Origin of the sequence: Vibrio sp. 10N.261.55.A10 (assembly GCF_041470825.1) — a bacterium.
Lineage (GTDB): Bacteria > Pseudomonadota > Gammaproteobacteria > Enterobacterales > Vibrionaceae > Vibrio > Vibrio crassostreae_C.
In genome coordinates this window covers 1-57,671 of the sequence record NZ_JBFRNC010000092.1, presented here as the reverse complement: position 1 = coordinate 57,671, position 57,671 = coordinate 1, and the positions used below count along the sequence as shown (strand labels likewise).

Annotated in this window: 56 protein-coding genes, 2 pseudogenes and 1 riboswitch (1 of these 59 running past the window's edge); of the genes and pseudogenes, 21 read left to right on the top strand and 37 right to left on the bottom strand. The window is 44.0% G+C overall.

Translation table 11 applies throughout. The annotated features are described in order from the left end of the window. The 3 genes in view from AB4274_RS21380 to AB4274_RS21370 are tightly spaced (at most 22 nt apart) and all read right to left on the bottom strand, a layout consistent with a single transcriptional unit that may run on beyond the window. A protein-coding gene (locus AB4274_RS21380; RefSeq protein ID WP_017068458.1) for an AI-2E family transporter crosses the window boundary here: on the bottom strand, positions 1–520 show its beginning. It extends 581 nt beyond the left edge of the window; the window shows 520 of its 1,101 coding nt (coding positions 1–520); the start codon lies at positions 518–520; its stop codon lies beyond the left edge, outside the window. Positions 521–542: 22 nt separating this feature from the next. After that, a complete protein-coding gene (locus AB4274_RS21375; RefSeq protein WP_048606138.1) occupies positions 543–1,562 on the bottom strand; it encodes a DUF2955 domain-containing protein in 1,020 nt (339 codons plus the stop codon). Next, the gene (locus tag AB4274_RS21370; RefSeq protein ID WP_372113171.1) at positions 1,552–2,673 is read right to left on the bottom strand and encodes an HlyD family secretion protein; all 1,122 of its coding nucleotides are present in this window, start codon (positions 2,671–2,673) and stop codon (positions 1,552–1,554) included. The genes AB4274_RS21375 and AB4274_RS21370 overlap by 11 nt, the downstream gene beginning before the upstream one ends. Positions 2,674–2,832: 159 nt before the next feature. Between AB4274_RS21370 and AB4274_RS21365 the strand changes: the two genes are divergently transcribed. Then, positions 2,833–3,828: a helix-turn-helix domain-containing protein gene (locus tag AB4274_RS21365; protein ID WP_372113169.1), complete on the top strand. Its 996-nt coding sequence runs from the start codon at positions 2,833–2,835 to the stop codon at positions 3,826–3,828. Positions 3,829–3,864: 36 nt separating this feature from the next. Here the strand turns inward: AB4274_RS21365 and AB4274_RS21360 are convergent, their stop codons facing one another. From AB4274_RS21360 to AB4274_RS21330, 7 genes are all read right to left on the bottom strand, one after another. Continuing rightward, a complete protein-coding gene (locus tag AB4274_RS21360) occupies positions 3,865–4,926 on the bottom strand; it encodes a diguanylate cyclase (RefSeq protein WP_372113167.1) in 1,062 nt (353 codons plus the stop codon). Between the two features lie 118 nt (positions 4,927–5,044). Then, on the bottom strand, positions 5,045–6,049 hold the full coding sequence (locus AB4274_RS21355) for a Solitary outer membrane autotransporter beta-barrel domain (protein WP_372113165.1): 1,005 nt from the start codon (positions 6,047–6,049) through the stop codon (positions 5,045–5,047). A 387-nt stretch (positions 6,050–6,436) separates the two neighbouring features. Beyond that, positions 6,437–7,636 carry a carbohydrate porin gene (locus tag AB4274_RS21350; protein WP_372113179.1) on the bottom strand — a complete coding sequence of 400 codons (1,200 nt, stop codon included), beginning with the start codon at positions 7,634–7,636 and terminating at the stop codon, positions 6,437–6,439. Positions 7,637–7,751: 115 nt separating this feature from the next. Continuing rightward, positions 7,752–8,411: a DUF3299 domain-containing protein gene (locus tag AB4274_RS21345; RefSeq protein WP_102393604.1), complete on the bottom strand. Its 660-nt coding sequence runs from the start codon at positions 8,409–8,411 to the stop codon at positions 7,752–7,754. Positions 8,412–8,492: 81 nt separating this feature from the next. After that, positions 8,493–9,872 carry an amidohydrolase family protein gene (locus AB4274_RS21340; RefSeq protein ID WP_050619673.1) on the bottom strand — a complete coding sequence of 460 codons (1,380 nt, stop codon included), beginning with the start codon at positions 9,870–9,872 and terminating at the stop codon, positions 8,493–8,495. Between the two features lie 238 nt (positions 9,873–10,110). Continuing rightward, positions 10,111–11,091 (bottom strand): AraC family transcriptional regulator, encoded by a 981-nt coding sequence (locus tag AB4274_RS21335; RefSeq protein ID WP_102456572.1) that lies wholly within the window; start codon positions 11,089–11,091, stop codon positions 10,111–10,113. A 182-nt stretch (positions 11,092–11,273) separates the two neighbouring features. After that, a complete protein-coding gene (locus AB4274_RS21330) occupies positions 11,274–11,702 on the bottom strand; it encodes a PACE efflux transporter (RefSeq protein ID WP_372113163.1) in 429 nt (142 codons plus the stop codon). Between the two features lie 137 nt (positions 11,703–11,839). Here AB4274_RS21330 and AB4274_RS21325 point away from each other — a divergent pair, with 137 nt between their 5' ends. Then, positions 11,840–12,742: a LysR family transcriptional regulator gene (locus AB4274_RS21325; protein ID WP_372113161.1), complete on the top strand. Its 903-nt coding sequence runs from the start codon at positions 11,840–11,842 to the stop codon at positions 12,740–12,742. Between the two features lie 422 nt (positions 12,743–13,164). Then, the gene (locus AB4274_RS21320; RefSeq protein WP_372113177.1) at positions 13,165–13,509 is read left to right on the top strand and encodes a thiamine-phosphate diphosphorylase; all 345 of its coding nucleotides are present in this window, start codon (positions 13,165–13,167) and stop codon (positions 13,507–13,509) included. 128 nt (positions 13,510–13,637) lie between these two features. Here the strand turns inward: AB4274_RS21320 and thiE are convergent, their stop codons facing one another. Beyond that, positions 13,638–14,255 carry a thiamine phosphate synthase gene (gene thiE, locus AB4274_RS21315; RefSeq protein ID WP_372113159.1) on the bottom strand — a complete coding sequence of 206 codons (618 nt, stop codon included), beginning with the start codon at positions 14,253–14,255 and terminating at the stop codon, positions 13,638–13,640. A gap of 262 nt (positions 14,256–14,517) precedes the next feature. Between thiE and AB4274_RS21310 the strand changes: the two genes are divergently transcribed. Further along, complete coding sequence (locus AB4274_RS21310; RefSeq protein ID WP_372113157.1) at positions 14,518–16,461, top strand: methyl-accepting chemotaxis protein; 1,944 nt, start codon at positions 14,518–14,520, stop codon at positions 16,459–16,461. 123 nt (positions 16,462–16,584) lie between these two features. On the opposite strand, the gene thiM is transcribed toward AB4274_RS21310, so the two are convergent. From thiM to AB4274_RS21255, 11 genes and pseudogenes are all read right to left on the bottom strand, one after another. Then, entirely contained in the window at positions 16,585–17,370 is a 786-nt protein-coding gene (gene thiM / locus AB4274_RS21305) for a hydroxyethylthiazole kinase (protein WP_017064406.1), read from the bottom strand. A gap of 29 nt (positions 17,371–17,399) precedes the next feature. Then, entirely contained in the window at positions 17,400–18,080 is a 681-nt protein-coding gene (gene tenA / locus AB4274_RS21300) for a thiaminase II (RefSeq protein ID WP_017061912.1), read from the bottom strand. A gap of 8 nt (positions 18,081–18,088) precedes the next feature. Then, a complete protein-coding gene (locus AB4274_RS21295) occupies positions 18,089–19,045 on the bottom strand; it encodes an ABC transporter substrate-binding protein (protein ID WP_108203193.1) in 957 nt (318 codons plus the stop codon). A 46-nt stretch (positions 19,046–19,091) separates the two neighbouring features. Continuing rightward, positions 19,092–19,826: pseudogene (locus AB4274_RS21290) on the bottom strand (ABC transporter permease); the annotation flags it as partial. A gap of 73 nt (positions 19,827–19,899) precedes the next feature. Next, positions 19,900–20,658 carry an ABC transporter ATP-binding protein gene (locus AB4274_RS21285; protein WP_372113156.1) on the bottom strand — a complete coding sequence of 253 codons (759 nt, stop codon included), beginning with the start codon at positions 20,656–20,658 and terminating at the stop codon, positions 19,900–19,902. Then, a complete protein-coding gene (thiD, locus tag AB4274_RS21280; protein ID WP_017071991.1) occupies positions 20,648–21,541 on the bottom strand; it encodes a bifunctional hydroxymethylpyrimidine kinase/phosphomethylpyrimidine kinase in 894 nt (297 codons plus the stop codon). Before thiD ends, AB4274_RS21285 begins: the two co-directional genes overlap by 11 nt. Before the next feature lie 97 nt (positions 21,542–21,638). Then, positions 21,639–21,750, bottom strand: a riboswitch (TPP riboswitch). Between the two features lie 98 nt (positions 21,751–21,848). Further along, positions 21,849–22,766, bottom strand: a complete 918-nt coding sequence (locus AB4274_RS21275) for a DMT family transporter (protein ID WP_102320342.1) — start codon at positions 22,764–22,766, stop codon at positions 21,849–21,851. 85 nt (positions 22,767–22,851) lie between these two features. Continuing rightward, complete coding sequence (locus AB4274_RS21270; RefSeq protein WP_102456564.1) at positions 22,852–23,580, bottom strand: AraC family transcriptional regulator; 729 nt, start codon at positions 23,578–23,580, stop codon at positions 22,852–22,854. Between the two features lie 174 nt (positions 23,581–23,754). After that, positions 23,755–24,783 carry a DUF4382 domain-containing protein gene (locus AB4274_RS21265; RefSeq protein ID WP_372113153.1) on the bottom strand — a complete coding sequence of 343 codons (1,029 nt, stop codon included), beginning with the start codon at positions 24,781–24,783 and terminating at the stop codon, positions 23,755–23,757. A gap of 422 nt (positions 24,784–25,205) precedes the next feature. Then, the gene (locus AB4274_RS21260) at positions 25,206–25,457 is read right to left on the bottom strand and encodes a DUF2999 family protein (protein ID WP_009844829.1); all 252 of its coding nucleotides are present in this window, start codon (positions 25,455–25,457) and stop codon (positions 25,206–25,208) included. Positions 25,458–25,564: 107 nt separating this feature from the next. Further along, a complete protein-coding gene (locus AB4274_RS21255) occupies positions 25,565–26,662 on the bottom strand; it encodes an ElyC/SanA/YdcF family protein (RefSeq protein WP_372113151.1) in 1,098 nt (365 codons plus the stop codon). Positions 26,663–27,160: 498 nt separating this feature from the next. Between AB4274_RS21255 and AB4274_RS21250 the strand changes: the two genes are divergently transcribed. From AB4274_RS21250 to AB4274_RS21230, 5 genes and pseudogenes are all read left to right on the top strand, one after another. Then, a complete protein-coding gene (locus AB4274_RS21250; protein ID WP_102333929.1) occupies positions 27,161–27,835 on the top strand; it encodes a glutathione S-transferase family protein in 675 nt (224 codons plus the stop codon). 311 nt (positions 27,836–28,146) lie between these two features. Beyond that, positions 28,147–28,350 (top strand): annotated as a pseudogene (locus AB4274_RS21245) (transcriptional regulator); the annotation flags it as partial. Between the two features lie 84 nt (positions 28,351–28,434). Continuing rightward, the gene (locus tag AB4274_RS21240) at positions 28,435–29,829 is read left to right on the top strand and encodes an AAA family ATPase (RefSeq protein WP_372113149.1); all 1,395 of its coding nucleotides are present in this window, start codon (positions 28,435–28,437) and stop codon (positions 29,827–29,829) included. Beyond that, complete coding sequence (locus AB4274_RS21235; protein ID WP_372113147.1) at positions 29,830–30,423, top strand: hypothetical protein; 594 nt, start codon at positions 29,830–29,832, stop codon at positions 30,421–30,423. 45 nt (positions 30,424–30,468) lie between these two features. Then, entirely contained in the window at positions 30,469–31,242 is a 774-nt protein-coding gene (locus AB4274_RS21230; RefSeq protein WP_372113146.1) for a hypothetical protein, read from the top strand. Here AB4274_RS21230 and AB4274_RS21225 read toward each other — a convergent pair. From AB4274_RS21225 to AB4274_RS21200, 6 genes are all read right to left on the bottom strand, one after another. Then, entirely contained in the window at positions 31,210–31,509 is a 300-nt protein-coding gene (locus AB4274_RS21225; protein ID WP_372113175.1) for an HNH endonuclease, read from the bottom strand. The two genes, AB4274_RS21230 and AB4274_RS21225, sit on opposite strands and share 33 nt — an antisense overlap. Before the next feature lie 480 nt (positions 31,510–31,989). Further along, entirely contained in the window at positions 31,990–33,033 is a 1,044-nt protein-coding gene (locus AB4274_RS21220) for a GMP reductase (protein ID WP_372113144.1), read from the bottom strand. Positions 33,034–33,808: 775 nt separating this feature from the next. Further along, positions 33,809–34,249 (bottom strand): PAS domain-containing protein, encoded by a 441-nt coding sequence (locus tag AB4274_RS21215; protein ID WP_017062430.1) that lies wholly within the window; start codon positions 34,247–34,249, stop codon positions 33,809–33,811. A gap of 1 nt (position 34,250) precedes the next feature. Beyond that, positions 34,251–35,255, bottom strand: a complete 1,005-nt coding sequence (locus AB4274_RS21210) for a response regulator (protein WP_029236531.1) — start codon at positions 35,253–35,255, stop codon at positions 34,251–34,253. A gap of 319 nt (positions 35,256–35,574) precedes the next feature. Beyond that, positions 35,575–35,820, bottom strand: a complete 246-nt coding sequence (locus tag AB4274_RS21205; protein WP_010430578.1) for a hypothetical protein — start codon at positions 35,818–35,820, stop codon at positions 35,575–35,577. A gap of 200 nt (positions 35,821–36,020) precedes the next feature. Further along, positions 36,021–37,373, bottom strand: coding sequence for an MATE family efflux transporter (locus tag AB4274_RS21200; RefSeq protein ID WP_017062432.1), 1,353 nt, complete (start codon positions 37,371–37,373; stop codon positions 36,021–36,023). Between the two features lie 100 nt (positions 37,374–37,473). On the opposite strand from AB4274_RS21200, the gene AB4274_RS21195 reads away from it, so the two are divergent. Together AB4274_RS21195 and AB4274_RS21190 are read left to right on the top strand one after the other, a co-directional pair. Further along, positions 37,474–38,448 carry a LysR family transcriptional regulator gene (locus AB4274_RS21195; protein WP_372113142.1) on the top strand — a complete coding sequence of 325 codons (975 nt, stop codon included), beginning with the start codon at positions 37,474–37,476 and terminating at the stop codon, positions 38,446–38,448. A 42-nt stretch (positions 38,449–38,490) separates the two neighbouring features. After that, positions 38,491–39,390: a DMT family transporter gene (locus AB4274_RS21190; RefSeq protein ID WP_017068434.1), complete on the top strand. Its 900-nt coding sequence runs from the start codon at positions 38,491–38,493 to the stop codon at positions 39,388–39,390. A 158-nt stretch (positions 39,391–39,548) separates the two neighbouring features. Here the strand turns inward: AB4274_RS21190 and AB4274_RS21185 are convergent, their stop codons facing one another. After that, complete coding sequence (locus tag AB4274_RS21185) at positions 39,549–39,968, bottom strand: VOC family protein (protein ID WP_017065925.1); 420 nt, start codon at positions 39,966–39,968, stop codon at positions 39,549–39,551. Between the two features lie 205 nt (positions 39,969–40,173). After that, complete coding sequence (locus AB4274_RS21180; RefSeq protein WP_372113140.1) at positions 40,174–41,067, bottom strand: DMT family transporter; 894 nt, start codon at positions 41,065–41,067, stop codon at positions 40,174–40,176. 299 nt (positions 41,068–41,366) lie between these two features. Here AB4274_RS21180 and AB4274_RS21175 point away from each other — a divergent pair, with 299 nt between their 5' ends. After that, complete coding sequence (locus AB4274_RS21175) at positions 41,367–41,987, top strand: heme-binding beta-barrel domain-containing protein (protein ID WP_017062436.1); 621 nt, start codon at positions 41,367–41,369, stop codon at positions 41,985–41,987. A gap of 71 nt (positions 41,988–42,058) precedes the next feature. On the opposite strand, the gene AB4274_RS21170 is transcribed toward AB4274_RS21175, so the two are convergent. Next, positions 42,059–43,039, bottom strand: coding sequence for a bile acid:sodium symporter family protein (locus tag AB4274_RS21170; protein ID WP_372113138.1), 981 nt, complete (start codon positions 43,037–43,039; stop codon positions 42,059–42,061). A gap of 345 nt (positions 43,040–43,384) precedes the next feature. Here AB4274_RS21170 and AB4274_RS21165 point away from each other — a divergent pair, with 345 nt between their 5' ends. Together AB4274_RS21165 and AB4274_RS21160 are read left to right on the top strand one after the other, a co-directional pair. Next, positions 43,385–43,651, top strand: a complete 267-nt coding sequence (locus AB4274_RS21165; protein ID WP_017068432.1) for a DUF3081 domain-containing protein — start codon at positions 43,385–43,387, stop codon at positions 43,649–43,651. 34 nt (positions 43,652–43,685) lie between these two features. Continuing rightward, complete coding sequence (locus AB4274_RS21160; protein WP_017068431.1) at positions 43,686–44,297, top strand: CIA30 family protein; 612 nt, start codon at positions 43,686–43,688, stop codon at positions 44,295–44,297. 131 nt (positions 44,298–44,428) lie between these two features. On the opposite strand, the gene AB4274_RS21155 is transcribed toward AB4274_RS21160, so the two are convergent. Next, complete coding sequence (locus AB4274_RS21155) at positions 44,429–45,454, bottom strand: zinc-binding alcohol dehydrogenase family protein (protein ID WP_372113136.1); 1,026 nt, start codon at positions 45,452–45,454, stop codon at positions 44,429–44,431. 156 nt (positions 45,455–45,610) lie between these two features. Next, positions 45,611–46,378 carry a glycine betaine ABC transporter substrate-binding protein gene (locus AB4274_RS21150; RefSeq protein WP_372113173.1) on the bottom strand — a complete coding sequence of 256 codons (768 nt, stop codon included), beginning with the start codon at positions 46,376–46,378 and terminating at the stop codon, positions 45,611–45,613. A 268-nt stretch (positions 46,379–46,646) separates the two neighbouring features. Between AB4274_RS21150 and AB4274_RS21145 the strand changes: the two genes are divergently transcribed. Continuing rightward, a complete protein-coding gene (locus AB4274_RS21145; protein ID WP_102428016.1) occupies positions 46,647–47,579 on the top strand; it encodes a LysR family transcriptional regulator in 933 nt (310 codons plus the stop codon). A 147-nt stretch (positions 47,580–47,726) separates the two neighbouring features. Here AB4274_RS21145 and AB4274_RS21140 read toward each other — a convergent pair whose 3' ends face one another. After that, complete coding sequence (locus tag AB4274_RS21140; protein ID WP_017068428.1) at positions 47,727–48,113, bottom strand: hypothetical protein; 387 nt, start codon at positions 48,111–48,113, stop codon at positions 47,727–47,729. Between the two features lie 472 nt (positions 48,114–48,585). On the opposite strand from AB4274_RS21140, the gene AB4274_RS21135 reads away from it, so the two are divergent. Further along, a complete protein-coding gene (locus AB4274_RS21135) occupies positions 48,586–49,569 on the top strand; it encodes a hypothetical protein (protein ID WP_372113134.1) in 984 nt (327 codons plus the stop codon). Between the two features lie 113 nt (positions 49,570–49,682). On the opposite strand, the gene AB4274_RS21130 is transcribed toward AB4274_RS21135, so the two are convergent. After that, positions 49,683–50,876 (bottom strand): benzoate/H(+) symporter BenE family transporter, encoded by a 1,194-nt coding sequence (locus AB4274_RS21130; RefSeq protein ID WP_372113132.1) that lies wholly within the window; start codon positions 50,874–50,876, stop codon positions 49,683–49,685. Positions 50,877–50,973: 97 nt separating this feature from the next. Between AB4274_RS21130 and AB4274_RS21125 the strand changes: the two genes are divergently transcribed. After that, the gene (locus tag AB4274_RS21125; protein ID WP_372074251.1) at positions 50,974–51,540 is read left to right on the top strand and encodes a helix-turn-helix domain-containing protein; all 567 of its coding nucleotides are present in this window, start codon (positions 50,974–50,976) and stop codon (positions 51,538–51,540) included. 113 nt (positions 51,541–51,653) lie between these two features. Here AB4274_RS21125 and AB4274_RS21120 read toward each other — a convergent pair whose 3' ends face one another. After that, a complete protein-coding gene (locus AB4274_RS21120; protein ID WP_372113130.1) occupies positions 51,654–52,703 on the bottom strand; it encodes a cysteine synthase A in 1,050 nt (349 codons plus the stop codon). Positions 52,704–52,873: 170 nt separating this feature from the next. On the opposite strand from AB4274_RS21120, the gene AB4274_RS21115 reads away from it, so the two are divergent. The 3 genes from AB4274_RS21115 (at position 52,874) to AB4274_RS21105 (ending at position 55,385) form a co-directional block, all read left to right on the top strand. Next, entirely contained in the window at positions 52,874–53,089 is a 216-nt protein-coding gene (locus AB4274_RS21115; protein ID WP_136980010.1) for an acetyltransferase, read from the top strand. A 556-nt stretch (positions 53,090–53,645) separates the two neighbouring features. Further along, positions 53,646–54,527: a hypothetical protein gene (locus AB4274_RS21110; protein WP_017068424.1), complete on the top strand. Its 882-nt coding sequence runs from the start codon at positions 53,646–53,648 to the stop codon at positions 54,525–54,527. Between the two features lie 66 nt (positions 54,528–54,593). Then, on the top strand, positions 54,594–55,385 hold the full coding sequence (locus tag AB4274_RS21105) for a hypothetical protein (protein WP_017058652.1): 792 nt from the start codon (positions 54,594–54,596) through the stop codon (positions 55,383–55,385). A 202-nt stretch (positions 55,386–55,587) separates the two neighbouring features. Here AB4274_RS21105 and AB4274_RS21100 read toward each other — a convergent pair whose 3' ends face one another. Continuing rightward, on the bottom strand, positions 55,588–56,379 hold the full coding sequence (locus AB4274_RS21100; RefSeq protein ID WP_017068423.1) for an MBL fold metallo-hydrolase: 792 nt from the start codon (positions 56,377–56,379) through the stop codon (positions 55,588–55,590). A 114-nt stretch (positions 56,380–56,493) separates the two neighbouring features. Between AB4274_RS21100 and AB4274_RS21095 the strand changes: the two genes are divergently transcribed. After that, complete coding sequence (locus tag AB4274_RS21095) at positions 56,494–57,459, top strand: GlxA family transcriptional regulator (protein WP_372113128.1); 966 nt, start codon at positions 56,494–56,496, stop codon at positions 57,457–57,459. Positions 57,460–57,671 lie beyond the last annotated feature (212 nt).

Sequence of the window (57,671 nt, the reverse complement as noted above, 5' to 3'; positions counted from 1 at the left end):
TGATGGTAGAGATGATGAACTGAATAAAGCCGCCACCTAACGAGCCAAGAACAGAAGCCGCTTTCGTCGCAAACTGTTTAAGTTCATCCGCATACTTTATGAAAGTGCCTTCAATATTGTTGGAGGCGGCAACCAAGGTTGAATAAACCTTCTCACCTATGAATGGAATATCTTGTAAGGACTCTTTCGGTTTAGGCAATGACAATGTGCCATCTTGAAGCCCTGTCATCAGGTCAGTCGCGCTGGTGTAGATACCAGAAGAAAGCGCCGCCAAAGGAATAAATAGAAGAATCACACCAATAAAGCTCAGCAATGCACTGGCTTTACCTTTCGACATCCCTGTTTTATTTGAAATTGCGACCGCCACTGGATACAACGCAGTCGCAATGATCGCACCCCATATCACCAGAAGAATGAATGGGCGCAAAATCGAAAAACACCAATACACGAGCATGGCAATCGCTGCGATCTTGATGGCAGCGTCTATCGCCTGTTTTGAAAAATCATCGGTTAACTTCATGAGACGTCCTTGTTAGACAAAATTAAGGCTGATTTTGTAGAAACTTCCAATTCCGTGTTTCTAGGAATAGAGAAGCCAAAATCATATATATGCCAATTAACACTAATTGGAATATGCGTATAAGAGTGTTGCTATCGATGTCACCGGAGCTCATCAACGTGCTACCAACCAGTACGAGCAACGTACTAAATGCAGTGGCGAAAATAGGTGCTTTTTCGGGAACCGTGTAGATCTTGGTAGCCATAAGAATGGCAATAAGTCCTATAAACAAAGAATAGAAGACAATGTTGGGTACTATAGAAAGAATTGAAAAAGCAGCAATCGCCAGCAATCCCCCGATACCGTTACTTATCACCAAAAAAGCGCTCAACTTTATCGACTTCTCTGACGTAATCATCAACGATAACAACGCAATGAACATCATTGTCAGTAAAGCTTCAGATATTTGAAAAATAAAGAAAAAGCACACCACTGGATAGGAGATAATCATCGCCCTAAAGGCCGCATACCAACGCTGTTTCTTTTCGAGTGGCGCAGCAGCGAAGCCTGAGAACGCCGATTTTGGCTCAGGGAAAAACACATGCACTAACGCAAAAAGCATGACTGAAACCACACCAGAGGTCGCTAAGCCAGAGGCCAGCATGACTGAAACGCCAGGGTTATCAATCGCCATGAATGGCAACATCAAGACCGCAATCAACAGTATGGTGGCGAACAGGTTCCATTTGGGGTCGACAAACAAGTAGTAACCCCACAGCATCATTAACCCCACTAAAATCAGCAATGGGATTGGATAATGGGTAATTCCTCGCGACAGTAATAAACCTAACCCCATTGTCACCACAACGGCCAAGAGCAATTCGTAGACCGTTTCTTTATGGAGATTTGGTTTATCAATTAAGAACTTAGCTGTGAACACTGGCGCCACAAACGCAAGTGGCCAGTTTATCCACGCCGCCAAGAAAACAGCCAACGTGACCCCGACCGTAAATCGCAGGATCCGTTGCTGTGTTTGCTGGTCAGGAATTGGCTTATCGGACATAAGACAATACGCTAATCAAACGAATCCATACCTTGCCTATCGCGTTGAACACAAAGTTATCACCGCTATAAACAATCACATCCGCTTGGCCACCCACTCGGAGCATGCCTGTCACTTCTTCATTATCAAATTCAATGGTGATAGGAAGCATCTGTGTTTGGCGCAACCAACCCGTTTGTTGGCTAGCTTGAGCAAGCTTACCTGCTTGGTCATTTTGCCCCCAATCAACACCCCAATCGATACTACTTACGCGCCCTTTTACCACTTTGCCCGGTGCGAAATCTAACGCCACTTCAACTTCATCACCGACCGTTACATTACCTAGGCTGTTCTCTCGATAATAAGCTTCAATCCAAATATCTTCGGTTGAAACAAAGGTCATGATTGCTTGCCCTGCTGATGCATAGAAACCTTCAGACAGGCTAAAGTTAGAGACACCACCTTGTGTCGGTGCAGTAATCACGGTGCGCTCTAGATTCAATTGAGCTTGTTCAAGTGCCAGCAACGCCGCTTTCACTTGGCTATTTTCTTCGCCTTCTTTACCCATTTGTTTCTTAGCACGGTCAAGGTCAGCTTCTGCATTCACAACCGCCGCACGAGAGGTCGCTAATGCTGCTCGCGCTTTATCTGCATCTGATTTAGAAACGACACCTTTATCGGACATCTCTAAAACACGCTTGGCTTGCAGTTTGGTGTTTTGTCTTTCAACAATAGCTGAAGTGAGTTTTGCTTGAGCTGAAGCAATGCTCGCGGTTTGCGCGCCGACATTTTGGCCAGCAATCTCTAAATTTTGCTCGGCTTGTTGTACGGCGATGAGGTAATCAGACTCGTCGAGAATCGCAAGCTTATCGCCTTGATTAACGAGTTGGTTAGGTTGAACAAGAATATCGAGTACTTTACCCGACACCTCAGGCTTGATTGGGACGATATAGCCTTTAACACGAGCATTATCGGTAATAGGGATGATGCGGTCTGAAATGACACTGAAGATCAGCATGAACGCCACAAACAACAATAAGTAGTTTGTGACCTTTCTTACTTTGTCTTTTCCGTTTTCTTGCTGGCCAACGTCTTCCTTGGCTTCTTGCGTATTCCCGTCGACTTCTGACATGGGACTCCCTTATAGATAACTAACATCAACAAAATTAATACTTTAAAAATAAACCCAGCAATGGAAAACTCAAGTAAATGAGGTTAGATTTAGTAAACAAAACGTTGCAAATGATATGCTCGTCTAATAACGCGACAATATATACAGGATTGTATTCTCATGACCTCTAGTCACTACCAAGTCCCGGTAATTCAAACGAACTACGCTAAAATTCTGGTTCAAGTTTTTTCTGACTATGGTCTTGATTTACATCTGTTGCTCAAAGATTCCGGTTTACCGCCCGATCTCATCGAATCTGAAAGTGACTTTGTGCCGTCAGAATCCATTAAGCGTTTGATCTATCTCACGTCGGCACAACTTGGCGTATCACGGTTCACCGATATTCTTGGACTGGCATTTCGACGTCGAATCATCCCAAATGTCTTGCATCGATTTACCGAATTCGAAACCATTGGCGATGCACTAAAACAGATCAATTCAATCTTTGCCTATGATTCACCAGGCAGCAAAGTCGAGTTTATCCAAGAACACGGTCAGAACTGGTTTTGCCGGACAGCCCCGGAAGACAACTCCCCTATGTTTCAATGGGGCGAAGCTTTCGCTGTTATTTATATCATCGAGTTAATAACCATTTTATCGCAATCACCATGGTTACCGACTAAAGTTCGCTTGCAAGGGCATGACATCGATGTCGTCAAAACACTGGTATCAAGTAACTGCCAACTGTTTGTTGATCATTCGTCGACTGCTGTGCAGATTCCTGATGAGATCTTACAACTCCCAATCCGTCTTACGTCTAAAGACCTCAGTACAAAACCGACACTTATTGAGTGGCATACCAGCTTTACCGATAGTATTTATGAGCTTCTAAAACCGTACATGAAAGAACAAGACCTCTCTCTTGAAGAGGCGGCAGAGCTGCTCAACTTTTCAGTGCGAACGTTCCAACGCAAACTCAAGAATGAAAACACCACTTATCGAAAGATCAAAGAGAACCTGATGTTTTCTGTAGCTTGCGAGCTGATGGAAGAAGGCCACACGCTGACCTACATTTCTAGCCAACTCGGTTACACCAACATCTCTCATTTTTCTCGTGCATTTAAGCGTGTGTCTGGCCTTACGCCGAAGATTTACCAACGCTCAATCTCGGCTTAGGCTTCGCTCGATTGATTAACCAAGCACGGCCTACATCTAACCAAGGGCAATTGGAGTAGCACAGCCTGGGCTAGAGCTACACACTCTATTTCGCCCGTTACCTTTAGCGCGGTAAAGTGCCTTATCTGCACTGCGATAGGTCGCTTCGGCTTGCGCCTGTATTTCAGACACACCACTGCTCACGGTCAGGTTCAATGTTGTCCCTTTGGTAATCACTTCTTTCAGTCGATACATCGCCTCAAACGCTTCTGCCAAATTGGTTTCAGGCATCAAGATAGCGAACTCTTCTCCGCCTACTCGCGCGACGATGTCGGTGTCTCGACTGTTATTTCTCAACAGTTCTGCGACCTCTTTCAACGCTGAATCACCTTGGTCATGACCATGATTATCATTGATGGCCTTGAAATGATCTAAATCGATTAACGCCAAACAAGAGTGCGTGTAACCATAACGCTCCGCTAAGTTTGAATAATGATTAAGATCTTTATCAAAACGGCGGCGGTTCCAGCACCCTGTGAGAGAGTCTGTGTCCACCAACATTCTTAATCGACGTTCTAATACTTTGCGTCGACTAATATCCGTAAAGGTCACCACATATTTATTATTGTGCGACAGTATTTCAACTAACTTTTCGACAACCACATTCACAGTAAAATGTTCACCAAGTCGACTGACTCCACTCAACTCACCTTTCCATCTCTGGTTTTCCTTCAGTGAGCGAGTAATGGTCGCGATTAGGCTGCTGTTATTCATAAAACAGAGATCAGAAATCGGGCGAGACTCGACTTGATTAAAGGCATAACCTGAAACTCTAGAGAACTGTTGATTGACTTGTATGACCCTCAATTGACTATCGAGGATGATAAAACCAGCGACGCCATCAATGATCGCTTCAGACAAGCTATTCTTGCTTTGAGCCATTTCATGTCGATATAGGCGTGCAGCAATGAGGGTGCTGAGCAAAAACAACGCGCACACAGAAAAAGCCATGACCGCCGAAGAAGCCATACTCAATAACCACAAGCTAACTGCCATATTAAGGGCAAGTGTAGACACCACGTATAACGGCATTTTTCGGTCAAAACTTAACTTATTCATAGTCTGCTCTAGTGATGGGCGAATGACTATGATGGCTAAGTTTCCACTAAGATATTTACCATTTTACGACACATACAAATTCAAATTATATGAGTACCATTAAGATCAACAACTTATGCTAATTATTGAGTAAGAATAGCAAGCTACCGCCACTGAGTGAGCTGCCATAATTGAAGTTAATTCCAATCCCGAAGTTGTCAAAAAAGTAAGAATCGTAAGGCACATCAAATACTAATCCGGCCCCGAATTCATAGTAATAGTGCGTATCTAAAGGAGCCGTCAAATCACCCGCAACATCGATTCTTGTTAAGTTATAGTGGATTTGAGGGTTATTAAGCGACCAAGCATCGAGCGCTACATTTTGCCTAAACCCTAGTTCATTAATGAATCGCATCCCTTCTGGGTTACCGATATCGCCATCGTTCGCTTCGCCCCAGCCTGTTCCATAAAAGTAACGAACTCTGGAAGACACATTCCAACTGCCCCACTCCTTTGGTTGCAAGTATTGAAGTTTGACTGAAGGTTCTGCAACAAGCGCCCATGCTGATGTATTCAACGCGTAGCCGTCTAGCTGAGATTGAAATGCTTGAGAGTAGCTGTTGTTGTATTCGTATTTATTGCGGTAATAGAGCAAGTGAGTGCCTAAGCCATAGGCGATAGACCAATGCTGGTTTAAATGGTTTTGTCCTCCGAAAAAGCCATACAGGCCCAATACCGAGTCTTCATTTGGGTTAACACGACGGTCAGGAGTCACATCTGATGAAATCTCAATATCCTGTTCAGAAAGCGCATAAGACCCTCGCACAGACCAAATAAGGTCAAAGTCAGGGTCATCCGTTTTAATCACGGAAGAGTAAGGGATGGAGCCCACACTCACTTGGCTTCGAGTATCGATGGTTTTATCGGATCCAAAACCACTGTCGTTTAAGTTGATAAACGAATTAGGATCAAAATCCACAAAGCCAATTGAAATGGCATCGCTGTCAGTCAGCGCAATTGACACAGAAAATATCTTCTCTAACCGGTTCTGAATCAATTCATTGGATGCATAGGCCGAGGAAGAACTGAGGCCCATTAAGAGCAGAATAATAGAACGGGGATAGTGCGATAGGGGTGAAAGCATTAAGTTGACTCCATTCAAACTTATGCTTCAAGTGTAATTGGTAACTTAACTAATTCAATCAGAGAGTTAACGGTGTGGTTGATACTGCTCTCAGTTCCAACTGCAAGAGCGTTGCTAAATCGATGGCCCCCCAAAGTTCTTCTACGTCTTGGATTCTAAAATGAATAATCATATGCGCCTCTGTCTAAATTGGAGTCTTATCTTGGATCATTCTGAAACCGGGAACTTACCATAATACGCCATACCCAGTGAATGACTGTTTACAACTCTGATAGGCGAAGTGATTGTTCATAAGAACTAATTAACGCTGGATGACACGCAGGAAAGCAAAAAGTGAGCCACCATGGGCTCACTTTTTAGGTCTAAACAAGATAATAAGTAGCGGAATTAGATAAAGACTCTCGCTCTAATACTAAACACCCAAGCGCTACTTTCATTTGAAAACGCAGGATCTTTTATATACTGGATGTCAGGCGTGACTTGGAAATGATCACCAAACTGCATGTTGTAGTAGATCTCCGCTGTCCATTGCTCTGTGCTACCGCTTATTGCCTTCGCATCAGCTGCAAAAGAATCACCATTCACTTCCGCCCAGTTTAGCGCTACACCTAGGTTATTCGTCGGTTTTCCTAACCCGAAATATCCCATACCAACAGAAATCGACTTATCGTAAAGGGCAACATCCCCTTCAGAGAAACCACCTCGCACAAACGGCATCACTTGATCAGTCATGAACTGGCTCCATGAGAAGTTAACGCCCGAGCCACCTTCCGCAGCAAGGCTATTACTATGACGAGTATCGTCACCAAAGTCCCAGAAAGTCACATGGAAGTTATCGGTGTAGATCTGCTCTTGCGAAGCCGTCCAGCCTAACTCCAGTGTGGTGAAGTAAGAGGCATCGCTGCCAAAAGCGGTATCAAAGCCATCAAAAATGTCATCTGATTTACCCTTTGCGTCCGCGATACCACCGACCACATAAAAATTCTCACCCAACATATGACCAGCAGAAAGCGCAAGTACACCATCATCAGGTAAGCCCATCGCACCAGAGCCTGTCGAGAATGCCAAATTAGTAAAGCCAGACCATGGGCTTGCTAGAGCGTAAACATCCGCATAGTTAGTTACATCCTGCCAACCGACAACAATAGTGCCTTTGCCATCGTTAATTTTTTGCTTCCAATTTAAGTCCGTAACACGAAACCCTTGGTCACTGTATGCAGGGCCAATTGAACCGACATAGCCAAGTGGGCCGAATGAATAGTCTTTTGGCGCAGTATCACCATAGGCATGTCTATGTTCCACCTTCCAAACTAAGCTACCTGAGTTCTGTGTGTCCTTTCCGTATAGATGCCATGAACCGTATAATCGAGCCACACCCGACGATGCATCAACGCTATCGCCGCCAACCCCATCTCCTGAGGTCAGCCCCAAAGCAAAGTAATCTGCACCAAATGTAAAACCATCCTCAGCTAATGACTCCCTCCAAGATTTCTTTTGTGCTTTCTGCTCTGCAATTGTATTTTCAACAGAATCTGGGCCTTCAAAGTTAGCGCCGTAAACAACGCCGCTCATTGGGCTAGCCGCCATCACAATTGCGATACTTACTTTAGAAAATCTTGAGTTCATCATGTCACCAGTGCTTTTTAAGTTAGTTTTATTTTAGTTATTACTCACATTGAAAATTGTCATTTGATGACAACCATTAATTTTCTTTTTCATAATAGTCTTCGATCATCGAAGCTTTCATTTCATAACCCATGGTGAGGTTACTTTTACCATCGACTAGGAAGACCTCTTCAGTCACTTTGTTGGAGCTAAAGTCACCTTCTACCCACACTGGATACTGAACGTTCTGTACCTGAAAGCCTTCAGGAAAAGACACGCGCACAATCTGGTTTGCAGGAGGCGGTGGCATGTGGATGCACGCACCCGCCACAGGCACTAACAGAAACTCTGTTGCTGTCATTCCCTCTGAGAATTCCAGTGGAACGATGAAACCGGGAACTCGTACTTTCTTGCCATCAAACTCTGTCGTAATAGCTTCGGCGTTTGCTTTCATGGTTTGCATGTATTCATCACGCAGTGCGATCATTTCGTCTGCGTCCACGCCTTGCTCTTTTAACGTTTGTTTAAATAATAAAGCCTGTTGTTGAGCTTGCTCTTCCTCTGATGCACTCATTGCTATCACACCTTGTAATAGACGCATTTGTTGATCGGTTAGATCCGGCATTTCTACTTTCATTTCGTGAGACTCTGAGTTCAGATCTTGCCACTCAAGATTCATCGCTGTTTCAGCAAAAGTAGGTAAAGCAACGGCCGTAAGTGATGCCACCGACAGGATAAGAGAAAGCATTTTTTGCATATAGAACACCTTGAAGAGGGGTGACCTACCCAAATAGGTCACCCATTAAAGCTTAATTTTTAACTGAGTTGTCGAACTGAGTTACAGCGTGTTTTTGTAGACTTTGCCGTCTTTCATGATGACTTTGATGGTATCGATTTCAGGGCTGCGCGGCTCTGCATCAAACCATTTTTCGTTTGCCCCAATCACTGACAAGTCTTCAAGTGGGTTGCCTTCAACAATAATGATATCGGCGTATGCGCCCGCTTCAATCACGCCTAACTTACCCTCTGGGTATGGGTCCATCACGCCAGATAACTTAACGATCTCACCGTTTACCGATGTCATCCCTTTCAAAGTGAAGAAGTTGCCTAACTCTTTACCTGCAAGGAAGATCGTGTGGTCGGTTTGTTTGATACAAGAAACCACGTCACCGACACAGTCTGTGTGGAAACCCCATTTCGGTTGGTACTTGTTTACATTCGAGATGTAGTCTTTGAATGCTTTGGTTGCCGACTCCGCTTTACGCTTAGAGGCTGGGTTCGAGTTAATCGCTTCGATCTGTGTCAGGTAAGGTGAAAACGCGGTCATGTTAGTTGTGATGTAGGCGTCTTTATCTTCCATCTTGTCGGCGATATCGCCATCGAACATGAAACCGTGCTCGATCGTTTTAACACCCGCATCCAAGTTACGCATGATCGCTTTTTTGCTGTAAGCGTGAGACATCACGTAAGAGCCATACGCATCAGCAATTTCAACGGCGGCTTCAATTTCTTCCGCAGACATCGCATTCAGCTGCCAAGGGTCAAATGATGATGCCACACCACCTGATGACATGATCTTAATTTGCGTATTGCCTTGCTTGAAGTTTTGGCGAGCAGCCGCTTTGATTTCGGTAATACCGTCGGCATTAAAGCTGACGCTATTTCGCGCCATACTGGTCGATGAACCAAAGAAGTGTTGGTTAGCCGTGGTTAGGTTACTGAAATCGGCATGCGAACCCGTCGGGCCAATAAATGCGCCTGATGTGTAAAGTCGTGGGCCCGGCAACATGCCTGAATCGATAGTCTTACGTAAGCCAGTATTCAAGCCACCAGCATCACGCCACGTGGTGAAACCCGATTGAAACGCGGCGTTCGCGTTGACTGTCGCTCGCGCGGCTAACTCTTCGATCGTTCGGTTGTTTTCGTGGTCGCTTAGGTTACCGCCGTTAAGCAATAAGTGTCCGTGGCCTTCGATTAAACCTGGCATTAACGTTTTGCCTTCGCCGTCAATCACTACAGCGTCACCAGCCTCTATCGGGCTCGCAGAGATTTGTTTGATAAGATTGTCTTCGACTAATACATGATGGTCTTCGTACAATTTGTTTTCAGTACCATTGAACACATCGACGTTAGTAAATAGCGTTGATGCTGCATTTGCAGAAAGAGCAAATGAACACGAAAGAGCAACAACAGAGAGCTTTAAGCCTGCATTTTTCATTTTTACACCTTGATTCCGTTTGTTAGTGGCGTCCACTTCCCATAACGATTCCGTAACTACTAATGAGTGTCATGAGGTTTCAAAGATGTTTTTATTGGTCGCGAAACTCGCTAAAAAAAAACAACTCATCCACATTCAATAACTTAGTAGTGATATTGCCAGTATTCAAGGTTGATAAATGGCCATTTGGTGACAATAAATAATTCTGCGTGCAGGCTCCTGTTTTTACTTACTGGTTTTAGCTGTGCTCTTTTCGGTACTGTCTTGGCGTCATGTTCATCTGTCGTTTGAACGCTCGGGTAAAGTGGGAAGAATCGGAATAGCCCATTTTCGCACCTACTTGCGTGATCGATAGATCTGACTGCTTAAGCAATTCTAAAACCTGCTCAAGAACCATCTCTTCAATCAAGGTTTTGTAGACCACCCCTTCACTTTCCAATCGACGCTGGATCGTTCTGACATGAATATTCAGAATCTCAGAAGCTAAGCTAATTGGCAGTTTACCCATCGTGAGATAAGGTTTAATAACAAGCTTAAAAGCGCTCAAGAATGAGCTAGGTAAAGGCTTAGTGAGATCTGGTACTTGAGCAATTTTGGGTAAAACAATCGGTGCAAGCATGATATCTTCAGGGATCTCAAAGGCAGTGACCGGCCTATGCGTATAAAACTGAGCACTGCCCATTTGTGGTAGAGATTGAAAGCATTCGAGATCGCCATTCTGAATGCCAACCTCAGACGGCTTCCAACGCCCTTGCGTTAATACTAAAAGTAGCTCGTTGATGAAAATGACAGAGAACAGCTCAGCGAACTTAAACCAAGGCGCGTTAGTAAACGGCTTCTCGCGAACCAACCACCACTTGCCTCCTGATTGCTTGGTATAGACATTCGCACCATTGGATACGAGCTTCAGCTGCTCACCAAATTGGTCTAGCGCGCTTTTCAATGAATCCTGCTGACTTAGCTTAGCCACAAACCTTGGTACATAGGTTTGCTTGCAAAAACTCCACATAAACAGCGAAAACTCTTCTCTCGACGCAGATTCCCCCATAATCTTGACCACGTTCTTAACCGTTGTCTCAGGGAGATAATCGTAATGGTCATTACTGGTGAGAATATCATTAGGGATTTGGGCACTGCGTAGTAAGGTGTAGATTTCACCATCAATATGTTTGAACAGTTCCGCGAACAGCTCGACTTCCTTCTTATCTACCACTGTCATTATCTGAGAGGTATCTGGCATCCTTTCCTCTTAATCTGTTCTTTCAAGCACTCAAATTATCACCTTATTTAAGATAGCAGAACAAACGCCGCGTTACCTAGACCTACTAACCGGATACCTCCGTCAAAATAACGGATAAACAAACGGTTAGTAGCCAAACTCGTGTTTACTGACTTGGTAGATTACTGAACGGCTAAGTCCGCTCTGCGTACCCAGAATGCTCGTATATGATCATAAATCAGATTAAACACAAACGCGTAAATGGTAATAAAAATGGTCACGCCGATATCCATTAAAAATGCTTGCCATAACCCCACGTTAAGTAAGTATGCCATCACAGGGATCGTCGCGATCAACAAGCCAGCCTCAAATAGCACGACATGAAAAACACGTAATTTGAGCGTCCGCTTTGATTTTTCACCCGTGAAATAACGATCAAAAATACGGTTAAAACAGTAGTTCCAAATCATCGCGATAGTCGCAACAACTATCATGGTTCCTGATAAGGCATTCACATCGTGATCAGTAAATATCGCTAAACCTATAATTGACAGTGTGACGGCCAATACTTCAAACAACACCGAGTGGAAAACTCTCTCTAACGTACTCATACATTCCTATAGCAATTTATAACATGGTGGACTTACCGAAATTATGTCACCGAAAACAATAAGAGAAAGTTAACAGCCATCACGTTTAGTGATAGCTTAAGTATAAGTACCCCATTTTGTATTGAGCGAGAGATAACATGTACAGTTTTGAGCAACTAAAAGTCTTCGTCACGGTGTGTGAAAGTGGCTCTTTCTCTGCCGCCGCTCGCAAACTGAAACGAGCTCAGTCTGGGGTAAGCCAATCGATAGCCAACCTCGAAATTGCCATTGACCAAGAGCTGTTTAACCGAGAGAAAAACATCCCCGTTTTAACCAGCAAAGGTAAAGCGTTATTGCCTGTGGCTAAGTCCATTCTTGACCAGCAAAAGTACTTCGATCAAAAAGTAGAATCGCTGACCCAAGAAGATGAGCACGAACTGATCATTGCGGTTGATGAAAGCATCATAGATAAGAGCTTCATTAAGATAATCAGCTCACTCGCCGATCAATTTCCAATCACACACTTCGATATCATTACCACCTCAACCTTTGATGTGGAAGACCTAGTAAGACGAGGAAAAGCACAGATTGGCATCATCTACGCGGATGGCGAACTGAAGGTCGATATGGATTTCTTTTTGCTGGGCCAAGCGCGTTTCCTAACTGTTAGCTCTGCCACTCACGAACTGAGTCGCATGTCCGTTGTACAAGACTCAGACCTAAAGCGCTATCGCCAATGTGTGCATCGCAGCTCAAAACAACGCGAACTGTGGTTCACCTACGGTATTAGCTCGATGCTTTGGTACGCCAACAACCACAAGACCATTGTTGATCTCGTTGAACAGAACGTGGGTTGGGCTAATGTGCCCGAGATGATGGTGATGGAAGGCATTCAAAAAGGCGACCTTGTGGCGTTGCCTGTTTCGCACGAGCATGGTGGTTGGATTACTCCAGTGGGATGTTTGGTGTCTCGCAGCCACATCAACGGCCCAGTTCTCACCAGCCTTATTGAGCAGCTTAAGGGGCACTCACTGCAGTACAATCAATGGCAAGCCAACTAGCCTCCCCTGTTTACAAAACATCTCTATTTTCAAAACATCGTCAATTCAGAGATTCAATATCGGCATGGAACACACCACCACTACCTCATTTCAGCTTTTCGTGCCGATAAATATCTTTGTCGTGTGGATAAAACACCTTAGTTGATGTCCAAAAGTGACCTAACTACACTGCGATCCCAACGGGTTTGTCTTTTCAAACGAATATAGACAGGCCCAAATCGCTCTTTAACACCACTGACCCAACTTCAAATCTCCCAGATAAGCGCTCAGCCTTGCTGTTGCTTATGCCGGTTTCAAATAGATCACTTTTGAATATTGATTCGCACCCAGTTTATGAGCGCTCTTCGAGTGCTTTTTTATATCTAAATGAACCTTTTGGAAAATTTGTCGTGAACGTTTTAAGAAATATTTGCCCTGAGAAAATGGGTAAAGAGCGTAACAAACGAGAGTATGATTTACGCGTACTTAATTGTGTCAGTGAAAGCGAATATGAATCGCGTATGGCGGTTTGGAATAGCCTAACTTTGGCTGCGACTCCGTCTGTTTCAGAAACAAAAGGCTTCATCGATGAGGCTTTCAACAAACTTCAGCAAGACTTGAAAGAAGCCAGCCGTGAGTTATCGATTAACTACACAGACTTCATCGCAATGGCGCATGAAGAGCTCAACTATATTAAGGTGTTTGTTGCTGATAAGACCGCACAATACGGCTGGTATGCCGTGATCGTTATTATGATCATCGGTACTGTTGCTTTATGCGCTCAGTAAACCAAACTGTGTATTAAATAAATTGTCTTAAAAGCTCAAGCGATAGGCCAATTTAGCCTTTCTATTAGCCTGTTCTTTAACTAGAAAACAAATGGTTAACCTCATTTGTTTTCTAGTCTATAACCCCTTCACTCTCCCATCAGAGACAACAGATCCCGCGTCGCTTGTTTTGGATCTTCAGCGTGACATATCGCAGATACCAGTGCTAACCCATGAATACCGCTCTCAACTAACTGCGGGATGTTCGATTCGTTAATTCCACCAATACCGACAATCGGTAGCTTCGTTGTTTCCAAAGCCATTTGAATGCCTTCATAACCCCAGTGTTTCTTTAGATTCGTCTTGGTCGGTGTGTCAAAAAGCGCACTGAGCCCAATGTAATCAATCGGTAAACTATCGGCTTCTTGTAGCTGTTGTTCAGTTTCAATCGATAACCCGAGAATCTTATCCGGACCAATCAACTGACGTGCTAACTCTGCAGGCATATCCGATTGACCCAGATGCAAACCATCGGCGTCGACAGCCAATGCAACGTCCACTCGGTCATTGATGATCAGCGGAACACCGGAGCCAGCCAGAATCGACTTAACCGCTTGTGCTCGTTCAATGAAGGCTCTTACGTCCCCATGTTTTTCTCTTACTTGAACCATAGTAACGCCACCCGCGACCGCTTGTTCAACCACGAACTTAAGCGTTTCTAAATCTTGTTGGTCATCCGTTACTAAGTAGAGCTTATAAGGGTTCATTTCGTACCTTTGGAGTCGATGTCTAAAATTGGCGTTGCACCATTTTACCGACAAATCACATCATGTGCATGGAAGTTAATACTAAATTAGCTCAATGACACACGCACCATCAGATACGCAACTCGTTGAAAGCGTGCCGAAAAATCTGAATTTTTTAACTAAAGCGTTACTTATTACACAAAGAATTCACTTCAAGCATGCCCAGAACACTGTTTTATGAAATACTCCACCGTGAAGGAATCAGGTAAATATAGGGATAGTTATGCGCCACCTTTCTATAGCGCTCAAGATCAAGCTGGGTTATGCCATCTGCTTGCTCTTTTTCGTCATTTCAGGCTTTGTGAGTTACAAAGGTATCCAAACCTTGTCGAACGGCTTTAGCCAATACAGTGAGCTCAGCCAAAAAGCGACATTATCAAGCAACATTCAAGTGCACTTTCTTCAGATGCGTTTAGCTTCTGAACGTTACTTAGAGTCATTGGATGAACAGTACGAAACGAATTATCAATCAAGCAAACTTGCGATTGATGATCTGCTCAACAACTTAATCCAATCCAGCACCAAAACCGATAGCCTAGCTAGCCTGCAATTAGTGCAAGACAGCGTGGCGGCCTTTGATGTGGCTTATGGGTCAATGAAACAGAGCCAACTGCTCATTGACCAACTGGTCAACGTTGAGATGGTCAAACGAGAAACCAACGCACTGAAAGCGGCTCAGAGCTTGTTGTATGAGTCATACAATAACAATGATCCAAACGCGAGCTTATACGCGGGCATGTTGATGGAGAACTTCCTCGCAGCCAAGATCACCGTACTCAGTTACTCAAACAACAACGACCTCAAAACCTACGAAGCCGGTAAAGACATCTTTGAATATGCTCTGCCAGGTATCGAGGGCGATATTGAGTCTCTTAAATCATCTCCTTATCAAAGTGAACTGATTGAAGATTTCTCTAACCAACGTGAAGCGTACGCGAAAGGCTTTGAGCAAGTTCATCAACAGATGATTGAGAACACGCAAAGAACCGCTACCCTCGCCTCTATTGGTGACAGCTTAGCGATTTCGGTAGCTGATGCTCAGAGCATTCTAGAACAACAGAAACAAGCATTAACACCAGAACTGCAAGCCAGCGAAAAGCGCTCGATTCAAATCATCATATTGCTGACGGGTGTGGCTTTAGTTATTGGCATGACGAGCGCCGTGTTGGTGACTCGCTCTATTACTAAAGGCATCGCACAAGTTAAACAGATCACCAACGAGCTTTCTCAGGGCAACCTGAATGTGGAAGTGAACATTGAGAGCAAAAATGAGATTGGCGAACTGCTGACTAATATGGAGATCACCATTGAATCTCTGCGCGATATTGTTGGCCAAGTGAACCGTTCTAGCGTGCGTATTGGTGAGATGTCGGAGTCACTCAATCAAGTGACAAATAACAGCTCGACCAACGCAACACAATTGAACAGTGAAATGATCAATATCTCTTCTGCCGTTGATCAATTAGCTTCCAGCACATCAGAAATTGCGGCAAGTGCTAACCACGCGTCTCAAGTTGCCAACCAAGCCACCGAGAATGTGGCGATGGGACTGAAAGAAGTAGATAAGACACTGCATGAAATTGGTAGCGCCGATGAAAGCATGCAGGTAAGCAGCCAAAAAGTGACCGACCTACATAAAGAGTCGATGAACATTGGTGCCATTCTTGAAGTAATCAAAGGCGTTTCTGAGCAGACCAACCTGTTGGCATTGAATGCGGCTATTGAAGCTGCGCGCGCAGGTGAACAAGGTCGCGGATTTGCAGTAGTAGCCGATGAAGTAAGAACGCTCGCTAAACGTACCCAAGACTCTGCTAGCCAGATTGATGAGCTCATCACCTCACTACAACGTGGCGCTAAAGATGCGTTAGAGTCTATCAAAGAGAGCCACAGCACGGTTTCAGACGCTTCAACGCAGGCGCAGCAAGCTTCTCAGAACTTACATGTGATTAATCAACACATCCAAGATCTGAACCAAGCCAACAGCCAAATCGCGGTGTCGGTTGATGAGCAGGATCGTCTTACCAAATCACTGGGTGAAAACGCGCAAGGTGCAAACACTATTGCTCAAAGCAACCAAGAGTCGGTAAGCAGCATTTCAGGTGCAGCGAGCGACTTAACCGAGGTTGCTCATCACCTAGAGAGCCAAGTTAACCGATTTAGAACCTAGCCAGCCAGTCTATACACAGCTGACACAGTTCCAAACCAGTAATAAAAAGCCCCCTACACATAAGTGTCGGGGGCTTTTTTAAGTTAATCTAACTCTAACTTGTGGCTTAGAGTTAGATTAGCCCTACTGAATCTTCAAGCGTTGAATCAGAGTCTCTTCGTCTAACTGATACAACTCATCAAGCAAGTTAATTTGTAAGCTACCTGGGCCGCGAGAGTTTTCAGCCGCGATTTCACCAACCACGCCTAATACCGCTGCTGCAGCTAAACCACTATCATCACCAACAGCCGCGAAAGCACCCGTCAATGCAGTTAAAGTACACCCCATACCCGTCACATACGGCATCATTTGGTGTCCATTGTTTAACGTCACCACGCTGTCTTTGGTGACAACGTAATCTGTCTCACCAGATATCACCACATTTGCACCGTATTCAGCCACTAAGCACTGTGCAGCACCTAACGCAGCATCACTGCTATCAAGCGCATCAACGCCTTTGCTCTGCGCTTGTTCGCCCGCTAACGCGATAATCTCAGACGCATTACCACGAATGATTAGCTTATCGGCTAAACGTGCAATTTCACGAGAAGTCTCAGTACGCAGCGTACTTGCACCGCAACCCACAGGGTCAAGAACCACAACCTTATTGTTCGCGTTCGCTTGCTCAACAGCAAAACACATTCTTGGCGTCCAAACACTGTCTAATGTGCCAATGTTAATCACAAGCGCGCCAGAGAATGACATCATCTCAGCCAGTTCTTGTTGTGAGTGCGCCATGATAGGCGAAGCGCCAATCGCCAATAACGCGTTGGCCGTGTTGTTCATCACTACATAGTTAGTGATGTTCACAACCAGTGGTTTTTGCTCTCGTACTGCGCGTAGCGATTGAATAATTTGTTCAGTAAGCATGGGTAAATCCTTATTCGTGAAAGTCGCTTTTAAGCCGCTGTTGAATCATCAAGAGCGTTCAGCCCTTGCTGCCAAAAAGCCACTTCCATACGCGTTGCGGTTTTGAAGATATGAACGATGTTCTGACCGCGTTCGCTGTTGATATCAATTTCAGCAAGCAACTGATTGAAGTATTCCGCGCCCGTTGCTACGCCAGACTGGAACTCTTCACTGCCATACAGTTGCAGCCAGCTTGCGTATGGGTTGCCTTCCAAAACAGTATCACTGCTTTCTAACAGCGCTTTACCAATCACGGCATAACCGATTGAACACGGAGCCAGTGCCGCATATAAGTCGACAAGATCACCCGTCATACCCGCATCTAGAACGTAGCGCGTGTAGGCAACAGTGCCGAAATCTTCAGGTTCGTTTTCTAAATCCGATTCGGTTAAACCCCACTGACCACAGTAAGTCACATGGTGAGAGATTTCAGAATCTAGCAACGCATGAACACTTGGCAGTGCACGACGCATATCAGCCAAGGTTTTAGCCTTGTAAATTGCCAATGCATAAGCGCGGGCATACTGCTTTAAAAACAGAAAATCTTGCTTCAAGTAATGCAGAAAACACGGCTGAGCGAGTGTGCCGTTTGCCAGCGTTTTAACAAAATCATGCTCGGTGTAGTCTTGCCAATCTTGTTGACAGGCTTGGATTAAGTCTTGGTATTTCATGAGATTCCTTAGTCAAAAGTCGGTACGTAGTCAGCGGCTTTCGGTAGTGATTTGATAATGCCTTTGTCAAACATGAACTGTGCGTAATCGTCGTAACGCTTCATATCTACAGCAGAAGGACGAAGTGCAAAACGAGTCAGCGTGTCGTTCCATGCGCGTTGGTTAAGCTCGTTATTCAACGTATCTGGTGAATACGCCACAAACTCACTCCATGACTCTTGGGGGTGGTTCACAATGTAAGTCGTTGCTTGTTCCAATGCTTTGTTGAACGCTTTGATCGCTTCATCATCGTGTTTCTTTGCGTTCGCAACAAAGATAAGCTCGTCGTAAGCGGGTACGCCGTGCTCTTCTGGGAAGAATGCTTTCGCTTTAAAACCTTCAAGTGCTAACTGGTTGGTTTCGAAGTTCCGTAAGCCACCCCAGATTGCGTCTACCTTGCCCGATGCCAATGAAGATGAAAGTGCCCAACCGACATTGATGGTTTGCACATCTGTAAATGCAACGTTTTCTTGCGCTAACATAGTACCGATAGTCGCTTCTTCGTTGCCAGCAATCGCAATACCGATTTTTTTACCTTTAAGATCCGCTAGCGAATCGTTCTTGCCGTTATCCAGTACCATTAGTGTGTTCAGTGGCGTCGCGATAAGGGTTGATGCACGAACTAAAGGAAGACCCGCTGCCACATCCATGGTTAAGCTTGGTTGGTAAGTTACCGCTAAATCAACCTTACCTGCAGCAACCAGTTTTGCAGGTGTGCTTGGGTCTGCTGGTTCTTGAATTTCAATGTCTAAGCCTTGGTCAGCAAAGTAGCCACGCTCTTGAGCGATCACAATCGGACCATGGTTCGGGTTCACAAACCAATCCAGCATCAGCGTCAGTTTCTTCTGTTCAGAGTCCGCTAGAGCATGACCTGAAACCAATGAAGCAAGCAGTGCCACTGCACCTATCAATTTTGTATTTTTCACGGTTAACCTTTCCTTTTGAATATTATTCTTATGTTGAGCGAAGCCATCATTGGTTTTCCCAAGGGATAGCTTTTTTGAGTAATTTATCTGTAACGAAGTAGAGCGAGATAGACAGCACCGCCAAGATGAACAAGGCAGCAAACATCTCATCAATGATCATGCGCGCGTTGGCCTGCAGCATTAGGTAACCTAACCCTTCACTCGAACCAACCCATTCCCCGACTACGGCACCAATTGGCGCAATCACCACCGCTACACGAATGCCAGACGCTAAGGTTGGCAGTGCAGCAGGAAGTTGGATATGGCGGAGCAGTTGCCATTTCGATGCACCCATCGTTTTGGCAAGATCGAGATAGCCTGTCGGTGTATTGCGCAGACCGTCGTAACAACAAGTGGTTACTGGGAAGAAGATAATGATCGCCGCCATCACCACTTTTGAGGCGATGCCATAACCAAGCCACAGCATCAATACTGGCGCGATCGCAAATACAGGGATAGCTTGGCTGGCAATTAAGATAGGCAATAACCAACGTTTTAACGGATCAAACATCAACATCTGCAGAGCGAAAAATAGCCCCATAGACAATCCGAGTAACAAGCCAAGTAGGACCTCTTGCGCAGTCACCCATGTGTGTTTGAGTAACACATCATAACGTTCAATCAGCTTTAAAAAGACTTCTGCAGGCGCTGGCAAAATGAAGCTCGGCATCTCGAAGACAACCACAACTAACTGCCATAAACCGAGAATCACAGCACTGCTGATAAGCAAACGAACAACAGGATTCATCTGACGAGGGCGTGCAGTGGTAGTCTGTGCGTTAGTTGAATGAGCCACAGTTTCGCTTCGCGTTAGATCATTCATAATCACGCTCCAACTGATCTAAGATCGCTTGTTGCAACTCAGCACATTCACCATCTAACACTCGTGGTGTTGATGTGAGAGGCACAGATAAAGACTGAGCATTCGCAGGTGTGCCTTGCAACACATACAAATTATCCGCCAAGCGCACCGCTTCTTGTGGATCATGGGTGATCAACACAACGGTTTTATCTCTTAACAGCTCACACGCTAAGCTCTGTAGTTTGTGTCTTGTTACCGCATCCAGCGCAGAGAAGGGTTCATCCATCAGCACCACTGGCTTGTCTTGCATTAAGGTGCGAGCCAAAGCAACACGCTGGCGCATACCACCAGACAATTGATCCGGCATAGTAGACGCCTGATCAGCCAAACCAACCGCAGCTAACAACTCTAGTGCTTGATTAGTTTGCAGTGCTTTATCAGAGACTGGATTTTGAAAACGATGACTCAGGCAAACATTGTCGATGACCGATAGCCATGGCAGTAACAAATCTTGCTGCGCCATGTAAGCGATGCGATCGGTTAAAGGCAATTCATCAGACGTTGCCAATGTGCCCTGCCACTCCACCTTGTCGTCCAGCAAGCCTGCCAGATAACGCAATACCGTAGTTTTTCCGCAGCCACTTCGACCCAACAATACCGTCCACTTACCTGCGTTTAGGCTAAGCGACAATCCCGATAAGGTTGCGTGCTCGCTGTCTCGGTAACGTAACGTCGCGTTGCTGAGTTGAACGCCAACCGTATTAACGGACATTACCGTGTCCAGCGAAGAAGTGATTTACCGGGCCATGACCTTGACCAACTTGCAACTCATCAGCATGAGCAATCGCCTGAGAAATGTATTGTTTGCCTAGGTCAACAGCTTCTGCCAGCGTGTTGCCCTGAGCCAAGAAAGAAGCAATGGCAGATGAAAGCGTACAGCCCGTGCCGTGGGTGTTTTTAGTCGGGAAACGCTTCGCGCTAATCAAGGCAGACGTCGTCGGGAGAATCAGTAGATCGTTACTGTTTTCATCTTTCTCTAAATGACCGCCTTTGAGAAGAACGGCTTTAGCACCTAGTGCGCGTAAATCTTCAATCATGCCCTGCATTTCAGCTTCGCTTTCAGGTACCGGTTTGCCTGTTAATGCTGCGCCTTCAGGTAAATTAGGCGTAATGATGTCTGCCAGCGGAATCAGTTCTTGCTTTAGCGTCGTGATAGCCGAGTTTTCTAAGAGAAGATCACCACTTGTCGCGACCATTACAGGGTCAATCACTAAGTGTTTAGGTTGGTATTGTTTGATTTTGTCCGCGACGACTTTGATGATTTGAGAATCAGCCAACATGCCGACTTTTACTGCCACGATATTCAGATCAGTGAAAACCGCATCTAACTGGCTAGCAACATGGTCGAGTGGAATAGGGAAAATGGCTGACACGCCTTGAGTGTTCTGGGAAGTGATAGCGGTAATTACCGAACAAGCGAAACTACCTGTCGCAGACATAGCTTTAATATCCGCTTGGATACCCGCACCGCCGCCACTGTCAGAACCCGCGATAGTTAAAACAATCGGAGTGTTCGTGCGAATCGAACCATCAGCAGAGTGCTGTGAAACTGAAGCTTTTGGCGTTAAATCTTTTGAAATAGAACTGTGTGTCATTGTCGCTCCTACTATCTTACAAGACGTAGGAGAACGAACACCGATCGAAGGAGAAGTCGCAATAGATTCATGAATTGTCTTCATGAGTGCAGACGTAGATCGAGTGCTTATAGTTCCCTACGCCAGTGTTAACTGAATCAGGTTCAACGGGTCTCGATTAACGATCTCAGCAAACACCAAATAAGGTATATGCCCCCCGACTATTGATAGCGATAGTAACAGCACTCTCACAACTGAGATACTGATTTTATTCAATTATAAGAATTACGCATGAATAAATCTCAATTAGGCGTGACAAAACAAATACTTATAACGTTCCTTTAGATGGCTTCGACTGTATCAACAAGCACAGCACAATCAGAAACATACCTAGCCAACCTATAAAAGGAATCAGCTCACCGACAACGCAGACGGCAAGCACCGCTGCAACTACTGGTTCAAACAAAGTCAGTAGATTGGCACTACTCGCGGTCACATGGCGTAAACCAAAACTGAAGGCGATATAGCCCAAGCATTGTGGGATTAACGTCAGATAACTGATGACTAATACGTTAATCTGCGAGGAAAACAGGTTCTCCCCCGTAAACCAGAGTGTTGGCAGCAACAGCATCGCGCCGAGGCCAAAAATACTGCCCATCGCCGCTTGAGACTCAATGTCCTTGTCTATCAGTGCTTTTGTCGCCCAAGAATAAATGGCGTAACACAACCCAGCGAGCAAACCTAAAGCAATACCCAACAGCTTGAGATCATCACCTGACTCATTCGTAGATGAAGATTCTGAAAACACCAACAACCCAATACCCACCACACCAATCGCAAAGCTAGTGAGCCAACGTTTGTTGATATTATTCTTTTTGCTAATCAGACACTCTAACAATGCCGAAAAGAAAGGCGCGGTTGCAATCGAAACCACGGTACCAATCGCCACGCCTGATAATTTCATTGAAGAATAGAAAGCTAAAGGATAGACCGCCAAAGCCAAAGCGCTCACTGCCAACAGCCTCTTGTTCTGCAAAAGTTTGTCGAAAGCGAATAGGATTTTTCGATACGCCAAGCCCGCTTGCATTAGGCCACCGACGCCCATAGAAAAAGCACCAATTGCTAATGGGCTTAGGTCAGGCGCAAAACTTGCGGCGGTGCCTGTCGTGCCCCATAAAATAGAAGCAAACAAGATGGCTAAAGTGCCCGTTTGGAATTCGTTAACGCGATTGATGGCAAGATTCATTTCTATTACCCAATTTTCAGTTCTGAAATAGATAATAGTGAAGATTGATAAAAGTTAGTTTGCCGAAAGGACGCTATTGTTGTTTCTAAAGACTGTCTTTCATTGAGCCTAGAAACGCCCTTGGAGACATGCCAAAGTGCTGAGAGAAGCGACGACTGAAAGCAGAAACATCACTATAGCCCACATTTTCAGCAATCAATTGAACCGGTAAATCGGTATGAGTTAACAAGGCTTGGGCTTTCTCCATACGATAGCGAGTGATGTATTTAAGCGCACTGATGCCCAAGCACTCTTTGAAGCGTTTTTTGAATTGAGTGGGACTCAAACAGGCCGTTTCTGCAAGTTGTGGAATGGATAATGGCTGGGTGTAGTTATCCGCAATCAACCTCTGTACCGCACGGATTCTTGGGTCTATGCTCTTGCTCACTTGTTGTTGCTCTAACAGCAGTGAAAACACATCCACGATTGATGACTCAATACCGCTATCGACCTGATATTCCAGCTGCTTCTCAACAAACAGCAAGAAGCTCATCAAAGGTGGCGTTATCGTGAAAACCGAGAGCTCATGCTCTAACAAGTGCTGCGGCAACTCCGCCATATCCGCGACAATAAACCGCGCTGCTTCATCCGCCTTAAACGCATGCGCGGTGGTTACTGGAATCACCACACATTCGCCCACGGCCACTTTGCCGACATACCCCACCATCTCGATATTGATACTGCCTTGGATCGGCAATACCAGTTGATGATGATCATCATGAGCATGGGTATTAAATTGCTTGGTGTAAGATCGAATGCTTAAGCTAGATTTCATAATCAACGTCAGAGTACATTTCGCTAAGTTAGAGTAAGAGATACAAAGTTACATTATCACTTCCCTAGAGTCACACTCAATGCGCATCAAATTCATGCTAGCTAGGTGACATGATCAAAAACGGCCTCCAAATAAGAGGCCGTTTTTATTCGAATGCTAAATCACGTCAAAGATTTAAAACGATACTTGGTTATCCTGACCAACCACTACCTGAACACTATTTTGAACATCATAGATTTCAAAGCCATCAGCAACCGGATCTGCATTATCTTCATCACTGTCATGCTGCGCAGTACAGGTATAACCCAATGAGTAAGTACCTGGGTCAATGAAGCCCAGAGAGAACTCATAGTTAGTCTGTGCTTCATTCATTGCCACTGACGCTGAAGTGATCGGTTTCACTTCATCATTGCCGCCAATCGGAGCCATGTCAGCTTGTTCAACATTACCTTCATACAAGTACACCGACTGAACGAATGTATTGTCATTTGTAGGGTTACAAGCTTCAAAAGTTGTACTCGCAACAGTCCCTTCAATGTTTCCTGTCTCAACCGTATTGATAAGGCTCACAGACGTTCTTTGAATGGTGTAATCAGGGAGACTTGAACTGTTCTTTAGGCCACGTCGAAGATCGAACTCAACAACAAAATCGTTACTTTGTTGGTTCACATTAAATGAGTTATTAAAGTAAAGTACGCCAGCGTTATCTTCTTTACCCACGCCTTGCGGGCACGCGCCTTCACCTTTCACTGTTAACTCACGAGTCATATCATCATTTTCTATCACGTAAGATGGATCTGTTGGATGATCGCCGTCATTTGCGAACACACACAACTTATAACTGCCTACCGGAATGACCTCATTTTCAATCAAAGGAAGCGCCTCGCTACCTTGGTAATCCAACAAATTCACACTTAATGGAATCGGATCCTCACCATCTGGCAATGGATCGCCATTTTCATCAACGTAATCGCCGTTTTCGTCCGTTTTATACACATCATAAATCAGTGGTGAACCTCCCCCTTGAGGAAGTAAAGCGACCTTACTGAATGTCACGGTGACGTCTTTAACATCATCAATGGGCGCATCACTCACGCTCAAGGTAATGGGTGTCGTGCTGCTTGATGAACCTGAATCACCGCCACAACCAACAAGCCCAGCCAGCACAAGGCTCGCTAAAGCGGTTTCCTTTAAATACTTCATAACTCATTTCCTATAAATCACTGCTCAATAAAGGGCTTAGTTTGTTGCCCTCTTATTCTTTTCCTTAATGTGACACATAGATAAACCGCGCTTATGGCCAAAATCGGTTAGCCCTATTATTTAGGGATTTCTTCATCCAAAAACTCTGTTCATCAAGGTGCACATATCAGGTCGCACATAGGTTAATTAAGTCTAGTAAGTAAATTGTCAGTAGTCGCACGTATTTGGCAAGGTTGCTGTCAATTGTGTTGGAATGGTCGGTATGTATAGGGTCGGAGAGGCTGATTGAAAGCACTCAAATCAAAGTCAAAAATCGCCACCAAGATCAAAAAAGGCCGTTAAGACAGCCTGTTGCTGAACTTAAACGACCTTTTTATTGAATGTGGATTAAGCTAATTCGATATTAGCTCATTCAAATTCACTTATTTTTGAAGTTGCTCTTTAGCCGCTTCAACCTTAGAAAAATCTAGGCCAAGCTCTTCAACTGCTTCTTTGATTAGCGCAGGGTTTTGCATTACCTGACCCATCAGCATTTGAAGTTTGTCTTGAGGTAAACCAAGTTGGCTGATTGTCGCCATTGCTGCAAGAGGGTTCTCTGTCAACGTCTTGAAAATCTCGCTGATCTGCTCGTCGCTAATATTGTTCTCTTTCAACATTGCTAAAATCGGGTTCATTTTTTTGCCTTTGAAACACTAAATTAAATAGGAGCACAGCATATCATCTAGCTGTGCTCGATTGTACTAGCAACTTATACTTTGCCTGCTGTGAAGTAACCCTAAGCCTAGCGAGACTCTAACGGGTAAGAACGGTAACTCCACATCCCATACGTTCTAAGCGCATCGCGGTAGATACCTAGTAGCTCACCATCACTCGCCTTCTTAAGATCTGCGAGTGGCTTGTCTGGGTAAGAAACCGTATCAAAAGTAATGCCCTGAGGGCCCGTTTGCCAGCTAGCGATTTCAAACAGAGTTTGACCACGACGAACATGGCTTGCCGAGCTGATAATAGTCGCGTGCTTAATATCATGACGAGCAAGTGCATAGCTACTGAACAACGCATTTCCAACCGTGCTGGTCGCGTAGTTCTCTTCGATGATGCGATCTTTGCTTACCCCTTTCTTGATAAGCCAATCGGCCATTAACTTGCCTTCTGTCTTATGATTCTTAGGCACGCCACCTGTTAACACGATCATCGCATCTGGGTTCGCTTTAGCCATCGCCAATGTTGTCTCAAGACGCTCAATCAAGATCTGATGCATAGAGCCGTCTGGATTAAGCGCGTAACCCAATGTAACGATCGCGCCATGATCATCGAGCAAGCCTTTGTCCGCAGACTCTTTCAACGGTGTTTCTAATACTCGGTCGACTGTAGCAAAAATACGTTTGATGTCTTCTGCTTTGCCTTTGTTCAGGTTTTCCAGTTTCTCCATGTGCTTGTTGGATTCACTTTCATTGCCTTCAAATCGCTGCCAAACCGCAAGGTAAGCGTGAAGGTCAACATCGTCCGGGGCAACCATCAGCGCTTGTTCAAACAATTCAATCGCGCGCTCTGCGTTCTTGTTGTAGATCTGAGCGTTCGCAGCCGAGATCAACAAGTCAGTACGGTAAGGTTCTAGCTGATACGCTTCTAACAATCGGTTAGTCACAATTTCCATGTTACTTGGCATTTTAGCCGTGAAGCCCGCGTGAGAAATTCTTGCCGGAGACTTAAACGCCTGCAACGCATCAAGAAGTAATTGGTCGACAACTTGTCGCTTAGTCACCAACTGCGCGTAATCCGCAGAAGCCTGTACTGCGCCATCGTTAGCAGCAAAAGAAAATGGAGTTGCGCCAAAAGCGAGCATGCCACCAAGAGCGAGGGCGATAATGTTCTTTTTCATGGAAAGATCCTGTGTCGTTAAGTGTTCACATCAGATTTGCTCACCAATGTAAGTCCCTAAGATTAAAAAACCGTGAAGCACACCTTAATCTCTAACGTTTATATTCATTTGTTGCATAAGGTGTGGCAGCAGATCACGATTTTGAACTTACCAATAAGCCTGTGTATCCAGATAATTCTGGTTTGAACCAGTGCTCAACGTTTTTGTTGGAATATCTGACTGCGGATTTCATACGCCCTATCCCGCCAAAAACCACCCATCACAAATCCGAACTCCGCATAAAGCAACGAATCAAAAAAACCACTTTAAGCTCATTTTTTCAACAACTTAAAATCCAACACACTGAATCGCGCGATTTTACCCCTCGCTCAAATAACGAGGTCTTCAACACATAGAGTTGGAATGCGAGTCAGAAGATCTTCAAATAATTCAAAATCAACCACTTGAACGATCGTTCAAGTGGTGCTTTAATAAATGACCAATACAAGGAGTTACCCCATGCTTAAGTTCTATTTTCACCAAACACCAAACCCAATGAAGATCGCTCTGTTTTTGGAAGAGACAGGCCTAGATTTTGAACTTGTTCCTGTCGATACCTTAAAGGGTGAGCAGCATTCACCGGAATATCGTTTAATCAATCCAAATGGCAAAACGCCTGCGATTGAAGATGAAGGACAACGTGTATTCGACTCTAACGCTATCCTTCTGTATCTCTCAGAGAAAACAGGCAAGCTTGGCGGTCAGCCAGAAGACAGAGCTGAACTACTCTCTTGGATGATGTTTATCGCGAGTGGCCTTGGTCCATATTCAGGCCAATCGGTACACTTCCGCCATGCTGCACCAGCAGGCTTAGACTACGCTGTGAACCGATACCTACGTGAAGCACAACGTCACTACGAAGTGTTAGAGAAGCATATGGAAGGTCGTGAGTTTATCGTCGGAAATGAGTACACGATTGTCGATGTCGCTGCATGGGGCTGGATTGATAAAGCACCTGTCGTGCTTGGTGAAGAAGGCTTAGAACCCTACCCGAACTTGAAGCGCTGGTTTAACGCAATCAACACTCGCCCTGCTGCACTGCGTGCTCGCGAAATCGGCAAAGGCATTGAGTTTAAAACCGAACGTGATGAAGAAGCGAAACGAGCACTGTTTCCTTCGAATTATGCGAAGTAGAAGTAGTAGAGTCTGACAATGAGGTCCAGTAGCAATCTGCTGGGCCGTTTACTTCACCTTGATTACTCCAAAATAACCGACCCATCCCTCCTAGTTCAAAACTTCCATCCTGATTCAATCGCCCCGCATGTATAATAAGTATTCTTAAAACCGTAAGTAACTGTTGTAAGTCATGAAATACAGATTTAGAGCTACTTGATATGAGATCATAATGATATTCTACATATCATTAAATATTTCATAGGCTTTAAAACGAGCCTTTTAGTCAATCTAAGCGTGGTTTGTATATGATGGGCATCGAGCACGATGGAGCTACATTCATTGTCGATAAGGAAGTTCATCAAGCAGCAAGTGGCGCTGACCTAATAGATATGGACGGCCTACTCTCGCTAAACGACATTCAGCGTTTGCCAGGCAAGAAGCTCGCCATCAGCTTTAACGGTTCGACGCTAACAGTCGAAGAAGATGAAGTAAGAGTTGTGGGTAGAGTTGATTTGGTGATGGAGAAGAAGTGATAACAGTGCACTTCGCACAGCTTCAATATTTAGTAAATGAAATTTCATTACTTCAAAAGTGATGCATGAAAAGGCAAAAGAATAATGGCACTAAAATTTAATGTTCAAGGCTTAGGTAAGATTGAAGACGCTGAGATTAATATTAATCCCCTTACTGTGATTACAGGCCCTAATGGCACCGGTAAAAGTTTTTTCACCAAGACAATTTACTCTATCTTTCGCATGATTGAAGATAGTTCTCTTATCCGAGAAGTCCTAGAAATAGTTCAAAGAATAAACGAAGATGTAAATAATGAAAATTTCAGTGATCAAGAGTTAACAAAATCACAAAATTTAGCGATATCAGAAACCATAACACTTTTGAACGCTTTGGAAGAATCTCTTGAACATCCACTTATTGAGTCTACAACCAACGTAAAAAAACTATCAAAAGTTTTTGATGATATCTTTCCTCTATTCCAAAAAATAGATGCAATTATCACAGAGAGAACAATACTTCTAGATAAAAATCAAAGAGTTATAGAAAATACAATATTAGCTAATTTGATTGATTCTATACATTTGATATGTGTAATTTTGGACGACACTAAATTTGCACATGAATATTTCGTAAGAATGGCGCTTCCGGATGAACTAAAAGAAAATTTCCAAGTATCTGAATTAAAAGAACTTACTACTTTTGGGAAAGAAAGGTTCCTTATATCTTTAGAAGATCACTTTGAACTCGAGGTCGTAAATGATGAGGATGATACATTCAGCCCTTACATGAAAATTAACGAGTCAAAGTTACAATTTTTTAGAAATAAGCCAAATTCTGTGTTTTTTGAATCGCCAGCATACTGGAGAGTCAAGGATGCATTAATTGAGGCAAAATTAAAGTCCGGAGAGAATTATTTATCTGGTGTTCCAAAGTATTTCTTCGACTTAGATAGTTCTCTAAAATTAAAGAGCAAAGCAAACTCGAATTTAATGCATATTTTCAACATGCTCAGAGACGAACTCAAAGGTGAATTTATAAATGAAAATGGGCACATCAGTTATAAAGATGATGCTTTTGATACCCCGATTTCAAAAAACTTAGTCTCATTTGGTATGACTAATTTAGGTATGCTCAACAGCCTGATAAAAAATAACGTAATAAGAGAAGGCAGCTATGTCTTTATCGATGAGCCTGAAACTAACCTACATCCAGATTGGCAGGTTCTGATGATTCAATCATTGGTTGCACTATCTAAAGCTGGCGTAAACGTAATAATTACGACTCACAGCACCGAAATACTAAAATACATTGAAGTTGCGTTTTCAAACATCAAAAAAGAAGAAGGCGAAGACAAAGTCAAAGAGCTTTTATCAGTTAACTACTTAGATACTGACGGAACCTCTCTGGAGTTTGATAGTGAATGTCCTATTGAACAAACCAAAGAAGCGCTTATAGAGCTAAGTTCACCATTCCTAAAGCTATATATGGAGGGCGCATAATTGGATATAGAACTAGACCAGTTTTTAGAGCCTATTGCCCATAAAAAAGGGGATGCTAGAAGAGGTTTGGCCGCTATCGAACAAGCCGAAGCTGAGGCTTATGCACTAGATAACGATGAAGGCTTAGGAGTTCGCCTTGGGTTCAAGGCAAATATGATGAGTAGAGCCGATTACATTCACTTTAGTGAGAAAGTAGTTACAATCATTGAAGCCAGTGACTTCAAGGACCAGTTTTTAGTTTGTGAGAAAGAATTAGAGCGACTAAAAAAAGAAGACCTCGAACAATATAAATCAGAGAACCCTGATAAAGATAGGATTCAAAGGCTGACGGAAACCACTAAAGGGCGAACTAAACCACTCAGAAAGATTGCATACAAGCCACTCAAAGCGGAAGTAATGCAAAAGTGGTGCGGTTCAATCGCGATTTCCGAACGGTTAGGTCGTTTCCATAAATGGGAGCAGTGCCCAAACTATAGGTACCTAATTTTGTGTACGGATGGCACCGACATCCAAGTGATGAATAATTTCTTATCCGTAGTTCAAGGGTTTTGTAATACCGCGGCTATCTTCACTACTAGCCAGTTAAAGCTATAGATTAAAGCCTCGAATAGAGGCTTATCCACAACGAGAGAAGAACTAATGAGTCCAATTGATAAAGTTGTTGAAAGCGACTTTACTACTTCCAGTAAAGGTTTATTAACACTATTCATTATTGGCGTTATTAAGCTCGTTATTGGTATCGAGTTTACTAGTAATACGATATCCATTCCTTGGTTACCCACAGTAGAGTTCACTTCACTAGACAATATTATTTTTTTGTACTGGTTCTTAGTTGGCTATGCCATTTTCCGATATTCACTTCATCACTTACCATCTTATCGAAAATTAAAATTCGAAGCCTTAGCTGAAGCTTTAAAGCCAGGAAACATTGGAAACAACTTCGTTCAAGAATATATATTCCCTGGGGCAAAAATATACTCCTGCGATATAGAAACTCCTACGACCGAAGGTAACAAACCTAAGATTAGAATAGACATTCGTGACAGTGATGGTGGTCTTGCAAGTCGATTTGAGTTCGTTTATTCACTCACGTATAAATTACAATATATTGAAGGTACAATTAACCCGGAATTTAACTCTACCAAAATAGATGCCTTTGGTGAAAAAGTCATTAGCTTCTGGGGGTTATTTAACTATGTTGATGAGGATGGATATGATACGTATAAAACTCAGGTAATACGTAATCCAATTGCTTTGATTCGTCTCAAACTTTTCACATTTATACATTACGTTAAAATATTGTTTTCCGACTTAAGAGTGTTTGATCTCTCTTTCCCCATAATTTTAAACCTTGGTTTGTTCTTTTACTGGTTACCTAAACTAGAAAACTTGATACTGCCATCTTTCCGTTAAGTCCCTAATAACCATGAATCCAAGGGGATACTCAAGCAACTCAATAGATAGTTCATGCTTAACGAGTACGCTCCCACGCTCAATACCAAGAAGCGATAGATCGTTGGCAATGCTAAAGCTGTCTCTATCGAAAATAACATGATGATTGGGACGTAAACACAGTAAATTATTCAGTGAATCTGGGCCGCTTTGTGGACGCATTACAGGCTTAATATGTGATCCCTTTGCATAATACCCTTCCTTTACTTGTAGAGCTTTGCACTGCATACTTGGCATTGATACTGATACAATTCCTTCACTTCAAGAGCGATAATTCTGGCTCGAACAAATCGCACAACGACGTTAGAACTATACTTCCGTTGTTTATCATCTTCCTTAGCTTGCCTTTCACCATACTTAAGTTGCTTTGTATATTTTCTAGTCTACTACGAACGAAACGGCATATTTATGGCCACTGAAACCTTTCTCTTCCCAGGGGAAGGTTAAAAACATAACCCGCATCAACACAACCCAAACATATCGTTTTTCCCATCTTGTTCAAGGCCTTTGAGCTGATGGTGCTTTGGTTCTCCACCGAACAATAAAATATATAACTTGCGGCCTCGGTACGTCCCCACTACATAGTGGTCTGTTTTGTATGACGTACTCGACTTCGATTTATTACAAATAGTGTTTTTATAAGTCCCAAACAAAAAAGAGCCGCTAAAAAGCGGCTCTTGATTTTCAAACTATTCGAATCAGTTCAGATTACTCTTTACCGAATACGTTGTTCTCTTGCTCTTGTACACGGATGAAAGTCGTACGCTTAGTTAGCTCTTTAAGCTTTGCTGCGCCTACGTATGTACAAGTTGAACGTACACCACCAAGGATGTCAGAAATCGTGTTGTGAACTGAACCACGGAACGGAAGTAAAACAGTTTTACCTTCCGCAGCACGGTACTTAGCAACACCACCAGAGTGCTTGTCCATAGCCGACTGTGAAGACATTCCATAGAACTTCATGAATTGCTTACCGTCTTGCTCTACAACTTCGCCGCCTGACTCAGAGTGACCTGCTAGCATGCCGCCTAGCATTACGAAGTCAGCACCGCCGCCGAACGCTTTAGATACGTCACCCGCACATGAACAGCCACCGTCACCGATGATCATGCCGCCAAGGCCGTGTGCTGCGTCGCCACACTCGATGATTGCAGAAAGTTGAGGGTAACCTACGCCTGTTTTAACACGTGTAGTACAAACAGAACCAGGGCCGATACCAACCTTAACGATGTCTGCGCCAGCTAGGATTAGCTCTTCAACCATGTCACCCGTTACAACGTTACCAGCAGAGATAACTTTAGTCGGGAATTCAGCACGTACTTTTTGTACATACTCAACTAGGTGCTCTGAGTAGCCGTTAGCGATATCAATACAGATAAATACGAATTCGTCGCTAAGCGCCATGATTTGCTTAGTTTTCTCAAACTCAGCTTCAGAAGTACCTGTTGAAACAAATACGTTGTTCAGCGTTTTCTTGTCTGCTGTTTTTGCGAACTCAGCCCACTGCTCTACTGTGTAGTGCTTGTGTACTGCAGTCATTACACCGTGCTCAGCTAGAGCCGCTGCCATTTCGAAACTTGCTACCGAATCCATGTTCGCTGCGATTACTGGTACACCAGACCATTGACGACCGCTATGCTTGAATGTAAACTCGCGGGTTAATTCAACTTGAGAACGACTTTTAAGAGTAGAACGCTTTGGGCGGAATAATACATCTTTGAAGCCTAACTTAAGTTCTTGTTCGATACGCATGATAATTTGTCCTGTAATCATATTACGTGTCGTGCGTTTTCGGTAAGCGTTGGCAGACGCTTTACTGAGTTTCGGACACAAAAAAACCGGAGCGTTGGCAGACGCTCCGGTTTTCAGTATTATAGGCTGTGATTTACTAACAGCAAGTCTGATATTTCATTTTTTTTTGTGCTATCCTCTCAAAGATTCCATATCTGGTAAAAGCTTCCCGCCCGTCATTTCCTACTAAATTCATAGTAATTAATAACTTAACAACACATTCACGCAAACGCTGTCGGTTTATTGCGCAAACGTTTCCCTTGCAAATTCGGCGAAAAAATCTTCGATAAGGCAAATTTGTGAAAAAAGTGCCCTTTAATCACATAAAAATCACACTTTTCTTGAATCAAAAAATGCGTTTTTTCTTAAATAATTTCATTTTTTTCTGACTTTTTTCGCTTCGAGTGCCGATCTCAGCCCTCTTTCATTAGCCCTGAAATTTATAAAGTACAAAGGCAAGATCGATTAGCACGTTCGAAACTTGGATGAGCGGGGTAAAGTCCACAAAATATGGCAGGTTAGATGCGCTTATTTATGAGAACCCAGCGGATACAAGCCGCTGTTGATAGAGCCTAACAACTCGACTAAAGTTAACGAACACGGAACGCCTTTCTTTAGTTCGAACTCATTACTACAGGATCAGATACAAAAATGGCCAAGGGGATTAACCTTGGCCATTTTTATTTGGTTTTCAGAGTGCTCTTATAAGGCGATTCAATTTTCACCTTAAGGTACGTCAAGCCTTTTTCTGAGACATCAGAGCTTCAGCAGTCGCATCTTGAATCGACAAGAACAAGGATGTCACTTGCCCAGTTGGAGAACGCATCGGGTTAAGCGTGACGTTCTGATACATAAAGTCGGCTTGCTGAGTTACTGGCCTCACGTTGCGGCACTTAAACAGATAAGGCCTTTGTTGCCACGTTATGAAGCTACGGCAGCCTAGGTCATAAACCGGTTTTGTTTTAAGCCTAAACCACTCTTCAGGAATTTCAGGGAATAACTCAAAGATCGACTTACCGATCGCATCATGCGATTGCTTACCGCTATGGTGCGTCATGAAGCCATTCCAAACTTGTACCTGAAAGTCACGGTTAATGACCACCAGCCCCATATCGACGTTTTGAACCATGTCTACCATCCAGTGGAACTGTTCAAATTCAGCAGGAAGATTCAGCATATTAAAACTCCTCCATTAGGTAGGCCAATTTGTTGTCTAGAAGAGGCAGAGACTCATCAACGAACATAAATAGAAGATCACAACGGATGGACGTGCCGTCTATGTTGTAGCTGACTTCGAACGTCATGGTCTTTTTAAATGAGCCGCTGGTATTTTCAATCACCGAATCAATCGAGATGTGTTGACCTAGCAGCACAGGAGAGCTCTGGAAGAAACGAACTTCTGATTGCTCCCCTAACCCATTCAAGAAAGAGCCGACTAAGATGTTCGATACATCCATCAACAACTCTAATTCTTCTAGCTGCTCGCTTTCTGTTGGCACCTTCATGAGCTTCTTAAGATCGCTCACACTGGAATCACTCAACAAAACTAGCGCTTCACCTGCAATGCCTTCTCCACTGAAGCCTTGGCAAACACCCGACACTTGGTCATTGTCAGCCAAGTCACGAAGTGCCATGTGCAATTCACTCACTTCGAAGATGTTAACGTTCGGCAGCGGTAGGTGAACAAACACATTAAAGTGACGAGCCAGTGCATCAGCGGCACGGCCTATCGCTACGTTCGCGACTTCCATATAGATATCGCGTCTGCGAAGTATTGGCAGTTCTAAAGCGGTTGGGGTAATGATTTGAGGTTGTTTTGGCGGCTCGACATGCTCACGTAAAATGGCTTTTAGCGCTTCTTTATCGATCGGCTTTTGCAAAAATGCTTTGGCGCCAAGATCCAGCACCTTCTGTTGTGCTTTTGGTTGTATGTCACCAGAAACAACGACAACTGGCGTGGTATCGCCTAAACGTTGCATCTCTTCCAATGTGCCATAGCCGTCTAATTCCGGCATGGTTAGGTCGAGGAACATCAATTTGAATTGGTTTTTAGCGAGCTCTTCAAGTGCATTAAGCCCATGAACAGCAAAAGTTATATCTGCATTTAGAGAACTAGGCAGTGACCGAGCCATCTGCTTCCTTGCTAACGCAGAATCATCACATATAAGAACTGGGAACGACATAAATGCACCACTGACAAATTAAAGCTAATTCGACCGAGTGTAACAGAACATTATGGTATCAGGTACGGGGTGAATGGATTTATGTGCAGATTATTAGTAAGAATGATGAAACAGGTGGGTAAGCTATTATTTCGCATTATTCTTCATGAAAAACAATATGCTACAAAGGTAATAGCCAATCCTTGCTGTTGAGTAATAGCACTATTATATTTAACAGCAGCCTTAACAAGCGGGTTTATTAAGGCTCGACTGACTCATTCATTGAACGGCTTTATGTAGACATGATAGAGAGCTATCCAACAAAGCTAATGCAAGAGAACTAGAACTGATATGAAGGCCATAAAATCAGTAATGCGAAACGTATGATCACAGCAAATACCAACAACGCGATCCCCAGGCGATACCATTTGTATTCGGCGATGTTCATTGGGATACGCTTGTAGAACATCGTAATCACGCCTTTCCAATCGCTACTGCGTCTTCCGTACTGCATCATGCTCGTCAAAACAAACAGTGCGCCAAGCACTAACATTCCTTTTTCAGCCCAGAACAATCCAACTTCCATTTGTGTATTCCTTGATAAAACGGTGAGCAACTCAAATCATTCTAGTCACCTTTTAGCTCGGTTTCTGTAAGACCAAGGTCTAAATTACGAAGTACGCAATTTAGGGCTTATAGGTCATTGTTGGTAATTGATAGTTCTCGGTCAGCAATACAACGTTTATCGTTCAAGGTTCCATGGTAAAGGCGAGCATCACAAGCAAATCACGTATAAGCATGATTCGACAAATCTGGAGATTGGTTGTTCTTTTGAATGACACGCATCAATTGGATAAGCAGCAGAATACCTGTCACGCCTAAGCCAACACCGATTCCGCCCCAAATCCCTGCCAATTCGAACTTAGGCATCAAATACCAAGCCGCAGGCAAGCCAAATACCCAGTAACCGATGGCAGTCATCACGGTTGGCATAGAGACAATCTTCATGCCTCTTAGCAGGTTAATCGCCAGTAGCTGCCAAGCATCAACAATAAAGCACAAAGCAACGACCCAAATCACAGAAGCCAGTAGTGAAGTCATAGCACCCGTGCCATCGTCTAACTTGAAGATAGAAGCGATCATCTCAGGCCATATAATGAACACGGCCGACAACGCCACACTCAACACCGACACCAATATGAAGCTTTGAATCGAGGTTCTTTTTATTCCTTCGTAGTTACCCGCGCCAAAATCACGGCCAACCAAAATCGCCGCAGCTTGTGAGAAACCAAAATTGAAGTTCCAAGTAAAGCTTAAACATTGCAGCAAGATTTGGTGCAAGGCTAACGAAGCAATACTGATCGTGCCCGCCATCAAGGTGCCACCGTAAATCAAGCCATGCTCAAGTAAAGCAGCCAAGCCGATAGGTAGACCCATCAACAACAATGGGCTCATCAACTTGATTGAATACTCTTCTGTATTTAGCCAAGGGGCGAACTGCTTAAACTCGTCACGCTTAAATACCCAAACCGTATATCCAACCATCACGATAAATGCCGCGATAGCCGTACCAAGCCCTAAACCTGTTAAGCCCATGTCTAATTGGAAGGTGAGAAAGTAGCTCACTGGCACATTCAGAATTACGGTGATAATCGACATCACAAGAATGGAGCGCACGTTGCCAAACGCACTGGTTAAGCCACGAAGTACCAACAAGATAAGCGAAGGCAACATTACCCACTTCAAAGCATGGACATATTCCATGGCTAAAGTGATCACTTCTGGTGGCTGTTTGGCTGCTTCTAATACCAACGGAGCAAACCAGAAGCTGGCCATTAAGGTCACGCTGAGCACGAATGCCAACATGGTTGCGCCTTTCACCGCCAATCTAATTTGAGTATTACCAAACTCAGGGCGAGCTACTCGCTGACCATAAGCGATCGCAATCAAATTCGCGACACAACCCACGGTGCTGCTCGCAATAATGAAGATGAAAAAGTAGATTGAGGCACCTAAGCCACCAGCCGCAAGGGCTGACACACTGATACGCGACATCATCCAAACATCAGTAAGGACTAAAGCCATAGAGATCAGCTGTGAAATGATCAAAGGGAATGCAAGAGTGAGTATTTTTTTCATGAGCGCCTCAGGTAATTTCGCCCAAAATACGATCGATGAGGCTAGCGTTCAATTGATAAATTTGCGACTCTAACATTCCATAAACTCATGCGAACGAATTATGACCCCATATCCTAGCTTGCCATCATCACATAATGGCTTAAAAGCCTTTGAAGCTGCCGCAAGGCTGATGAGCTTTACGCTGGCTGCCGAAGAGCTGCATGTGACACAAAGTGCGATCAGCCGACAGATCAAACAGCTTGAAGATGAGTTAAACGCATCACTGGTTATTCGTAAGCATCGAGCCATAGAATTAACGGTACAAGGTCATGATTTGTATGTGGCTTTGCGAGAAAGCTACGGTAATATCGAAGCTGTTATCGCCTCTTGGAGTGAGCCCAAGCAGAAGCGTATCGTGATCAAAGCGACTCTGAGTTTCGCGACGCGAGTATTGATCTCCAAAGTTCGGGAATTAAACGAGCGTTATCAAGATCATGAGATAGTCATTGTTCCTGTGATTGAGGAAGACGAATCGATTAATAGTAGTGAGTATGATCTACTGATCTTCCACACGCGTTTCAAAAAACGCTATGACAAGGCACCTGACATTACCTTCTTGCGTGAAGAGTTCATGGCGCCGGTTTGCTCTACTAGTTTAACCACCAAAGACACCGACCTTGATTCAATCTTAACCTTGCCAAGGCTGCATCCAACCTTAGATCATCACGACTGGAAAGTGTGGCTGGCCGATGTTGAATTCCCACCAAAGAAACCTGTCAGAAATACCAGCTTCTTGTCTTTAGATATGGCGCTCAGTGCCTGTCTATCCGGTGAAGGGGTTACGGTCACGGATCTGTTGTTAGTTCAACAAGATCTCCAACGAGGCTTCTTGTACTGCCCTAGAAATGCAAAAATCCAACACAGTGCTTGGACTTACTTCATGCACCAGCGTAGTCACACGCCTATCATCAACGACCTTATTGAATGGCTTAGAGAAGAGACAACAAAAGAGATCGAGTTGCTGAAAGTACTCGCACAGCAATATCAATGGTTTGGTGTAATAGAACGGGACAAAGACTTTGGTCGGCTCTTCTAAACTAAGTTATGATTCCTGTTCCCTCAACCGATTGATATTTTTATGTCTTCTTTCTCTTTTTCACAAATCCCTGTTGGGGTTCGATTCATGATCCTCTCCGCTTTTGGATTCGCACTGATGTCAGCTTGTGTGAAATACATCAGCAATTATGGCATTCCTGTATTCGAAATCGTTGCAGCAAGGGCTTTGGTGTCTTTGATCATCAGCTACATCGACGTAAAACGAAAAGGCATTTCGATCTGGGGTAATAACAAACCTTTGTTGTTTGTTCGTGGCGCAGTAGGTACTGCAGCACTGATGTGTGTTTACTACGCTGTAACCACTCTTCCGTTAGCAGAAGCGACCATTCTACAATACGTACATCCGGTCTTTACCGCGTTGCTCGGTGTGTTGTTCCTGAAAGAACGCGTCCAGAAATCGACCATGATCTGCATTGCATTCTGCCTAGCGGGATTATTGGTGATGGTTCAACCAAGCATGAACAGCGGCGCGAGCAGCGAGTTACCGCTATTCAGCATTATGGTGGCGTTATGTGGTGCGTTTGGTAGCTCAATTGCTTATGTGATTGTGAGAAAGCTGAGCCAGACGGAAGACAGCTCTGTCATCATCTTCTACTTCCCACTGGTTGCTCTGCCAATATCGACAGTCCTTATTTGGAACGACTTTGTATGGCCAAGTCTATTCTTAACCGTGATGCTCGTGTTAGTCGGTATTTTCACTCAGATAGGCCAATACGGTTTGACCAAAGCGATGCAGACTCAAGCGGCGGGTAAAGCTTCGGCTTACTCATACGTCCAGATAGTCTTCTCGGCACTGTTAGGCGTGTGGATCTTTAATGAAATTCCATCGGTTTGGACTTATCTAGGCGGTGGCCTGATTGTGACTGGCGCGCTGATTAATGTGTTTGGCAAACAACTGTTGGTGCCTTTTAAGGCTAAATAAACAACCCAACAACTGAGCTAAACATCAGCTAAATAATCAGCTATTGCATAGACCTAAAAAGGGCATTGCGGATTATTCCACAATGCCCTTTTCTATAAATGCTCTCTAGCGCGCTTTCATTCAGCTAACCAACTTTAACAAAGCGGCGTATTACGTAACTAACTCGTGGCATTTCGTAACTTAGGGTCATCACTTAGGTATTCAACGAACTCGATTTCAAAGCCTGCCGGATCCACAAAGTAGACATTTTTTCGATAAGGTTCTTCAGCGCCAGGTTTAGCAATCGGGAAACCCGCATCGATAAGACGTTGAGTGACGCTTTCGATATTATTGGTCACATAAGCGAAGTGCGCGAGGCCAACAGAGTGCCCTGCCAAATCTCTGTTTTCACCCTCACCGTGATCACTCAATGCGATGTATTGGTACTCGTCGCCAAAATGCAGCCAGTTACGTGGCTTGCCTGACCATTCGCCTTTTCCTTCATCACGAACGTACCAGTGTGGAAACGCCGCTTTATAGAAAGTCAGCATTTCAGGGATGTCCTTGACGACTAAATTCACATGTTCAAGTTGGATCATTCTTCTCTCCTTAAAGTATTCTCGTAAGCAACGTTGCACATCCTAATACCTCAAGTTAAGTTGAGGTAAAGCACTAATTTGCATTTATTTCGAGAACGTTTTTAGAGCCCAAATTGTCGTATTTTGAAGCGATACAAACCATAAGTTTAGACGACCTTCCCTGATGTGGTTTATTTGGAATCCAGAATGACTGAGAGACAAGCCGCTATGGTTTAGGCGGAGTAACCTCAACTTCTAAAGCGGCTCGGTCTCTCCACTTGAAAACCTTCTTCCATTTAATCGGCATCATTGGAATAACGATGAGACTAATGCCCACCAGCGTCAGGATGTCTGGAATCTCATCGAACCACATAACACCAAACAATGTTACGAACACCAACCCAGAATATTCGGCGAGCGCAATCTGGTTGGCCGGTGCTTTTTTGTAAGCCACCACCACAAGCGCATGGTATCCAAGTACGAACAAGTTGATTGCCATGATCCAACCAACATGACGCCATTCGAGCGCAGACCAAGTTGGCAGCGCTAATGCCAGTGCAAGTGGCAGAGTCATAATGCTGGTCCAGAACAGAGTTGAGATGATGTGTTGCTCTGCATTCAAGCGTTTAATCAAGATATTACCCACGCCCATCGCAAGCGCACTGCCTAGCCCAGCAATCGCCGCCCAATGAAATTGTTCAGGGCGTAACACGATTAATACGCCCACAAAACCAATCAGGGTCGCGATCACTTTTGAAGATGTCGGCCTTTCTTTCAACAGCACGATCGACAAAGGCAGCATAAGGATTGGTCCAACGTAGAACATCGCGTTTGCTGTCGCCAAAGTAAGGTGTGTAATGGCGATCATCGCGCAGCCACTCCCCACTAAGATAAATTGAGCCCTTAAGAAGTTGATTCGGCAACCGCCTTTCATACGCGTCCCTCTCGGTAACTTTAACCAAAATGGAAGCAACAAGATCACGCTCAATAGCTGACGGATAAACACGTACTGGAACGTAGGGACTTCGCCATTCAGTATCTTCAATGATACGTCTGAAAAAGACGCAAGTAGGTTTGCGAGCACCAAAAGCAAAATGGCGTGGTTAACAGCTTTATTCATACAGAAGTAAGATTACACATTTGTCATACAATTATGGGCGCACATCATACATGAGAATTTGAAATGTGTAATAGCAAAATTAATAAGGCTCAGACTAATGCAATTTTGAATTAAACCTCGATGAACAAATCACAGCTATTCGTTCAATATTTAGCCGCATTAATATTCTCTTATTGACTGATACATCAAGTTACAAATCGCTTTCATATTAACCAAGAACACTGATCTGGGTTAATAAATTGGCTTCACAATAACCTTACTTTTAATGTGGTCAGATAATTACAAAAAAGGAAGTTAAAGTGAAAAAATTATTAGCACTTGGTATCGCAGCGGTAATCTCGGCTCCAGCAGTAGCCGACCACAACACAATCAATGGTATGGATTTTGGTCCACTCGCAAAGTTAGTCGGCACATGGAAATCAGTCGAAACTGGCGGCGTTGATATTTCTCCAGGCCAAGAAGGCACAGAAGTGGGTGCAGGTGGTCCCGCGGTTACACCATTCTATGAAGTAATGACGTTTGAGGTTGCGGCAGATGCAACCAATGCCAGCGATCAATATCTGGTTGCTCTGTACTACAAACAAGAAGTATTCAGAAAGGCCGACGACTCTAAGTTCCACGATCAACGTGGCTACTTCATCTACGACCAAAAAAATCAGGTCGTCTACAACTCTTACTGCGTACCACGCACCACATGTGTCACCGCAGAAGGCCCTGCTGGCGATACAATGACGTTAGTTGCGTCTAAGCGTGGCATCGCTGAGTCCGAATACATGACGGACAACGCAACCACCACGGGCTTCACGATGAACATTAGCATTTCAGACGATACGCTGACGTACTCTCAAACAACAGGCTTAGAGATCTACGACAACGCATTTGCTCATACAGATTCAAGCACTCTAATTAAAGTGAAGTAGATTCAAATACAAACGCCTTTCACAGCGAAGTGAAAGGCGTTTTTCTGTTGTACTTGTAACAACAAACAAGTTTAACTAGATTGTGTATCAACCTTGGCGTAACGGTTGGCTAGCACTGCACAGTAAAAGATCTGAATCGGGTGATAAAGCATGATTGGTAGTAATATCATCCCTAGATTAGGGTTGTGAGCAAAGATCACCTTAGCCATAGGAATACCTGCCGCTAAGGTCTTCTTAGTACCACAGAATACTGCCGCGACTTCATCTTGATGATTGAATCCAACCTTTCGGGCACTCCATTGAATGCCGTGTACCATCACCATCAATACCACTAAACAAATCACCGCTGACAGCAACAACAGCATTGGTGAAAAGTCGCTCCAAATACCGTGTTCAATAGAGTCACAGAAAGCACTGTAGACGATCAGAAGTATCACGTATTTATCTAACTTATTGACCACTGACTTGTGTTTCTGAGTCCATTCAAAAAGTAACGGGCGCATCAACTGGCCGACAATCATTGGCAATAGCAGCATTTTAGATATAGAGATCACCGATTCCATCAGGTTTAGCTCTGCACCTTCCAACCCCATAAAGAGCTGGATCAGTAAAGGCGTAATGAACACGCCTAAAATACTAGAAAGTGATGCATTGAATATCGCACCCGGTAGGTTTCCTTTTCCAATCACCGTCATCGCGACCGAAGACGAAATCGTACTCGGTAATACGAAGAGGTAACAGAAACCAAAGGCCAGAGCTGCTGGCATATAAGCGACAAAGCCTTGCCCGAATATCACCCAAAGCAGTGGGTAAACTAAGAATGTCGCGCTTTGTACAAAAACATGCAGCTTCCAATTCGAAAGCCCCTCAAGAATGGCTTTGGGAGACAAACCCAAACCGTGTAAGAAAAACACCAAAGCGATGCCGAGAACAGTCACCGTATCGAGATGAAGTACCCCACCCGATTTGCCCCAATCCGGCGTAAAAAAAGCAACGACCATAGCCACCACCATCCCTACAAGAAACCATTCCTTTTTCAGTTTTTCTATCATGTTGACACGCACTTTCTGTAGATTCCATTTCAGCCAATAACAAGGCTCCAATGCTATTTATCCTATCGACTCTAATTTTAATTAACCACCATAAACGCAAATTAAGCTCGTCTTTATCTTGGGGGTTAACGTTGTTATTCGAGTTTGTTACGCACGCTTCGCTCTGGATTGAACAGATGTATGGAATGATGATGAAATATTAGAAAACAGCGGTTTATCGAGAAGGTAAGACCCTTTCAGTGATCGGGGCACAGAGGTAAGCCGTAAGGATATGAAAGAAAGACGTAGGCAATCTAAACACCAAAGATCAGCCTATTCTCAAAGATGACGCAGCGGGAGTAACACATGGACAACAGAATCACCATTATTGAATTTCTCAGAGTATTTGAGTTTATTCGCTCTTCCGGTGAGCAACGGGACAACAAATATCTAGTTGGCGAAATGACGGCTTGGCATGATTACGACGGTTACACCTGTTGGCTAAGCTATAAAGACGTCACGGTGACGCTGATGTTTCACGGTTCGCTAAAAATTGAGTACGACAACGCTTCAAATTACTCTGAATTTATTGAGCATTGTATGGGTATGCTTGCCACTGAACCTTCTCCATAAAACGCGAACAGACTAACGGGTAACGGAGACAATCATGAACGAAACGGCTTCATTACTTAAGCGAAGACACCCTTTTTGGCTAGTACTCAGCCTCTCCTTTTTATGGTCTCAAGTATCTGTAGCAGGCATAGGTATGATTGATTTTATACAACCGAACGAACACAAGAATTGGACAGCGACCAACGACGATGTAATGGGTGGCATCTCAACGGGCGGGCTCATTTATCTTGATGATATGAGTCGATTTAGGGGCGAGCTATCGTTAGAAAACAATGGTGGTTTCAGTTCTGTAAAGCGCTCCATTGAATCACCTGCCCATGAAATAGATAGTGCAGAGCTATTATTCTTTGGTGATGGTCGCACCTACCAACTGAGGTTTACAACATTGAAGGACGGCAATCGAGTTCAATACAAACACGATTTTGATACCTTTAAGGGACAGCAACTTAACAAGGTGTTCCACTTCAATGATTTTCAAGCGGTATTCAGAGGTAGGCTACTGAGCGATGCACCGGAACTTAAGGCACGAGACATCAAACAAATCGGCTTTTTGATTGCAGACAAACAGCCATCGCCTTTTGAGCTAGACCTAATACAGCTTCACTTCAAAACATCGCAACCTATCACATCACCAGAAGCTGACTAAGCTGACTAAACTGACTAAACTGAAAACAAACAAAAGCCCCTGATACCTTTTGACTAGCAATCAGATATCAGGGGCTTCTTCTATTTAAACCGTCAACAATTCAAAACAACGGCGGATTAAAACATCAGCAATTAGTATTTGATGGCTGTTTTACCAATCGAGGCACTGCTTTCAATACGTTGGTGTGCATCTTTGATTGTATCCACACTAAAGCCATTTAGGGTCTTGGTTAGCGTCGCTTTAATACGGCCCGCATCAATCAGGTTCGCAGCTTGGAATAAGATGTCTTGCTGCTTCTGGATATCTTCAGTGTTAAACAGTGAACGTGTAAACATCAGTTCCCAAACAAAGCCTGCTGATTTTCCTTGCAGCGCTGATAAGTCAATGCCACCGTCAAACTCTACGATCGAACTGATCATGCCTTGCGGTGCAATCAGCTCAACCATCGCATCCCAGTGCCCTTTTGTGTCTGCAACATTGAATATGTAGTCGACATGTTGAATGCCTTGCTCTCGCACTGACTCGACAAGGTTACGGTGGTTCACCACATAATCCGCCCCCATATCCCTTACCCATTGTTCCGTTTCAGGTCTTGAAGCTGTTGCGATAACATTTAGGTTGGTCAGTTGCTTAGCCAGTTGAATCGTAATTGAACCAACGCCGCCCGCTCCACCAATGATCAGGATAGACTTTTTCTCTTCAGGACGAACACGCAAGCGGTCAAACAACGCTTCCCATGCTGTAAGCGTTGCTAGTGGCATAACGGCTGCAGCTTCATCAGAAAGGCTCTTCGGCGCTTTAGCGGTAATACGGTAGTCCACAGCTTGGTATTCTGCGTTAGCCCCCATGCGTGTTACGTCACCCGCATAGTACACACGGTCACCGACTTCGAAGCCTTCAACGTCAGCACCTTTACCAACAACTTCACCGACTGCGTCATAGCCCAGCACTTTTGGCTGCTCAAGAGTTTTGTCTTTGGCATTACGAATACGAATTTTAGCGTCAGCAGGATTGATAGAAGTCGCGCTCACTTTTACCAGCAAGTCATTATTTTTTAGTTCTGGCAGACTCGTTTCAAACTCAAATAAACTGTCTTGCTCTGTAATCGCAAGTGATTGAGTAAATCCGATAGCTTTCATTTTTGATGGTACTGACATTGTGCTTTCTCCTTGAATTAGACGAGTTAATCTTAGTCAATTCTCACTCTAGATAAACCGCCTAATATTTGAATAATTCTCAAATAATTTTTGATAGTGGTATTGCCGTTATCTGAGTAACGCAGACGTCTCACTGCATTGCCAACGGCTTAAAGGCTAAATCAGGCCTTTCTCAATCAACCAATCATGTGTGACTTGATCTTGTGGTTTACCTTCACGGCAAACTTTGTAATCCAGCTCTGCGATGATGTCGTTCGAGAAGCATAGGGAATCCAACTTCTGAATCTGTTGTTCGCTGAACAGATGCTTCTTGTCGTCTCTTAAAAGAAGCACTGCTCTGTCCACTATTCCGAGTAGGCCTTTTGGCTCTTTGAGCTCACGAATATCGTAACGATAGTGCAAAAACTGAGGTTTCCACAGTGGCACTACCACCCACTCTTTGTTTGCGACTGCACTTTCAAAGGCACTGAAACAATCGTCTTCACTGCCAGGAAAGAACTGGTAGCCGGCATCGCTCAGGCCATAATCTTTCATCATCTGGATAGAGAAGCGTGTGATACCAGCGCCGGGGTTGATGCCTTGAATGGTCGAGTTCATTTTCTCGATCACTTCAGCTTTTAATAAATCAGAGACTTCAGAAACCGCCGCTTCAGGCACATAGTCTGGTACGCCCCACAAAGCATAAGGTTCATAATGAAGCCCAAGCTCGATAAGTGGCTCAACTTCTTCAACGCCCGCTTTGTAGATACCGTGACTTGATGGCAACCACGCAGAAGAAAGCATATCCACTTGGCCTGCTTTCAGCTTTTCAAAGTTCTCCTGATGTGGAGAGAAAATACGCTCTACCTCAAAACCCATGGATTTCAATACATTGGCAACCAATGATGCGGTCGTACGGTGGAACGACAAATCCGTTACACCCATTGTGATTTTCTTAGTCATCTTATCCCCCTAGATCGTAGACTTCGTCCATACGATGTGTACTGCGCTACGTTGTCGATATGGAAAAATGATAGTGAGAAAATTACTGATGAAAAACAGCCTCACATTTGAATTATTATCAAATTAATTTTGACAATTAAGTGTTAGAAGCTAACTTAGAAGCGATAATTAGAGATAACCCATTTGCAGATTATGATGGGGAAATATCCCAATTCCATGTTTAGAACATAATTCAATATAGGTAGATAACATGCTTCTTGAAGACTTACAGGTCATTTTGAAAGTGGCGGAGTTTCGCAGTATCACCGCTGCAGCCACCAACCTCGATATGCGTACTGCCACAGCAAGTGCAGCGGTAAAACGTGTTGAAGCGGCACTCGGTGCGGAGTTATTTGTAAGAACCACACGCCACCTAAGGCTCTCTTCAGCTGGCGAGCGTTATTTACCGGAATGCGAACAAGCCTTAAAGATGTTGGAGCAAGCGAAGCTCAACATGCGCGAAGAGCTCGGGATTCTTGATGGTGAAATTCGAATTGCGCTTTCATCGGATCTAGGACGCAACCTAATCACACCTTGGTTAGATGAGTTCTTGCTTGAATACCCAAAGGCGACGCTTCGTACTAGCATCAGCGATAGCAATATCGACTTCTACCGAGATTCTGTTGATATGGCGCTGCGTTACGGCTCCCCGACCGATGCCAATATGTATGGTTTTAAGATATGCGATGTGCCGAGGATATTGTGTGCGGCTCCTGACTACTTGGCTGAAATGGGAACACCAAAACACCCGAGTGACTTAGCGCAGCACAATGGTTTGCTTTACCAACTCCATGACATGTTGCAAGACGAGTGGGTGTTTAACGATGGTACTCAAGATCATAAAGTGAAACTAAAAGGAAATCGCGCTTCGAACGACGCAGACCTTGTAAGACGTTGGTGTATCGCTGGTAAAGGAGTGGCAATAAAATCTTGTTTAGACATGTCACCTCATCTGCTTTCAGGCGAAGTGGTTAAAGTTATGCCTGAGTTTAAGCCGACCCCTACCGAGCTGTGGTTAGTGTGTCCAAGTCGTCAATCCATCACCCCGACTGTGCGTCTACTGAGAGATTTATTCAGAGAGAAGACCGCTGAGATCCTTTCGCAACTGAGCAAACAAGGCATCATAGAAAGCACAACATCTTAAGATTGAATGCCGCTTAAAGATAAGAAACAGAGAGACAAAAAAGGCGTTAGCGAACTCAATTCACTAACGCCTTTCATCATTAGAACATCATAGCTTCATGATGAACCTTAATAAGAGTACTTAGTTTAATACTCTTAATACAAGAGCTTAGTTTGACTCGTCTTCAACATCGCAGTCTGCACAGCACTGAAGAGCAATCTCATGTTCGAAGGTGATAGTGTCTTTACCATCTTCTACTAGCTCTGCGATTTCGTCTGCCACTTCTTTTTCATCATCCGCTTCGATTCCGCTTTCTAATTCTTCTTCTGAATAACCAAAGAAGTTAAGCAGTAAGTACTCGCGAGCTTCTTCTTTCGTGCAAACCACGTCTGCAGAAAGATCAGGAGTAACCTCGCCTTGTGCAAGTGTCGCTGTCACTTGTGCGATAGCATCGTCTTTCATCGCAGGCGTTAACCAACCAAGATCAGTACTTACTGTCGTTTTTTTACAGTCGAAGCAAGGCAGTTGGTGAAAGTAGTATTGAAAGGTAGTCATAGGTAAATTCTTCTTTAAATGTTGTATAGCGAGATTATGCGCGTTTTGTAGCAAAATACTATCTCAATCACAACCTGAAACCGCTTCATGCTGAGTATTTTTACCAGCGCCGCGCAAGCTGATGTGATCATCCTATAAAAGCGCTGTTTTACCCATGCTTACTCAGCTTTACGCTTGTTTACATTTGTACGGGTAATATATGCCTTATCAGATAACAAGCGTGGCACCTCACAAATATTTGGGTCATTGCTTAGCTTCATCGCTCCAACTATTAGCTATGAGTTCACGGCTTACTTAACTACTTAACTACTTAACTACTTAACTACTTAACTACTTAACTACTTAGCTACTTAGCTACTTAGCTACTTAGCTCGGATTTGTTTGAAATAGCTTTGTTTTCAATTAACTTACTTGCACTTGGCTTATTTTGAACCACGCTTATTTAAATCACCCCTTCTCGGATACCCAATCAATGATCATCACAAAATATCAAGCCCTTGCCCTTTCATCAGTTGCTTTGCTCGTTACAGGCTGCTCACCATCATCAGATACACCCTCGGTCAGCAACGTCAGTGATTACCAAGGCTCAGCGAGTATTACTCAAGGGTTGGCGACCACCGTTGAATCGAATCTCTTTGAGTGTGCAAACAGACGTAGCCGAGTGGCGGGCGTCGGGGAGATTACGGACTCAGAAGGAAAGGTTTGGACGGTTCCAGCCAAAAACAACTTTTCAACAGGGCCGAAAGCCTTTGATCTTTATGAAGAGTGCTCAAACACCACGCCAAGCAGCCTAGCCGAAGTCGATCAAAGCTCTGTACCGGTAGCTGTTGTGGATCAAGACGGTGAGGAAATAACAGGTTATATTTTTGCCGATAACTATTTCGAACTTTATATCAACGGCAAGTTAATCGCGGTAGACACCGTTCCTTTCACACCGTTTAACTCAAACATCGTCAAATTTAAGGTGAAGAAGCCTTACACGATTGCGGTGAAAGTGATTGATTGGGAAGAAAACCTAGGTCTTGGCAGCGAAGATAACCGCGGAAAGGCATACCACGCTGGTGATGGTGGCTTTATCGCGAGCTTTAGTGACGGAACCGTGACAGGTCCAGACTGGCAAGCACAAACCTTTTATACCTCACCGATTTATGACCTGACTTGTTTGAGTGAAGTGGACGGGAAGCGTCTTTCTGAAAGCTGCACCACGGAAGGAACTGACCACGGTCAAGATGCCTACGCCGCTCATTGGGAAACACCAACCAACTGGATGAACCAAGAGTTCGATTCAACATCTTGGCCTCAAGCATCAGTATATTCAGAAGACGATATTGGCGTGAACAATAAAAAAGCGTACATGAACTTTATCGAAAAATTCAGTGGTGCTGGCGCAAGCTTTATCTGGTCGACAAATGTCGTTCTCGATAATGAAGTGCTACTGAGATACGAAGTTAAGTAGCTTTATTCCTTTGTAAGCAAGCCCAGTCACAAGTATGACTGGGCTTACTACTCAAACAACTTGCTGGTGTTTCTAATTCACAGCGAACCTGATCATAATCTTGAGTCGTTTCATTACGACGAAGTTTGCGAAGTCTTGCTTGCTCCACGTGACTTAGCTTTGTAATTGTGTAACCAGCAACAAAACAACCCGATACACAAACCCCAAAATGCACTGCCGATTCCCAGTAAATTAGTACCAGAAGCAGTGAATAAGAAAGTAAGCAATGCGGGTTCTCGGTAATGACTGTCTGCCATTGATACCGCAAGGCAATTCATCAAGGTCGGCATCACCGCTAAGCCAGCAACCGCAATGACAATCTCGGAGGGCACAGCGCTAAACAGCGACACAAATGACATACCCATCACACCAGCTAACAAGTAAAACCCGCCCATACAGATCCCAGCCATATAACGTGTCTTGGGGTTACTATCCGCATTCGGGCCCATACAAATAGCGCCCGTAATCGCTGCAAGGTTATACGCAAAGCCACCAAACGGCGCGAAAATCAAACCTGTCACCCCGGTGGTGGTAATGATCTTCGATGAATCGACTTGGTATCCATTCGCTTTTAGAACCGCAAATCCCGGTAAGTTCTGTGAAGCCATCGTCACTATAAACAGTGGGATACCGACACTGAACAACGAAAAGAACTCAAAATCGGGCGTGATGAACACTGGGGTCGTTAATCCCATAGTCACCTGACTAACATCGAGTTTGCCAAAACCCACACACATAACCAGTGCGATAATGAAAATGCTTGGGATCAGTAAATTTCCTAACCGCGCTTTCGCCAGAATAAATACAGCGAGCATGACCGCTACGACTTGTGCCTCTTCCATTAGCGACGTGAACAAACCCAAACCGAATTGCAATAGAATCCCCGCGAGCATCGCAGAGGCAATCGATGTTGGGATCTGTTTTAGGACTTTCTCAAATATCCCCGCCAATCCAACTAACGTGATCAACATCGAACTGAACAAAAACACGGCCACAGCCTGATTCATTGTCAGCCCTTCAAGAGATGTGATTAACAACGCCGCTCCAGGCGTCGACCACGCTGTAACCACAGGCTTCTTGTAATGAAACGAAAGCAGTATTGTGGTTACGCCCATGCCAATTCCCAACGCCCAAAACCATGACGCCACTTGCTCTTCAGTTGCTCCAGCACTCATTGCCGCTTGGAAAATAATCGCCGCGGCGCTCGCATAACCAATGAAAACAGCGATAAAGCCGGTACTGACGTGAGAAAATTTTAGCTTAGTCATGTTAATTTATTCCTGTGTGCGTTATAACGTCCATAGACCAAACCTAGCACCGTGCGCTATAACGCACAACTTATTTGTAAAAACTTGTAGAGAAAATATGCAAACAGAAATTAAAGTTGGCGTTAACTTGAAACGCCTTCGCCAAGAAAAAGGCTGGAGCTTAGACAAAACAGCGAAAGCAACAGGCGTGAGTAAAGCAATGCTAGGACAAATTGAACGTGGAGAATCCAGCCCGACAGTCGCTAAGCTCTGGCAAATAGCTTCTGGGTTCGAGGTGTCACTTTCAAGCTTTATCACTGCTAGCCCAAACAGTGAACTGACGAGTTTATTCAGAGACGCAAACGAACTAAGACATGAGGAATACAACATTGGCTTTTTCGTCAGTTTGTTGTTTCCTTTTGAGGAAGCACTAGGATTTGAAATATTCGAACTCACCCTAGCACCCGATTACCAGCATGAATCCGCCCCACATAACGCAGGCGTCACTGAGCACATCTTATGCATTTCAGGAGAGATGGCCGTGATGTTTGATGATGAGTGGCATACGTTACGCGCAGGACAAGCTGTTCGCTTTAATGCTAACCAGACCCATGCCTACAAAAATATCGGTGAAGGAAACGCCGTATTTCATAATGTGATTCACTACCCTAATAACAAGCAATAGTGCCGGTTCTGGCGCTAACAGATGTTTAGCTCTAACCGGATGCTTAACGCTAACGGATATTCAGCGCTAACGAAAGAGCTGGCAGACCACTGGCCAGTATTCACTTAGAACGACTATACGTTGACGACCATGCTGCCATCTTCTGCTTGATAACGCGCCCATAGTTGAGAAAGGTTTTCTTTATTAAGCTGTATCTCTTTTTCTTTCAGAAACGCTTCGTTGTGCAGCTTCGAATACGAGCGCTCAGCAAGGTCACAGCTGAATGTAACGATGGTTTTCCCTTTCCCCATTCTAGCCGCAGCGTATAGCGCGCCTGCTACGTTTAACGACGAACTGCTTCCTAGAAGAATACCGTCATGTTCCGCAACAAGGCGGGATATCGTCACCAAATCCTGATCGGGAAGCGTGATTGCACGATTGATTTTTGCCTGCCTGAAATTTTCAACCGTTCGCATGATCCCTATGCCTTCCGTGAACGAACTTCCCGTTGATTGATAGTGTCCATTACGTAGAAACGAATAAATGCCGGACCCATTTGGGTCAACTAACCAAGTTTCGAGATTGGGTTGCTGCTCAGATAGATAGTGTGAGTTTCCGGCAATGGTTCCACCCGTCCCCACCACTGAAACTAGAGCATCAATATTCCCCTGTGTTTGCTGCCAGATCTCAGGTCCAGTATTTAAATAGTGCGCTCGATAATTACTGAGATTTTCAAACTGATCTGCCCACCAATAACTCTCATTTTCGACACCAATCCGCTTAGCCGTGTGGTAAAAATGTTCAGGGTTTGCAAAAGGACAAGGGTCGACCAATAACAGTTCAGCATTATAAAGCGAGATCATGCGCTCTTTCTCTTGTGCCTGCCCTTTTGGCATCACCACCAACATTTTGTAACCAAGGGATTTAGCGACCAGAGCAAGTCCTATTCCCGTATTACCAGCAGTACCTTCAACGATTGTCATTCCCGGCTTAAGCTTACCGGCTTCTATTGCATCCATAACCAACTGAAGTGCCGCTCTATCTTTAATCGAACCACCCGGGTTCTGGTGTTCGCACTTAATAAGAATCTCACAACCTGATATCTCTGAAAGACTGTTGATTCTAACAAGATCGGTATCGCCAATCAGTTCACTGAGATTGTTTGCAATATGGGCAGATGACATCGCGACTCCATTTATTTGTTGAGGATAAGTGTGTTCATCGATTGGGTTGTCGATGATCATAAGCGTAGCTCTGGGGTCTGCTTAGTCAAGAAGTGCCGGAATTGAAAAGACTCTCATTTTCCAAATAGCAATTATAATTAGGGGTGACCGATTAGATTGAGGGCAAAAAAATGTTTCTAAAAGAGAAAAAAACCGGTGACCTCGTTGATGTAACTGAAATGACCAAATTAACCAACTTATTTCAAGACAGTATCGAAGGTCGGTTTCAAGCAGGCGAAGAACAGCAAGACCCTGAGATGTTTAAAAAGTCCGAACTGATGTTTATGTCAGGGGAAGAGTTACCTCGATGCTGGACAGATCCAAACTACCGCTCAGGGACTAAATAACCTTAGCGCTTCCAGAGCACCCGATGAGTCGCAATTTAAGCTCTGTTCTAAAACTGTTTCACGATCGCCTTGTAGGCTATCCCCCTGTTAAAACATTCAGACGCATCTTTACTAGACACAAAAAGCGAGCCACTTGGGCTCGCTTTTGATTGTCTTTTTCTTGCTTAGACTTCAGTTCAGATTACAGAAGTTCTACCGACTGTTGAGCAATCACGAATTCTTCGTTGGTTGGCAAGCTATTATAATCGCACCTATTAACACGGGTTTGGACAAAAGTCAGTTAGGGTCGATGCTCTAAATAACCCTCTATTCATTACTTGATGTATTCTGACCGAACCAATCCCCCCACTAAAGTGTAAGTCAATGATAAACCCCCTATGTCATCACCGCTCTAACCATCACAAGGGATCAGATCGCAGAACTCCGAAAAGGTTCAACTGATTTAGGCAACAACGCCATGTTCACTCTAACGACTTGAGTTTCCGTCAAAATCATCAGATTTTTCTTTGAAGGGAGTATATATTGATGCGACTGAATGCATTGTGAGGAGAATAATATGTCAGTTCTGGATTATCAAGATGCTTCGAAAGAAGAGCTTCAAGAACTAGAAAACGAAAGGCTTGAGCTACTGAACGACTTTAAAGAGCAGTTGGCAGTGTTCTGTGATTACCTAAAGGTTGACTTAGACCAGCAAGCGACCTTGAAATCACTAGACACCGCAACAGCACTCACGCTTTCCTCTCCACGTTATATTCCTGCACAAAAGGGAATTTTAAAAATCTCAGCTCAAGGCTATTTAAGTATAAAATTGGTTGAGAAAGTCAAATCAACCACTACAGACATTGTTAAGGCGCTAGCCAAAAAAATTGCAGACTCTTCCCCAAAACTGCCATGCAATGACATTGCACTTAAAGGTTCCGTTGATTCCATCGCCGCAAAGCTGACTCAACGCTACTTGTTTGGCCATAGACGCTTTTATGACGTTGAACCAATTCCAGAAGTCCCAACATTGAGGAACGACGACTTAAGAGCTTTATGTGAACGTCACCTTCTCGATCGAGTAAAGGAGCGTTATACGTCTCACTACCACCGCTATAGATTATGGGACGGAAGAGCCATCGATTTATTTTCTAGCTACCTGTTTAATGTCAAAAGTGAAGAGCATAGTTTCTTTGATTCTAAGAACTTAATTCATCTTCTGAATAACACCCCTGCGCCAATCAAAAAAGAATGGTTTAAAGATGAATGCATCGAATGTTGGGAAGCGCTTTATGCAGATGGCCCACGTTATGCGTATACCGAGCTTGCCTACCCTGATGAGAGTGGTGTCATTTTTGAAGAATACGTACCACTAGACATGGTAAGTGAAGATGTATGGGATTCGCTTTATGAGCGCTATAAAAACAAACTGAAAGAACATGTCGAGTTCGCCCAATAACTCTTGTGTGTCTTACCTCTAATCAAAATTAAGCAAATAATTGTCAATAAAAGGAACAAAGAAAAAATGACCGCGACAATTTCAGTCAGCAAAAGTGCGATATTTGAGCTAATCATGGCTGGTTTAGAAGCTTATGCTGTAAAACATCAGGGCAGCAAGAGTATTTCTGTAGAAACCGCCGCTCACCTTTGGGGGTACGTGAACAAAACACATCCATTTAAATGTACGATAAATCATGTCTCTGTAGAGACGTCTGCAAAGCGAAAGCGCTCTTCAGTTGAATTTAGCTCTGAATCTCTTTTGATTAAAAAAGACATCGCGAAAGTGTTCGGAGACCAGTATCAATATATAGGAACCGCTCATTCTCACCCTTATTTGCGGGAAGAAAACATCGATGCCGCAAGAATTAGAAAAGACAAGTTGTATGAATTATCTGATGCTGATCATAAATGTGAGATTGGATATCCCGAAATTGAAGTGACTGGTAAATCGTACAGTGTAGCTTTGGTACTAACGGTTCATTCGATGCTTAAGGCTGATGATAGAAAAGATGGAACAAGCTTCGGAGAACCACTTATCGAGTTTTCTCTCGGCAATATCAAATTCTGGCTGTATGGCCGAGTTTTTGAGCATAAATCGAAGTCATCTTTGAGCGACGAGGAACGTCATTCTTATGAACGTTATAAGTTGGCCCTAAGTAATGTTCCCAACGATAAAATAGTTCCTGTGCCTCTAGAGACTGTGTTAGAAAGTGGTGTTTTTATAGATACATTGTGCAAAGACTTTGGCAGATTGAGGTTTTTAGATAATGAATCAGAATATGATTTAGCCACTGTTGCAGAGCGTAGATGGGGATAACGTTTCTGGCGTAGTCTCAGCTTACGCTTGTTTTGTTAGCGGCACTGGTTCAAGTGCTGCTATATGGTCTAAGATGTTTCACACTCTAAGTTAGTAGTTCTAAGGCGCTTTTGTCCCAAAGCATGGCGGCATAACACATCTCTGGACAGAAATCATTTAGACTATTTACTTAAATCGGGAGTCACCGGATTAGTTCAGGTATCTAAAACTCCAAGGTCTCACCATCAGCAGGAATAAGGACTTTATCTGACAAACCGTTTTTATCAATTGCTTCTTTAAGAATTGGTCGAGTCACTGCACAGTGATTGAGTGCCTCCATATGGTTCGCAACCACCTTATTAGGGGAAAGGCGAATAAACTCCATGACCTCATCAATAGACATCAATAACGGTTGACCAACGTCCATACGAGCACGACCTGCCGCGACTACTGTGATATCAGGTTTCAACTCAGTCAACGCTCGTTTTACATCATCGGTTAGAACTGTATCACCGCTAATGTAAATAGAAGGCTCATTGGGGAGCTCCAAGAAAAATCCAACACCATTAGCCATTACCTTGTGAATCCATCCATGGCCGTGCAAAGCCGGAACCGCGGTGAGCTTTCCGTCTAGAAAGTCGATAGTTTGCCAGTCTTCAATTCCCCAATTTACCGTTAAGTCATATTTTTCTAGGTAAGCCTTATCTTTGGCTGGTGTCGCAACTGGGATATTACGACTTGTTAAAAACGTCTCACCTGCCGGATCTAGGTGATCTCCATGTTGTAATGCCTTGATACCAAGTGTTTGACTGTGAGTAATTAAGGTATGAGTAACCTTGTTTAGTAGCTCATCGGCATTACTTGGCATCTCAACGGTTGGATTTTTCGCGGCCTTAGCCTTAATGACTGAAAACGGAGGCATAGAGCCTTTTTTCCCCAACATAGGATCAATAAGGATAAATTTTTCGCCAGATTCAATAATAAATGTTGCGCTACGTAGGTGGTGGATCTTCATAATGCCTCTCTAAACTCACTAACAAGCCATGTTCTCTATGAGATTTAGTATGCTTCTTTCTAGTTTCTTGTGATACTGTCTTGAAAGTCAACATTCGCGCAAATCGAGACACTTGTGAACAAATCAACCGAGCTAATTAAAATTACGATGGTAGCCTTTGAAGGCATCAGTGCTTTTCATCTCTCTGTGCCTTGTCTGGTGTTTCAAGATATCTTTTTCGGTCAGCCGGTTCGGTTTGACTTGAGGATCTGTTGCGAAAACAGCTTGCAGTTTGAAACAAGCTCTGGATTTGGTGTGGTGATCGATAGAGATTTGAGCGCTATTAAAGAGGCGGATATTGTGATTGTTCCAAGCTGGCCAAATGACCTGCCAGAGCCAAGTGAGCGACTTATAGAGGCGCTAATAGAGCATCATGGGAAAGGTAAGCTACTAGTAGGACTCTGCCTCGGGTCTTATGTACTTGCATGTGCTGGCGTTCTCGATGGAAAACGTGCCACAAGCCATTGGGCGTTTTCCGAACAATTTCAGCAGCAATTTCCTAAGGTGGATTTTGACCCAAACCCTCTATTTGTTGAACATGAGACTATCATTACCTCTGCTGGAGTAGCTGCTTCACTCGATTGTTGTCTACATATAGTGCGCCGTTTGTGTGGTAGTGAGCTTGCGAATGATCTCGCACGTAAGATGGTGACTGCGCCATCTCGTACTGGTGGACAGCAGCAATACATACCAGCACCAGTCAACATAAAACCTCTTACAGAGACAAGTATTAGCCTTGTGATTGAGCTGGTGGAGCAGAGCTTTAATCAGTGTCACTCACTAGATGAAGTCGCTGAGCGCTGTGCGATGAGTAAACGTACCTTCACACGCCAGTTTAAATCCACCTATGGCTGTACATTTGGTGAATGGCTGCAAAACCGACGTTTGGTGCTTAGCCAACGTCTATTAGAAACCACGAAACTATCGATACCTCAAGTTGCAGAGCAAGCGGGTTTTGGCTCTGACAGTGTATTCAGAAAGCACTTTAAATCGGCTTTTCATGTATCGCCGATTCAGTGGCGCACTACATTCAAGCAATAGTCTTAATTTCATTGAGGGCGATGGGGCTAGATCGTCGCATCTATTACTTTTTGTATCTGAAACCTTGCAAGTTCAATTCTAGGCGTTTTTGGGGCATCACAAGCCAGCCCTAACATCACTAGTTTGAAGCTACAAAATGATTTGCCGAAATCAATAGAATGAGTTTTGACTATCTCGCTATAAGGCCACTTAGCGATGGTCTATCCAACATA

Coding starts and splice junctions, on each gene's coding strand:
- AB4274_RS21375 (WP_048606138.1), bottom strand. CDS start 1,562: ATGTCCGATAAGCCAATTCCTGACCAGCAAACACAGCAACGGATCCTG.
- AB4274_RS21370 (WP_372113171.1), bottom strand. CDS start 2,673: ATGTCAGAAGTCGACGGGAATACGCAAGAAGCCAAGGAAGACGTTGGC.
- AB4274_RS21365 (WP_372113169.1), top strand. CDS start 2,833: ATGACCTCTAGTCACTACCAAGTCCCGGTAATTCAAACGAACTACGCT.
- AB4274_RS21360 (WP_372113167.1), bottom strand. CDS start 4,926: ATGAATAAGTTAAGTTTTGACCGAAAAATGCCGTTATACGTGGTGTCT.
- AB4274_RS21355 (WP_372113165.1), bottom strand. CDS start 6,049: ATGCTTTCACCCCTATCGCACTATCCCCGTTCTATTATTCTGCTCTTA.
- AB4274_RS21350 (WP_372113179.1), bottom strand. CDS start 7,636: ATGGCGGCTAGCCCAATGAGCGGCGTTGTTTACGGCGCTAACTTTGAA.
- AB4274_RS21345 (WP_102393604.1), bottom strand. CDS start 8,411: ATGCAAAAAATGCTTTCTCTTATCCTGTCGGTGGCATCACTTACGGCC.
- AB4274_RS21340 (WP_050619673.1), bottom strand. CDS start 9,872: ATGAAAAATGCAGGCTTAAAGCTCTCTGTTGTTGCTCTTTCGTGTTCA.
- AB4274_RS21335 (WP_102456572.1), bottom strand. CDS start 11,091: ATGACAGTGGTAGATAAGAAGGAAGTCGAGCTGTTCGCGGAACTGTTC.
- AB4274_RS21330 (WP_372113163.1), bottom strand. CDS start 11,702: ATGAGTACGTTAGAGAGAGTTTTCCACTCGGTGTTGTTTGAAGTATTG.
- AB4274_RS21325 (WP_372113161.1), top strand. CDS start 11,840: ATGTACAGTTTTGAGCAACTAAAAGTCTTCGTCACGGTGTGTGAAAGT.
- AB4274_RS21320 (WP_372113177.1), top strand. CDS start 13,165: ATGGGTAAAGAGCGTAACAAACGAGAGTATGATTTACGCGTACTTAAT.
- thiE (WP_372113159.1), bottom strand. CDS start 14,255: ATGAACCCTTATAAGCTCTACTTAGTAACGGATGACCAACAAGATTTA.
- AB4274_RS21310 (WP_372113157.1), top strand. CDS start 14,518: ATGCGCCACCTTTCTATAGCGCTCAAGATCAAGCTGGGTTATGCCATC.
- thiM (WP_017064406.1), bottom strand. CDS start 17,370: ATGCTTACTGAACAAATTATTCAATCGCTACGCGCAGTACGAGAGCAA.
- tenA (WP_017061912.1), bottom strand. CDS start 18,080: ATGAAATACCAAGACTTAATCCAAGCCTGTCAACAAGATTGGCAAGAC.
- AB4274_RS21285 (WP_372113156.1), bottom strand. CDS start 20,658: ATGTCCGTTAATACGGTTGGCGTTCAACTCAGCAACGCGACGTTACGT.
- thiD (WP_017071991.1), bottom strand. CDS start 21,541: ATGACACACAGTTCTATTTCAAAAGATTTAACGCCAAAAGCTTCAGTT.
- AB4274_RS21275 (WP_102320342.1), bottom strand. CDS start 22,766: ATGAATCTTGCCATCAATCGCGTTAACGAATTCCAAACGGGCACTTTA.
- AB4274_RS21270 (WP_102456564.1), bottom strand. CDS start 23,580: ATGAAATCTAGCTTAAGCATTCGATCTTACACCAAGCAATTTAATACC.
- AB4274_RS21265 (WP_372113153.1), bottom strand. CDS start 24,783: ATGAAGTATTTAAAGGAAACCGCTTTAGCGAGCCTTGTGCTGGCTGGG.
- AB4274_RS21260 (WP_009844829.1), bottom strand. CDS start 25,457: ATGAACCCGATTTTAGCAATGTTGAAAGAGAACAATATTAGCGACGAG.
- AB4274_RS21255 (WP_372113151.1), bottom strand. CDS start 26,662: ATGAAAAAGAACATTATCGCCCTCGCTCTTGGTGGCATGCTCGCTTTT.
- AB4274_RS21250 (WP_102333929.1), top strand. CDS start 27,161: ATGCTTAAGTTCTATTTTCACCAAACACCAAACCCAATGAAGATCGCT.
- AB4274_RS21240 (WP_372113149.1), top strand. CDS start 28,435: ATGGCACTAAAATTTAATGTTCAAGGCTTAGGTAAGATTGAAGACGCT.
- AB4274_RS21230 (WP_372113146.1), top strand. CDS start 30,469: ATGAGTCCAATTGATAAAGTTGTTGAAAGCGACTTTACTACTTCCAGT.
- AB4274_RS21225 (WP_372113175.1), bottom strand. CDS start 31,509: ATGCAGTGCAAAGCTCTACAAGTAAAGGAAGGGTATTATGCAAAGGGA.
- AB4274_RS21220 (WP_372113144.1), bottom strand. CDS start 33,033: ATGCGTATCGAACAAGAACTTAAGTTAGGCTTCAAAGATGTATTATTC.
- AB4274_RS21215 (WP_017062430.1), bottom strand. CDS start 34,249: ATGCTGAATCTTCCTGCTGAATTTGAACAGTTCCACTGGATGGTAGAC.
- AB4274_RS21210 (WP_029236531.1), bottom strand. CDS start 35,255: ATGTCGTTCCCAGTTCTTATATGTGATGATTCTGCGTTAGCAAGGAAG.
- AB4274_RS21205 (WP_010430578.1), bottom strand. CDS start 35,820: ATGGAAGTTGGATTGTTCTGGGCTGAAAAAGGAATGTTAGTGCTTGGC.
- AB4274_RS21200 (WP_017062432.1), bottom strand. CDS start 37,373: ATGAAAAAAATACTCACTCTTGCATTCCCTTTGATCATTTCACAGCTG.
- AB4274_RS21195 (WP_372113142.1), top strand. CDS start 37,474: ATGACCCCATATCCTAGCTTGCCATCATCACATAATGGCTTAAAAGCC.
- AB4274_RS21190 (WP_017068434.1), top strand. CDS start 38,491: ATGTCTTCTTTCTCTTTTTCACAAATCCCTGTTGGGGTTCGATTCATG.
- AB4274_RS21185 (WP_017065925.1), bottom strand. CDS start 39,968: ATGATCCAACTTGAACATGTGAATTTAGTCGTCAAGGACATCCCTGAA.
- AB4274_RS21180 (WP_372113140.1), bottom strand. CDS start 41,067: ATGAATAAAGCTGTTAACCACGCCATTTTGCTTTTGGTGCTCGCAAAC.
- AB4274_RS21170 (WP_372113138.1), bottom strand. CDS start 43,039: ATGATAGAAAAACTGAAAAAGGAATGGTTTCTTGTAGGGATGGTGGTG.
- AB4274_RS21165 (WP_017068432.1), top strand. CDS start 43,385: ATGGACAACAGAATCACCATTATTGAATTTCTCAGAGTATTTGAGTTT.
- AB4274_RS21160 (WP_017068431.1), top strand. CDS start 43,686: ATGAACGAAACGGCTTCATTACTTAAGCGAAGACACCCTTTTTGGCTA.
- AB4274_RS21155 (WP_372113136.1), bottom strand. CDS start 45,454: ATGTCAGTACCATCAAAAATGAAAGCTATCGGATTTACTCAATCACTT.
- AB4274_RS21150 (WP_372113173.1), bottom strand. CDS start 46,378: ATGGGTGTAACGGATTTGTCGTTCCACCGTACGACCGCATCATTGGTT.
- AB4274_RS21145 (WP_102428016.1), top strand. CDS start 46,647: ATGCTTCTTGAAGACTTACAGGTCATTTTGAAAGTGGCGGAGTTTCGC.
- AB4274_RS21140 (WP_017068428.1), bottom strand. CDS start 48,113: ATGACTACCTTTCAATACTACTTTCACCAACTGCCTTGCTTCGACTGT.
- AB4274_RS21135 (WP_372113134.1), top strand. CDS start 48,586: ATGATCATCACAAAATATCAAGCCCTTGCCCTTTCATCAGTTGCTTTG.
- AB4274_RS21130 (WP_372113132.1), bottom strand. CDS start 50,876: ATGACTAAGCTAAAATTTTCTCACGTCAGTACCGGCTTTATCGCTGTT.
- AB4274_RS21125 (WP_372074251.1), top strand. CDS start 50,974: ATGCAAACAGAAATTAAAGTTGGCGTTAACTTGAAACGCCTTCGCCAA.
- AB4274_RS21120 (WP_372113130.1), bottom strand. CDS start 52,703: ATGTCATCTGCCCATATTGCAAACAATCTCAGTGAACTGATTGGCGAT.
- AB4274_RS21115 (WP_136980010.1), top strand. CDS start 52,874: ATGTTTCTAAAAGAGAAAAAAACCGGTGACCTCGTTGATGTAACTGAA.
- AB4274_RS21110 (WP_017068424.1), top strand. CDS start 53,646: ATGTCAGTTCTGGATTATCAAGATGCTTCGAAAGAAGAGCTTCAAGAA.
- AB4274_RS21105 (WP_017058652.1), top strand. CDS start 54,594: ATGACCGCGACAATTTCAGTCAGCAAAAGTGCGATATTTGAGCTAATC.
- AB4274_RS21100 (WP_017068423.1), bottom strand. CDS start 56,379: ATGAAGATCCACCACCTACGTAGCGCAACATTTATTATTGAATCTGGC.